This window comes from Flavobacterium endoglycinae (assembly GCF_017352115.1).
GTDB lineage: Bacteria > Bacteroidota > Bacteroidia > Flavobacteriales > Flavobacteriaceae > Flavobacterium > Flavobacterium endoglycinae.
Map to the genome: position 1 here is coordinate 1268770 of NZ_CP071448.1, position 53731 is coordinate 1322500.

General features: G+C 34.8%; 36 protein-coding genes and 1 rRNA gene (2 of these 37 running past the window's edge). 6 read left to right on the top strand and 31 right to left on the bottom strand.

Annotated elements, in window-relative coordinates:
• The 11 genes from nagB to J0383_RS05480 all read right to left on the bottom strand — a co-directional run.
• Positions 1 to 233: the beginning of a glucosamine-6-phosphate deaminase gene (gene nagB / locus J0383_RS05430; protein WP_207297429.1), read on the bottom strand. 1681 nt of this gene lie to the left of the window's left edge; the window shows 233 of its 1914 coding nt (coding positions 1–233); it begins with the start codon at positions 231 to 233; its stop codon lies beyond the left edge, outside the window.
• A 140-nt stretch (positions 234 to 373) separates the two neighbouring features.
• Positions 374 to 2473, bottom strand: a complete 2100-nt coding sequence (locus J0383_RS05435) for an alpha-L-fucosidase (protein ID WP_207297430.1) — start codon at positions 2471 to 2473, stop codon at positions 374 to 376.
• A 276-nt stretch (positions 2474 to 2749) separates the two neighbouring features.
• Positions 2750 to 3679, bottom strand: a complete 930-nt coding sequence (locus J0383_RS05440) for an RNA ligase family protein (protein WP_207297431.1) — start codon at positions 3677 to 3679, stop codon at positions 2750 to 2752.
• 158 nt (positions 3680 to 3837) lie between these two features.
• Positions 3838 to 4815, bottom strand: a complete 978-nt coding sequence (locus tag J0383_RS05445; RefSeq protein ID WP_207297432.1) for a glycoside hydrolase family 43 protein — start codon at positions 4813 to 4815, stop codon at positions 3838 to 3840.
• Between the two features lie 245 nt (positions 4816 to 5060).
• Positions 5061 to 6239 carry an aldose epimerase family protein gene (locus J0383_RS05450; protein WP_207297433.1) on the bottom strand — a complete coding sequence of 393 codons (1179 nt, stop codon included), beginning with the start codon at positions 6237 to 6239 and terminating at the stop codon, positions 5061 to 5063.
• A 24-nt stretch (positions 6240 to 6263) separates the two neighbouring features.
• Entirely contained in the window at positions 6264 to 7286 is a 1023-nt protein-coding gene (locus J0383_RS05455) for a glycoside hydrolase family 43 protein (protein ID WP_207297434.1), read from the bottom strand.
• 306 nt (positions 7287 to 7592) lie between these two features.
• Positions 7593 to 9404, bottom strand: a complete 1812-nt coding sequence (locus J0383_RS05460; RefSeq protein WP_207297435.1) for a glycoside hydrolase family 2 protein — start codon at positions 9402 to 9404, stop codon at positions 7593 to 7595.
• Between the two features lie 255 nt (positions 9405 to 9659).
• Positions 9660 to 10700 (bottom strand): glycoside hydrolase family 43 protein, encoded by a 1041-nt coding sequence (locus J0383_RS05465; protein ID WP_207297436.1) that lies wholly within the window; start codon positions 10698 to 10700, stop codon positions 9660 to 9662.
• A 276-nt stretch (positions 10701 to 10976) separates the two neighbouring features.
• Positions 10977 to 12149, bottom strand: coding sequence for a glycoside hydrolase 5 family protein (locus J0383_RS05470; protein ID WP_207297437.1), 1173 nt, complete (start codon positions 12147 to 12149; stop codon positions 10977 to 10979).
• Positions 12150 to 12232: 83 nt separating this feature from the next.
• Entirely contained in the window at positions 12233 to 13756 is a 1524-nt protein-coding gene (locus tag J0383_RS05475) for a RagB/SusD family nutrient uptake outer membrane protein (protein WP_207297438.1), read from the bottom strand.
• A 17-nt stretch (positions 13757 to 13773) separates the two neighbouring features.
• A complete protein-coding gene (locus J0383_RS05480) occupies positions 13774 to 16779 on the bottom strand; it encodes a SusC/RagA family TonB-linked outer membrane protein (RefSeq protein WP_207297439.1) in 3006 nt (1001 codons plus the stop codon).
• Positions 16780 to 17165: 386 nt separating this feature from the next.
• Between J0383_RS05480 and J0383_RS05485 the strand changes: the two genes are divergently transcribed.
• Entirely contained in the window at positions 17166 to 21113 is a 3948-nt protein-coding gene (locus J0383_RS05485; protein ID WP_207297440.1) for a hybrid sensor histidine kinase/response regulator, read from the top strand.
• A gap of 237 nt (positions 21114 to 21350) precedes the next feature.
• Entirely contained in the window at positions 21351 to 22955 is a 1605-nt protein-coding gene (locus tag J0383_RS05490) for a class I SAM-dependent methyltransferase (RefSeq protein ID WP_207297441.1), read from the top strand.
• A 5-nt stretch (positions 22956 to 22960) separates the two neighbouring features.
• On the opposite strand, the gene J0383_RS05495 is transcribed toward J0383_RS05490, so the two are convergent.
• The gene (locus J0383_RS05495) at positions 22961 to 23539 is read right to left on the bottom strand and encodes a suppressor of fused domain protein (protein WP_207297442.1); all 579 of its coding nucleotides are present in this window, start codon (positions 23537 to 23539) and stop codon (positions 22961 to 22963) included.
• An 18-nt stretch (positions 23540 to 23557) separates the two neighbouring features.
• On the bottom strand, positions 23558 to 24172 hold the full coding sequence (locus tag J0383_RS05500) for a DapH/DapD/GlmU-related protein (protein ID WP_207297443.1): 615 nt from the start codon (positions 24170 to 24172) through the stop codon (positions 23558 to 23560).
• Positions 24173 to 24320: 148 nt separating this feature from the next.
• On the opposite strand from J0383_RS05500, the gene J0383_RS05505 reads away from it, so the two are divergent.
• Positions 24321 to 25241, top strand: a complete 921-nt coding sequence (locus tag J0383_RS05505; protein WP_207297444.1) for a bifunctional helix-turn-helix transcriptional regulator/GNAT family N-acetyltransferase — start codon at positions 24321 to 24323, stop codon at positions 25239 to 25241.
• 79 nt (positions 25242 to 25320) lie between these two features.
• Here the strand turns inward: J0383_RS05505 and J0383_RS05510 are convergent, their stop codons facing one another.
• From J0383_RS05510 to J0383_RS05580, 15 genes are all read right to left on the bottom strand, one after another.
• Complete coding sequence (locus J0383_RS05510; RefSeq protein ID WP_207297445.1) at positions 25321 to 25671, bottom strand: gamma-glutamylcyclotransferase family protein; 351 nt, start codon at positions 25669 to 25671, stop codon at positions 25321 to 25323.
• A 198-nt stretch (positions 25672 to 25869) separates the two neighbouring features.
• Positions 25870 to 26526, bottom strand: a complete 657-nt coding sequence (gene fsa, locus J0383_RS05515) for a fructose-6-phosphate aldolase (protein WP_207297446.1) — start codon at positions 26524 to 26526, stop codon at positions 25870 to 25872.
• Positions 26527 to 26965: 439 nt separating this feature from the next.
• The gene (gene xylA, locus J0383_RS05520; protein WP_207297447.1) at positions 26966 to 28291 is read right to left on the bottom strand and encodes a xylose isomerase; all 1326 of its coding nucleotides are present in this window, start codon (positions 28289 to 28291) and stop codon (positions 26966 to 26968) included.
• A 7-nt stretch (positions 28292 to 28298) separates the two neighbouring features.
• Positions 28299 to 29780, bottom strand: coding sequence for a xylulokinase (locus tag J0383_RS05525; RefSeq protein WP_207297448.1), 1482 nt, complete (start codon positions 29778 to 29780; stop codon positions 28299 to 28301).
• Between the two features lie 3 nt (positions 29781 to 29783).
• On the bottom strand, positions 29784 to 30791 hold the full coding sequence (locus J0383_RS05530; protein WP_207297449.1) for a GntR family transcriptional regulator: 1008 nt from the start codon (positions 30789 to 30791) through the stop codon (positions 29784 to 29786).
• 693 nt (positions 30792 to 31484) lie between these two features.
• Complete coding sequence (locus J0383_RS05535; protein ID WP_207297450.1) at positions 31485 to 32519, bottom strand: glycoside hydrolase family 43 protein; 1035 nt, start codon at positions 32517 to 32519, stop codon at positions 31485 to 31487.
• Positions 32520 to 32540: 21 nt separating this feature from the next.
• The gene (locus J0383_RS05540; protein WP_207297451.1) at positions 32541 to 33974 is read right to left on the bottom strand and encodes an MFS transporter; all 1434 of its coding nucleotides are present in this window, start codon (positions 33972 to 33974) and stop codon (positions 32541 to 32543) included.
• Positions 33975 to 34228: 254 nt separating this feature from the next.
• Positions 34229 to 35338 carry an endo-1,4-beta-xylanase gene (locus J0383_RS05545; RefSeq protein ID WP_207297452.1) on the bottom strand — a complete coding sequence of 370 codons (1110 nt, stop codon included), beginning with the start codon at positions 35336 to 35338 and terminating at the stop codon, positions 34229 to 34231.
• 42 nt (positions 35339 to 35380) lie between these two features.
• Complete coding sequence (gene uxuA, locus J0383_RS05550) at positions 35381 to 36544, bottom strand: mannonate dehydratase (protein WP_207298655.1); 1164 nt, start codon at positions 36542 to 36544, stop codon at positions 35381 to 35383.
• Between the two features lie 165 nt (positions 36545 to 36709).
• Entirely contained in the window at positions 36710 to 37447 is a 738-nt protein-coding gene (locus J0383_RS05555) for an SDR family NAD(P)-dependent oxidoreductase (protein WP_207297453.1), read from the bottom strand.
• A 177-nt stretch (positions 37448 to 37624) separates the two neighbouring features.
• Positions 37625 to 39778 carry an alpha-glucuronidase family glycosyl hydrolase gene (locus J0383_RS05560; protein ID WP_207297454.1) on the bottom strand — a complete coding sequence of 718 codons (2154 nt, stop codon included), beginning with the start codon at positions 39776 to 39778 and terminating at the stop codon, positions 37625 to 37627.
• Between the two features lie 491 nt (positions 39779 to 40269).
• The gene (locus J0383_RS05565) at positions 40270 to 40812 is read right to left on the bottom strand and encodes a YbhB/YbcL family Raf kinase inhibitor-like protein (RefSeq protein ID WP_207297455.1); all 543 of its coding nucleotides are present in this window, start codon (positions 40810 to 40812) and stop codon (positions 40270 to 40272) included.
• 86 nt (positions 40813 to 40898) lie between these two features.
• The gene (locus tag J0383_RS05570; RefSeq protein ID WP_207297456.1) at positions 40899 to 41735 is read right to left on the bottom strand and encodes a helix-turn-helix domain-containing protein; all 837 of its coding nucleotides are present in this window, start codon (positions 41733 to 41735) and stop codon (positions 40899 to 40901) included.
• Positions 41736 to 41795: 60 nt separating this feature from the next.
• Entirely contained in the window at positions 41796 to 42824 is a 1029-nt protein-coding gene (locus J0383_RS05575; RefSeq protein ID WP_207297457.1) for a LacI family DNA-binding transcriptional regulator, read from the bottom strand.
• A 129-nt stretch (positions 42825 to 42953) separates the two neighbouring features.
• Complete coding sequence (locus tag J0383_RS05580; RefSeq protein ID WP_207297458.1) at positions 42954 to 43400, bottom strand: PepSY-like domain-containing protein; 447 nt, start codon at positions 43398 to 43400, stop codon at positions 42954 to 42956.
• 291 nt (positions 43401 to 43691) lie between these two features.
• On the opposite strand from J0383_RS05580, the gene J0383_RS05585 reads away from it, so the two are divergent.
• Positions 43692 to 45878 carry a tetratricopeptide repeat-containing sensor histidine kinase gene (locus J0383_RS05585; RefSeq protein WP_207297459.1) on the top strand — a complete coding sequence of 729 codons (2187 nt, stop codon included), beginning with the start codon at positions 43692 to 43694 and terminating at the stop codon, positions 45876 to 45878.
• A gap of 12 nt (positions 45879 to 45890) precedes the next feature.
• Positions 45891 to 46532 carry a response regulator gene (locus tag J0383_RS05590; RefSeq protein WP_207297460.1) on the top strand — a complete coding sequence of 214 codons (642 nt, stop codon included), beginning with the start codon at positions 45891 to 45893 and terminating at the stop codon, positions 46530 to 46532.
• On the opposite strand, the gene J0383_RS05595 is transcribed toward J0383_RS05590, so the two are convergent.
• Positions 46533 to 47447, bottom strand: a complete 915-nt coding sequence (locus J0383_RS05595) for a PorP/SprF family type IX secretion system membrane protein (protein WP_207297461.1) — start codon at positions 47445 to 47447, stop codon at positions 46533 to 46535.
• A gap of 3 nt (positions 47448 to 47450) precedes the next feature.
• Positions 47451 to 52166, bottom strand: a complete 4716-nt coding sequence (locus J0383_RS05600; protein ID WP_239023247.1) for an HYR domain-containing protein — start codon at positions 52164 to 52166, stop codon at positions 47451 to 47453.
• A gap of 282 nt (positions 52167 to 52448) precedes the next feature.
• On the opposite strand from J0383_RS05600, the gene J0383_RS05605 reads away from it, so the two are divergent.
• Positions 52449 to 53468 (top strand): proline-specific peptidase family protein, encoded by a 1020-nt coding sequence (locus tag J0383_RS05605; RefSeq protein ID WP_207297462.1) that lies wholly within the window; start codon positions 52449 to 52451, stop codon positions 53466 to 53468.
• Between the two features lie 211 nt (positions 53469 to 53679).
• Here J0383_RS05605 and rrf read toward each other — a convergent pair.
• Positions 53680 to 53731 (bottom strand): 5S ribosomal RNA (gene rrf / locus J0383_RS05610) (it continues 57 nt past the right edge of the window).

Here is a 53731-nt window from a genome sequence, read left to right on the forward strand (position 1 = left end):
TCTTTATGAAGACGAACTAATTCTTCGTATACTTTTATAGGAGAAGATCCTGTTGCCAAACCTAAAACACAAGGCTCGTTCAATTCTTCTTTTCTCTGAATGATATTGGCTATTTCTTGAGCTACTAAAATCGAAGCTTCTTTAGACGATTCGAAAATAACATTATGTATTTTTTCAAAACGCGTTTCTTCGAACTTTCCTGCTTCTTTGAAATTTATACTTTCTTTAATCATTTGCCTGTTGTTGTAATTATTTAGTATAAAATTAAATATTACATAATGTAAATAATCAAAAATTCGACTAATAACCTGTAAGCTTCGCTATAGGACAAAATTTGTAACTTTAAGCAAAATCATTCCAATCCAAAACTGGATTACGGCGTTTCGATTACGTTTATTTCAGCGATAGAAACCGTTGATGTCTTTGCCACTCCTGATGTCGCCACGAAACGAATATATCTTGCTTTGGTTTTCTTAAAAGTTTTAACCTGCTCGATTGGATTGTGTTTGATATTCGAAAATTCTCCCTGCGACTGTAGTTTCCATGTTACATTATCAGTGCTGGTGTAAAATTCGTAATTGGAAATCAAATTCAAATTGTGGCCAACCTGCTGTGGCAAATACGTAAAACCATTTATAGTTAAAACGGTTCCCATATCGATTGTAATTTCCTGCGGCAATTTGTTTTCTTCACTACCAAAAGCCCATTCTGTATTTGGATTTCCATCGATAATTCGGTCTGCTGATTTTAAATCACCGCTTGATACTTTGCTGATTTTCCAGTTTTCTTTAGAAGCACCATATTTTGCAGTTTTCACAGCACTTCTTATTTTTTCTGTATCATTAAAAGAAATGGCTTTTATCTGAACGGCTTTATTGTATCGGAATACACCTTTATATAAGGTACTTTTTTCGGTTGGATTGGTTCCATCAACCGTATAATAAATAGGATTTCCTTCTTCTGATTTTAAGGTAACATCACCATTTCGGTCACGGCTGATTTCAGGCATACGCACAAAAGTAGGCGCATTATAAGCCTGAATAGTCGAGATTACAATACTTGCTTTCGAATCCGTAATATTGATTCTGATAGCTGATGCTTCCACTCTTTCGATTCTTAAAATTCTTTTGTAACCAATGGTCGTTTCTGCTGCCACAGTTTTCCATTTTCCATCGACTTTCACCTCAACATTAAACGATTTTACTCTTTGTCCAAGAGCAATGTCTTCTTGCAAAAGAATACGATCTACGGCAGTTGGTTTATCAAATTCAAAAGTAATAGAAGCTGTGTTGATAGTATCGTCTGTTGCCCAGTACGTTTTTTTATTTCCATCTGCGACATTTTTTGCTGCAAATTCTATACTGTTTCCTCTCACATTATCGGCAGAAATTTTACTTCCGGCTAATAGTTCGGTTTTAAAATCGGCTTTTATGGTAGATACTAATTCTTTTAATCGGGCTTCGTCATTTTCATGAACCAAACCTCTTCTGTCAACCGGAAGATTCAATAATAAAGTAGCATTTCTTCCGATTGATTCATAATAAATATCGACCATTTCATCCAGCGGACGCACTTTATCGTCTTCTGTCGCATGATAAAACCATCCCGGTCGTATTGAAACATCGGCTTCGCCTGGAACCCATTTTTCGCCATTTTCATGTCCCGACATAAATTCGGTATAATGTACTTTTCCAGCTAATTCATCTTTCTGGCGTAAAAGTGACCAATTTGTTTTTCCGGCGCGTCCTTCTTCATTTCCAATCCATCTGGCTTCTGATGGGCCAATTCCCCAAACCAACGTTTTTGGAGCAATACTGTAAATTAGTTTATACGTTTCGTCCCAATTGTAATATTCTAATGTATTGATTTTTCGAGTTTCATTTGCTCCGCCATAGTAACCGTCACCGCCATTTGCTCCGTCAAACCACATTTCAAAAACATCTCCGTAATTCGTCAATAATTCTTTCAGCTGGTTTCTGAAATAGGTGATATATTCAGGTTTTCCGTATTCAGCATGGTTTCTGTCCCAAGGAGAAAGGTACAACCCTAATTTTAAATCATATTCTTTACAGGCCGCAGCGAGTTCTTTTACCAAATCGCCTTTTCCATTTTTCCACGGTGAATTTTTCACCGAACGTTCTGTATAAGCCGACGGCCATAAACAGAATCCGTCATGATGTTTGGCAACGAGAATTATTCCTTTCATTCCGGCTGCTTTTACAATACGTGCCCACTGACGAACATCTAAATTCGTCGGGTTAAATAAGGCTGGAGATTCATCGCCGTAACCCCATTCTTTATTGGTAAAAGTGTTTAACGAAAAATGCACAAAAGCATAAAATTCCATTTCCTGCCAATCCAGTTGTTTCTGTGTTGGAAGCGGTCCAAACGGCTCTGGAGCTTTTACATTTTTTTGACTATTAATTGAAGATGTGATGCAGAACAAACACAAAAAGAGAAAAACATTTTTCATCGTGCGGTGATTAATAACACATTATTAAAATAGGAACAACACAATATTAATGTAAATTACTATTTTAATAATCATTATTTCGACCAACAACGGATTTAGAATGTTTTTAGTAAATCGTTAGAGTAAAAAGAAGCTTTTTAAGTTAATTTCTGTTTCACAACAAGAAACATTTTTTATGATACCGAAGAACGATTTCCAACTAAAATAATAATTTCGGGACGGATTCTATCAGTAATCCATTCTTTCTGCTGAACCGAAATTTCATCTAAAATCTTATCATTTTTGCAGATTGAAATCCAGCAATACATCTTCAATAAATTCATCGTAAATGTTTTGCATTCTTTCTGGATTTTTAAAATCTATGGCTCCAATTTTTGACAATACACTGTTTAATCTGTTCTCTGTTATATAATTTCTGAGATCGTCAATTAAAAAAGCCAGTTCTTCTGAGTACGAAGAAACCTTAGGAATATACGACCAATTTTGTGCCTGATGGAATTTTTGCTCTTTAAACTCAGTGTTCTTTAGTTTTATTATAGGCCTTTCTTCATCATGAATAAGCCCGTTATGTTTTAAGGGTTTTAATACAATTCCTTCAATTAGATTTTGTTCTACGGCAGGCAGATTGAGCAAAGCAGGAATTGTTGAATTTATTCTTTTATTAAATTCCATAGCTTCATTCAATTTTCCTGCAAAGAGGATTTGAGCATGAAAAACAGCAAATTTCTCGAAGTATGACACAGCAAGTTCATAATCGAGATATTCTTTTTTACCGTCTTTTTCAAAAGCCATATCAAAAGCACAAAACCGAACTTCCGGCGAATAATACACTCCTGTTTGAATAGCTTGCACATTTGGATTAGGAACTACATCTGGATGCGGATAATGTCCACCGAAGAGTTCACCATAAATAATATATTTATCGGCTTTAAAATCAATACTAAATTGTTCAAAAAGAGATATGATGCGAGTTTCTATTTCGTTTACAACAGTTTGGAAGCCAAAGAAATCATCACTCCATTTTAAAAGATCTTTCCTTTTTGCAAATTGTAAATTCCTATTTTGATAAACGAAACTAAAATTGGCTCCGTGTATTTTTTCTGTCACTACCCATTTCAACCTGTTCATGTCTTTAATCAGCTTTTCATTCTGCCCATACTGATTAAAGTTTTCAGGCATTTTTTCATATTCAGAAAAATGATCCATTGCTTTTATATGTATTTTAAACGAATGATCTCTAAACTCTTACGATAAAGAATTTAGAGATCATTTTATTTTAACTAAATAAATATTCAGATTAAAATTAATCTTTGGCAAACTTAGCCAATATTTTTTAAATCTGAAAGTTTATACTTACAAAGCGATTATTTCACATTCAAAAACTGAAAACTGGTCGGATCTGCCACAATTTTACCGTCTTTGAATTCTATTGAAATCATTCCTGCTTTTCTTGGAGAAACACCGCTTGCGCTGTAATGAGTATGCAGCACATAATGCATTTTGTTATTTTTATCCCAGAAAACGTCGCCGTGTCCGATTCCGTTTTGATTGGTATTTTTTCTGCTGATGATTGGGCTGTCTGTAGCTTTTTCCCAAGGTCCAAGCGGACTTTTACTGGTGGCATAACCAACAGCATAATCAATATTTCTGAAATCATTAGCCGAATAAATCATGTAATACAAACTGTTGTGTTTTACAACCGTTGGTCCTTCTGTAACTGGCCAGCTTACATTTTGTGTGTTTTCCCAAGGCAGAACTCCAGAAATACATTCGGTTAACGTTTCTGGTTTTATACTTTGAAAATCATCGTTAATTTCAGCCACAAAAATTCGGTTTCCGTTTGTTAAGCGGACATGATACAGGTATTTTTTTCCGTCTTCATCAATAAAAATAAAAGGATCAATCTGGTTTCCGGTTTTAATGATCGGTTCTTTGGATTCGTTTTTAAATGGCCCTAACGGACTATTGCTTGTGGCAAATGCAATGTTTTCATTTGCGGTATAAATCATGTAAAATTTATTTTGATACTGAAGAATCTGCGGAGCCCAGAAACCTTTGTCTCCAAAAGCATCTCCTTTTTTAAAAGCCAGTCCGCTTTGTGCTCCCACAGGGCCTTTCCAATCTTTTAAATCTGATGAGGTATAGACTTGAAATCCTTCGCCGTTTGGAAAATCGCCGCTTGTCGTTCCGTATAAATAATACAATCCGTTGTTGTAGAAGATGGTTGGATCTGCTAACAAAATTGTATTGGCTTTTGTTTCTTTTGGTTGGTCTGTGTTTTTTTCCTGTGAACAGGCTGCGAAAACACAAAGCAACGTTATTATAGATAGTGTCTTTTTCATTTTTTATTGATTTTGATGGTACATTTTTTAACCGCAAAGAGCGCAAGGAATTACGCAAAGGGTGCAAAGTCTTTTTGTCTCCCTGAGCGAAGTCGAAGGGCACAAAGCTATTCTTCATTTTTTTGTCATTTAGAGGAACTCGTAATTTGCTAAACTTTGCGTTTCTTCGACTTCGCTCAGGATGACAAAAAGTAATAAAAACTTAGCGACCTTTGCGCAATTCCTTGCGTTTCTTTGCGGTTAAATTATTTTTTCACAGAAAACTGATAATAAGAAACTGTATGGTATTTCTCTCCCGGTTTTAAAACAATCGGAGCGAATTTAGGCTGGTTTATGGCATCTGGAAAATGCTGTGTTTCTAAAGCAAATGCTGTTCTAAAATCATCTTTTGCTCCTGATTTAAAGGTGTTTTTAGACTGCATGAAATTACCACTGTAAAACTGTAATCCCGGTTCCTGAGTATAAATATCCAATGTGATTCCCGATTTATCTCCTGAAATTGTTGCCGCATGATTTAGTCCATTTTTCTTGGTTACGTTTAGGGCGTAATTGTGATCGTAACCTTTTCCGAATGTTAACTGTTCGTCTTTGGTTTCAATTCTTTCACCAATAGTATGTTTTGAAGTAAAATCAAATACGGTATTTTTTACCGGTTTTAATTCACCGCTCGGAATTAAACCTTCGTCAACTGGCGTAAATTCGTTGGCATAAATTTGTAATTCGTGGTTTAAGATTGTCCCGCTTCCTTCTCCATTTAAATTAAAAAAGGCGTGATTGGTTAAATTGACAATCGTAGTTTTATCAGTAGTTGCTTCGTATTCCATTTTAACCGAATTATCATCAGTAAGTGTATAGGTTACTTTTACCGATAAATTCCCCGGAAAACCTTGTTCGCCGTCTGGTGAAACATACGTGAATGCCAATGTTTTTTCATCTGTTTTTTCAGCATTCCAAACTACATCCTGAAAACCTTTTATGCCGCCATGCAAAGCATTTTTTCCATTATTCAGCGGAACCTGATATTGTTTTCCTTCTAAAGTAAATTTCCCTTTTCCAATTCGGTTTCCAACTCTTCCAATTGTAGCTCCAAAATAAGGTTCTGTAGAAGTTTTAAAGCCTTTTGCACTGTTCATTCCCACTACTACATCGGTTTGTTTTCCGTTTTTATCCGCAACCCAAAGTCCGATTAACCTTCCTCCGTAATTGGTAAAAGCGGCTTTTATGCCTTTGTTTTCAATCCAGTACAAACTCACTTTTTTACCATCGATTATAGTATCAAAATTTTTAGTTTCTAAAACTGTTTTTACAGAATCAGTTTGGATTTCTGTATTGTCTTTTGTAGAAGTTTCTTCTTTTTTATTGTCTTTACAACTAAATTGAAAAAGTGCAAGCATTACAACCGCAGCGATTTGAATATTTTTCATTTTTACGAATATTAAAAGTTGCTATTATTTCGACGGAATTGCCAATTTAATTCCTTCACTTACCGGTTCTCCCAAAACTGGAAATCCGTTGGCATCCCATTCTATTTTCTGCATTCTTGGTGATCTTTTGTTACCGCATCCTTCTCCCGGATTAGAATTGGCGTGGTATAAAATCCAGTCTTCTTTTCCATCTGGAGATTTAAAAAATGAATTGTGTCCCGGAGCGTACACTTTATTTTTATCGGATTGTTTAAAAATGGGGTGAGGTGATTTTTTCCATGCCGAAGCCTCTAATAAATTATCTCCGCCGTTAAATGTCAACAATCCTAAAGAATAGAAATCTGTCCAGCATCCGCTTGCCGAAAACACGATGAAAACTTTTCCGTTTTTTTCTAAAAACTGAGGCCCTTCATTTACATTTACCTGTGCTGGATTTACATCATCATGCAAGGCGCCGTGTGTTTCCCAATCGTTTGTGGGTGAAGAAATCATAACTCGATCTCCTTCAATTTCCAGCGGATTTTTCATTTTGGCGATGTAGATATTCTGCTGTCCGTTAGTATCGCCTTCCCAGCCGGCCCAAATCATGTACAATTGTTTTTTATGTTCGAATACATTTCCGTCAATGGCCCATTTATCGGTTTTGGCAGCGATTTTTCCTTTGAATTCAAAATTGCCTTTAAACGGATCTGATGATTTGTTTTCTAAAACATACATTCTGTGATTGTTGTTGTCGCCGTTATCTGCAGCGAAATAGCAATACCATTTTCCGTTTATGATATGAAATTCCGGCGCCCATATTTCAGCTGAATAATCCGTTCCTTTTGGCGGTGTCCAAATAACTTTACTTTCTGCATTTTTAATGTCCGAAAGGTCTTTTGTTTTCCATAAAGTCAATTTATTCCCCAGTGTATTCGTGTAATAGTAATATCCTTTATAATAGGTACTATAAGGATCTGCTCCTGATGGAAGAATGGGATTGGTGAAGGTTTTCTGCTGTGCAAAACTTATTGTGGTAAGCAGCAAAAGAATTAGGTGTTTTTTCATTTTATTGTTTTTGGCTTAATTTTTTTAACACATAGAAACATAGTTTTTTTATCTGTAAAAAAGGCGTTTCACTTGTTTAAATAAACATAGCAATGCTGGTAATCTTTGTGAACCCAAGTTGAAACTTTGGGCTATGTTTGCTTTGTTTGTGTACAAACATCTTTGCTAAGCTTTGCCAAATTTTGAAACTTTAACAAAGCTGTTAGCATGCGTTTTTTTTTAACATCCTGCTATGTGTGGAAACTAGTTCTTCTTAAAACTTTTTTCATCACTTAGAAAAAACCTATGTTTCTATGTGTTTAAAAATTATTTATTTAGTGCATTAATAACCTCAGTATTAATTTTATTTACAGCTTTGAAATCCATTTTGTCTACTTTTCTATCGTAGGTCATGAAACCGTTTACTTCGCCTTCAACATCGGTTGTTTGGGTGTAAACTGCTGCCGAAAATCCAGTTTTGACGTAGTTCTTAAGGATTTGAGCATATTTAGTATATTCTGCAGTAACTTCTGCCTGATTTTTAAATTTGACGTAACCCCAATTGTCATTTGCTCTCCATAAATGTCCTTCTAAAGGAAGACCGATTCCGCCGTATTCGCCTAAAACGGTAACTCTTCTGGCATCATACAAATACATTTCTGGTCCAGGATAATTATGTAAATCTAAAATATCTCCGGTTTGGAAATGATTCCCTCCGCTTGAAGAATTCGTTAGTCGGCTTGGATCGTGATTTTTGGTCCATTCTGTAATTTCGACGGTTTTGAATTGCCCCCAAGCTTCGTTAAACGGAACCCAAACCACAATACTTGGATAGGAATACAAATGATCCATGATTTCTCTCCATTCTTTTTTATAGATTTCTTCTGATTTTGGCGAACGTTGTAATTCTGTTCCATCGAAGTATTTTTTGTTCTGCCAGATCGGCTGATCGTCTCCACTTGGCATATCCTGCCAAACCAAAATCCCTAACTGGTCGCAATGCGTGTACCAGCGTTCTGGTTCTACTTTTACGTGTTTACGAATCATATTAAAACCTAATTCTTTTGTTTTGATGATATCGTATTTTAAAGCTTCGTCAGTTGGTGCCGTATATAATCCGTCTGGCCACCAGCCTTGATCTAAAGGCCCGAATTGGAAATAGTCTTTGTTATTCAACTGCATTCTCATGATGCCGTTTTCGTCTCTTTTGGATGAGATTTTACGCATGGCGAAATAACTTTTCACCTCATCAACTATTTTATTTTTACTGATTAATCGAACTTTTGTCTGGTACAAAAATGGATTTTCGGGACTCCATAATTTTGGTGTATTTAAAACAATATCATTGCTTTCGCCAACAACTGCTTTTTCTTTGGCAATTTCATTTCCATTATCAAAAACTGAAATTTCTACTACATCTCCTTTTTCTGCTCCAGACACATCTGCTTTTATGCTGATCGTATTTTGGTCGATATTGGGTGTGGTGTGTAATGAAGCAATACTTTTAGCATTAACCGGTTCAATCCAAACCGTCTGCCAGATTCCGGTAACTGGTGTGTACCAGATTCCTTCTGGATTTTTAACTTGTTTTCCTCTTGGCTGAGGCCCATCGTTTGAAGGATCCCAAACTTTTACAACCAATTTCTGATTACTTCCTTTTTTGATAAAAGGTGTAATATCAAATGAAAATGGTGTGTATCCGCCAGTATGTGAACCAACTTTTATATCGTTAATAAAAACTTCTGTTTTCCAGTCAACTGCACCAAAATGCAAGAGGATATTTTTACCATTCCAGCCAGATTCAATCGAGAAATTAGTTTCGTACCAAAGTTCGTTTTTAGAACCTACTTCTTTCATAACACCAGACAAACTGGATTCTGCTGCAAACGGAACCAAAATCTGCCCATCATATTTTGAAGGCGCTGTTTTTCCAAACTCTTGAATGGCATAATTCCATAATCCATTCAGGTTTTTCCATTGGCTTCGCTCCATAATCGGACGGGGATATTCAGGTAACGGTTTTTTCGCATCGACCTGTTCTGCCCATTTTGTTTTGATTTTATCTCCCTGCGGTTTCCATTGTGCATGAACCATACAGCTTAAAAAAAGTGCCGCTAAAACTGTAGTTTTTTTAATCATCTTTATTGTTTTTGTGCAGTAATTTTACTCTCACTGCCATTTCTTTTTTGTTACTCATAAAACAAATTACCAGGCAATATCCACAGTGCCTGGTAATTCTCAAACACTAACATTAACTAACCTTATTTTTTAGTTATGAGTTATGAATTAGAAGTTATGAGTTGGGTTATTAATTATTTTATTTCCGATTAAATAATCTTTGTTTTATTAACTCAAAAAACGTACGACCTCAACTCATAACTCATAACTCATACTTTATAACTTTTTTGTAATACCGAATTTCTTTACCAGATTATCGTATTCTTTTTTAGAGATTGTAATCATACAGCCGTGACGTACTTTTTCTGGAAAACTGTATTTGTCCCAATCTGAGAAAAAGGTGTAGCCAGAGGCTTGAAACCAAGGTCCGTTTAGGTTATCTGCAATCGATAATCCGTATGAAACTCCTGGGTATTGTTCGTAATACATGTACCATATTTTATCATCTGGAGAAGGAATCAACATTGGCGCTTCTCTAAAGTTTGGACTGATAGATTGCTGGGGCAAAGAATAAGGTCCTAAAAGGGATTTTGATTTGGCAATTCGGATGGTTTTTCCAGTTGTCCAATACAAAGTTGGATACGTTTCGTCTTTAATTACAGCGTAGTAAGAATCGCCGACTTTACGGATAAATACATCAATCGTTCCCATATCCCAATCGAATAAACGGTTTGGTGGTCCTTCAAATGTTTTTAAATCTTTAGATAAAACATATAACGTTCGCTGACTTGCCCAATAACGTTCTCCGTCTTCTTTTGTTCCTTCTAAATGTGGTGTATGCCACGTCATGATAAACTTTTGAGAAGGTTCATCATAATATAATTTTGGTGCTCCAATTCGCTGTAAAGCGTTTGAATAATCGGGTGTACTTTTTAAATCGGGTGTATAATCGGAATGTTTTTTCCAAGTAATTAAATCGTCTGAAACCCAGATATTGATACTTTTTGCATCATCGCTTGTATTTCCTGCGATGTAATATTTTCCGTCTGGTCCTTTGCAGATATCCGGATGTCCTTTGTATTCTTCAAAAACGCGTTTTCCGCTGTTGAGGTTTTCCCAATGAAGACCATCTAAACTAACCGAATAATACAATCGGCCGTAATCATTGTGCGTCATGTGCGCAAAAAGATAGGCTTCATTTTTTGGTTTTCCATTTCCTTTTACTTGTCCCGGCGGATCTGGTTGTTGTGCTTTCGCAGAAAATCCGATCACGATTGCTGTTATTAAAAGGAGTTTTTTTATGGTGTTTTTTTTCATGTTGCTTGGTATTAAAATGTTGCCACTAATTCCACTAATTTTCACTACTTTTTTATTTGCCACAGATTAAAAGGATTAAAAATGATTTTTTTCTGCTGCAACATAAAACATAGCCCAAGGTTGAAACCTTGGGTACGCAATGAATTTCCGCACGCCGTGTTCCCAAGGTTGAAACCTTGGGCTATGTTTGAAAAAAATCATTTTAATCTATGAATCCCGATAGCTATCGAATGTGGCAAAATAATTTTCTAATTATCAAATTGACACATTCTCTAATTAACTTTTATTCGCCTCAGCTGTCATTTTTTTAATGAAATCAGTTTCAGCTTTGATGTATGGTGTTCCGTCTGTATGAAGTACTTCGTGGAACCATACTTTTGGTTCTGCTGTATAGGTTTTAGTCCAGCTGTCCCAAGCGTATTTGGTTTGTGTTTTTCCGTCCACAAATCCCCAATTGATCATACCCACATTGTATTTTCTGGCAATTGATAAAAATCCTTCGAAAGTACTTCCGTTTGGTCTTGCCATGTATTCTGTACACAACAATGGTTTTCCGTAACGCTGTAATTGTTTGATTACTTTTTCGAAATCTGCTGGTGTGTTGTAATTGTGGAAGGAAACAATATCTGATTGTTCGATCTGCATTTTGTGCATTGGTGCCATTTTAGCTTCGTCACTCCAATCGCCAACCCAAACTCCAGAAGTTAATGGCTGCGATGGATTGCTTTCTCTCGCCCATCCAAAAGCATCTTTTAAAAGAGGCAGAACCAAATCGACTTTGTTTTTAATTTCTACTTTTTCGTAAGATGGCCCCGTCATGTTGTCTGGTTCGTTCCAAACATCCCATCCTAAAATACGGTTATCGTCTTTGAATTTTGCTACAGTTTCTTTTACGTATTTTTCTAAACGAGGATATTGTGTTTTATCCTGAAGCACTTTTTGCCCCGGACTTTGAACCCATCCTGAATTGTGTGTATGCGGTTTGGGAGCGCGTTGTTTTCCTAAAGCAGGAAACGGATCCCAGCAAGAATCAAATAAAACAAAAAGTATTTTAATGTGGTGTTTATCAGCAATTCCTAAAAAAGTATCCATGCGCTTGTAAAGTCCCTCTGCATCTTGCTGGTGCAATAAATCGTGCAAATACACACGCATTACATTCATCCCAAGACCTTCTGCCCAGCCCAATTCCTGATCGATTCTTTTTGGATCAAAAGTATCTTCCTGCCACATCTCTAATTGATTTATAGCTGTGCTAGGAGAATAATTCGCGCCTACTAACCAAGGTTGTGCTGCATACCATTTATTGGCCTGATCTTTTGTCCAAATTTCTCTTTTTTCTACTGAAGCGGTTTCACTTTTCTTGTCTTCGGGATTACTTTTTTTGTTGTTGCAGCTAAGCAATACCAGCCCTGCTAACATAAATGTCAGACACAATTTTACCTTTCTCATTATAAATGTTGTTTATATTATGAACAATTGTTCTTTTATGATAAGGGAATCAGATTGATCGTCTGATTCCCTAAAAATTAATTTTAATATCCAGAATTTTGATCCAGATTTGGATTATTGTCTACGTCAACTTGTGGAATTGGCATTCTGTGATTTTTCCCTACTGTAAAGTTTTTAAAGTCAGGATCACGAAGTGCAATTTTATCAACAGAAGCTTGAGAGTTTAAATCTCCCCAACGTTTTAAATCTTCCCAACGCACACTTTCGCCACATAATTCTAAAACTCTTTCCATTTTTAAACGTTCTAAGAATTTATCGTGGTCGGTTCCAATTTCTGGGTGAGCAGTTGCTAATGTGTTCATATTCACACGGGCTCTTACCATATCAACATATTGGTAAGCATCTGATGTTTTTCCTAATTCGTTTAAAACTTCGGCGTAACGCAATAAAATATCAGCGTAACGAACTAATCTATAGTTTACCTGGCTGTAGTAATCTTCATTATTTCTGTAATAATCACGGCTTCCTTTTCTAAACCATGCTTCGTTGTTATTCCATTCCCAGTTTCTATCGTATGTTTTATCTCCAAAATCAGCTAATAAATCAGGATAGTACAAAGTCCATCTTAAACGAGTATCTAGGTTACCATCTTTGTTTTTCTCTTCTTTGAAAGCATTTACTAACCAAAAACGAGCTTGTCCGTCTGACCATCCAATTCCTCTTGGTGCAAAAAACTGACAACGGTTACTGGAAACTGCTGCATTTTGATCTTCTCCAGTTCCTCCTTTTCTTTGATCTCCAAATTGAATTTCAAAAACTGATTCGCTGTTGTTTTCATTTACATCTGTAAAATTGTCTCTGTAATTAGACACTAAACTGTACTTCGCTCCTGCTCCTGTAATTAAATATTCCAGAGCGCCTTTTGCTTCTGTCCATTTGTGCTGCTGCATATATACTTTTGCCATAAAAGCTTTTGCGGCACCTTTATCAGGTCTTCCCAATTGGTCAGCTGACCAGCTGCCAGGTAAATCTTCATACGATTCATTTAAGTCTTTTTCGATTTGAGCCCAGATTTCAGTTACTTTTTTCTGCTGAGGTAAATCTGCTGGTGTAGACGGATCTAAAACCAGTGGAATATCTTCCCAGATTACTGCTGCATAATAGTAATGTAAGGCTCTGAAAAACTTTGCTTGAGCAATGATTTTCTTTTTATCATCTTCATTTTGAAAAGTGATATTCGGCACATTTGCTAAAACCTGATTACATCTAAAAATCGCTTTGTAAGTATCTCTCCACGTTACTGCGTTTCCTTCCCAGAAATTATAATTGATGTAATTGAATCTTGTCCAGTCTGCTAATTCTGTCCACGGACTTACGCTATATCCTTCATCAGAAGTTAGGTCTAAGCGAAAATACATCCATCTTGCCCACAAACCATCTTTGTAAAACATGGCATAAATTGAATTAACACCAGATTGTGCATCACTTTCTGTTTTCCAATACTGATCTGTTGTGATATCATTTGGGCTGTTTAAGTCTAATTCATTTTCACAAGCTGTAAAAACAAGACCTAAAAAAGCTGCGGTTATTATTATTATTTTTTTCATTATGCTGTTTTTTAAAATTAAAAGCTAAAGTCAACACCAAAAGAATAGGTCTTAAGATTTGGGAAGGCACCATTATCAAAGCCTCTTTCAAAAATATTACTGTTTGTAAATTCAGGATCTAAACCTTTATATTTCGTGATCGTAATAATATTTTGTGCTGAAAGGCTTAATCTTACTCTCGAAATACCTGAGTTTTTCAACACTGTTTCTGGTAAGTTATATCCAAATCCAATGTATTTAAGTCTAATGAAATCTCCATTTTCTAAGAAACGGTCGCTGTCTCCTCTTGAATTTAAAGTAGAACCTTTTGTAACTCTAGGAAAATCAGTATTTGGATTTTCTGGTGTCCAAGGCTGAATCCCTCTTCTGTAGTTACTGTTGTCATCAAAACGATCCACAACACTTCTAAATCCGTTATAAACAGTAGCTCCATGAGAAGCAATCCAGTTCATAGAAAAATCAAAACCTTTGTATTCTGCTCCTGCGTTGAATCCCATTTCAAATTCAGGCCAAGGACTTCCTACAATATCTTTATCAGCACTTGTAATTTGTCCGTCGCCGTTAACATCTTTAAAACGAATATCACCCGGTACAGCATTTGGCATAATTACCTTTCCTTCTGCATTTTTGTAGTTGTTGATTTCTTGCTGGTTTTGGAACAATCCATCAGTTTGCAACACATACCACATTCCTACTGGCATTCCTGCTCTAGTAATGGTATTTCCTGAAATATTTTCATTTTGTCCGTTACCTAATGAAACGAGTTTGTTGTTAATTTTTGTAAAGTTTACAGAAGCATTAAATGAGAAATCATTGATTTTTTTGCTATAAGCCAATTCAATTTCAAAACCTTTATTTTCAACTGTTGCCGCATTCGAAATTGGATTTCCTCCATCGTTTCCAGTCGTTAATAAAATTGGGAAACCAAATAATACATCTTCTGTACGAGCGATAAAATAATCGGCAGTAAGACGAAGATCATTATTTAAAACGCCAAGATCTAAACCAAAGTTGGTTTGTTTCAATTTCTCCCAACGCAATTGCTCATTTGATAATTTTACCTGAGCTGCAGAAGGATATAACGTTTGGTCTTTACCTAATACAATTTGTCCGAAATTGTTAACAAAGCTTTTGTATTCGTAATTTCCAATATTACCAGAACCTAATTCACCATAACTTGCTCTTAATTTTAAATCTTTAATAAACTGAGATTTAAAGAACGATTCGTTGCTTACTCTCCATCCTGCAGAAAGAGAAGGGAAATTCCCCCATTTGTTTGCATCACTGAATCTTGATGAACCATCGCGTCTTAAAACAGCATTAAACAAATAACGGTTATCATAATTGTATTCTATTCTTCCTAAATAAGAAGCAAGTGCCGCTTCGTTAATATAACCTCCAACAACCGGCGAATTTCCTTGGTTTAAAACCTCATAATATTGCCCTGTTCCTGAATTGATTGGAAGATTTCTCTTTTCTCCGTAAATAATGTCATATTTATCTTTTTGGAAAGTCTGACCTACTAAAACCGTAACATCATGTTTTCCAAATTCTTTTTTGAAAGTCAATGTATTTTCAAATAACATTGTTTCAGATCTTGCTTTGTTTTGATTGGTAATAGATGGATCTATAGGCTGGTTTAATGTCCAGTTACCCACTTTTCTCATGTATTTATACGAATCAAAACTAGTTTCATATCCAAAGTTGAAACGGTATTTTAACCATGGAGCAAATTTTAATTCAGACCAGATATTTCCTCTAATTCTGAAATTTTGATTGATTGTATTTGAAAAATCAGCAAGTGCCAGAGGATTGGTACCAAATGTATCGGCAACACCTTGTTTTCCGTAACCATATCCACCTGGATTAGACGGATCGTAAAGCGGAATGGTTGGTGTCATTCTGTACACATCAATAATTGGCGCTCCAGACATTTCATCTGTTTTTGCATTACTAATTGCTAAGTTTTCTCCAATGCTGAAAATTCCTTTTGTACCGCTTGAATTTACACGAAATGAAATTCTGTCGAAATCTGTTCCTACCACGGTTCCTTCATTTCCAAAATAATTTCCAGACATGAAAAAGGATGAATTTTCACTTCCTCCAGAAAAACTCGCATTATAATCCTGCATCATTCCAGTTTTAAAAACCGCATCCTGCCAGTCTGTATCGACAGCCATATTTAGGTTTTGTCTTGGAAGTCCTGCATTATCATACGCCATGTTGTTGTATTTTGCAAACTCTTCAGTTCCCATTAAATCGTAACGAGGCATAACTGTAAAACTGCTTTTTGCAGAAACTTCTATCTTAAGCGGTCCTTTTTTACCTTTTTTAGTCGTAATGATGATGACACCATTTGCTGCTCTGGAACCATAAATTGCCGCTGCAGAGGCATCTTTTAAAACCTGAATGCTTTCGATATCATTTGGGTTAAAATCTCTATTCCCACTAGTCACAATACCATCAATAACATATAATGGATTTGTATTTTGAAGATTTTTAAGTCCGCGGATTTCAACACTCGCTTCTTGTCCAGGGCGTCCACCGCCTCGAACTTTAACTCCGGTAACCAAACCCTGAAGTCCGTCGGCCACTGTTGTAACCTGACGTTTTTGGATTTCTTCGGCTTTTACTAAAGAAACCGCACCTGTAAGGTCTTTTTTCTGTTGAGAACCGTAACCTACTACCACTATCTCATCTAGTTTCATAGCGTCTTCGGCCAATACGGCATCTACAGTTGTTTTATTGTTAATCGCAATTTCTGTAGTTTTAAATCCCTGTGAGCTAAAAACCAGCGTTTGATTGGCTCCTGCTGTAATTTTATATCTTCCGTCAAAATCGGTAACGGCACCTGTTTTAGTGTCTTTAACAAGTACATTGGCAAACGGAATTGGTTCTCCTGTTGCAGAAGCCACTTTTCCCGTTATGGTTATTTGCTGTGCGTACGTTTGTTGTAGTAATAAACTAAAGAAAAACAAGAGGCAATATCTCTTCTTTAAAATTTGAGTGAACTTTGTTTTCATTGATTTTTCATTTTAGATAGTTTTCATTTTGTGGTTGGTTGGAAATTGGTTTAAATTTTAGTCATCTCTAATTCGGGCCGATAAGAATTTTAAAAAGCCCGCTAATAATAATTCGTTCATTTTGATGCAAAATTGTTAATGATATACTTTTTCAAACTTTATTTTATTGATGCAATATTTTTTGAGCTTAAAAATTATCAATATGATTTATTTGAAATGTCAAAGTAGATGATTTAAATTCAAAATAAAATGCTTCATTTGTGTCAATTTCTATTTCAAATGATTCAAATTGTACAAAAAAGGTCAAATAAATAGCGACTTGCAACATTTTGTTGAAAATTGACACGATTTGCAGAAGTCTCGATTTTATCCTAAAAAACACAGCTATGCGTAAATTCTTTCTTTTATTAGTTTTATTCATTTTTTCGCAAAATTTTATTCATGCGCAGGAATATTATTTTAAACATTTTCAGGTGGAAGAAGGACTTTCTAACAATACCGTTTTGACTTCTTTACAAGATGAAGATGGTTTTATGTGGTTTGGAACCAAAGACGGTTTAAACCGATTTGACGGTTATCGTTTTAAAACCTACCGAAGCAATCTCGATCCTATTCATAGTTTAGGAAGTAATTATATTCAGTCACTGCATGAATATAAAGGCATCATTTGGGTGGGAACCGATAAAGGTTTGTATCAATACAATAAAAAAAATGATCAGTTTACGGTTTTAAATGAAGCCATAAATGATCGTATTAACGACATTAATCATGATAGACACGGAAATATCTGGTTTGTATCAGGAAACATTCTTTATAAATATTCGACCATTAAAAAGGAAACCAAGACTTTTAACCCCAACAAATATTTTATTGCTACTTCGATTTCACGCGATGCCAACGGCGAAATCTGGGCTTCTTCTTTAAATAAAATATATCGTTATTCTGAAGAAAGTCTTTCGTTTGAAAATATTCCGATTACACCTCCAGCCAATTCTTCCAATTTTAGAATTACCACAATTTATGCTTTGGACAAAAATAATATCGTGATTGGAACGCAGGACGATGGCGTTTTGATTTATAACATTCAAAAGAAAACCACTTCGAATCTAGAATTTTCATCAAAAAAACCAGTTTATGTGCGTCAGTTCAAAAAGAAAGACAATTGTGAACTTTGGATTGCCAGCGAATCTGGAATTTACGTTTGCAACCTGATTACCAAAACGACGGTAAATCTTAGAAAAAATTACAACGATCCGTATGCGATTTCAGATAATGCGGCTTACTGCATTACTATTGATAAAGAAAACGGAATCTGGGTAGGAACTTATTTTGGCGGTATTAATTACCATCAAAAACAATATACACAGTTTAAAAAATATTTTCCGCAGAAAGGTCAAAACTCCATCAGCGGAAGCGCCGTAAGAGAAATTCACAAAGACGATTATGGCGATTTATGGATTGGTACCGAAGATGCAGGTTTAAACCGATTCAACCCAAAAACGCAGACTTTTACTTCGTATCTGCCAAACGGAAGTCCAAACAGCGTTTCGTACTATAATATTCACGCTTTAATGCCTAGAAAAGACAAAATCTGGATTGGAACTTTTGAACATGGCATGGATGTTTTAGACCGAAATTCGGGAAATGTCATTAAACATTACAGCGCCAATAATCCAGCAACCGGACTGCACAGCAATTTTATTTTTTCTTTTTATGAAACTAAAAAAGACGAATTAATTGTTATAACCACAATGGGATTGTATCGCTACAACGAACAGAAAGATACATTTGATATTTTGAAAACTTTCCCAGAAACCACTCATTATACAACCTATAAAGAAGACAGCGACGGAAATCTGTGGGCAGGAAGTTACCGCGATGGTTTGTTTTATTACAATCCAAAATCAGGAAAAAGAGAAGTTTTTATTTATGATTATAAAAACACAAAAGGCATCAGCAACAATTCGATCAATTATATTTTTGAAGACAGTTCGAAAAATCTTTGGTTTGCCACCGAAAACGGACTGAATTTATTTGATAAAAAAACAAGAACGTTTAAAAAATTCACCACCAAAAACGGACTTCCTAGCAATGTGGTCTATTCGATTTTAGAAGATAACAATAAGAATTTATGGCTTACGACTTCAAAAGGTCTTGTACAGTTTAGTCTGAATCATAAAGGTGTAAAAATCTACACAACGGCAAATGGTTTATTGAGCGATCAGTTTAATTATGCATCGGCTTTTAAAGATACAAACGGCGATATGTATTTTGGAAACTTAAACGGAATGATCAGCTTCAATCCGAAGAATTTCACCAAAAACAAATACACGCCTTCGATTTTTATTACCAATCTTCAGATTAATAATAAAGATATTGATGTTAACGAAACCGATTCTCCGCTTACAAATTCGATTTCGCATATTGACGAATTGCAACTCGATAACAATCAAGCATCATTTAATCTCGAATTTGCCTCTTTAAATTATACCGCTCCAGAACTAACCGAATATTGGTATCAGCTTGAAAATGTAAACAACGACTGGGTTTATCTCGAAAGAAACAACAAAGTCTTTTTTACCGAATTAGCGCCAGGCGATTATGTTTTTAAAGTAAAATCGCTGAATAGTTTTGGCGTTTGGAGTAAAGAAGTGAAACTTAAAATCAGAATTCTGCCTCCGTTCTGGGCGAGTAATTATGCGTATTTTTTCTATTTTCTGCTCATTTGCGGTTCATTATATTATGTTATTCGTTATTCTAATAATCTGACTGAAATTAAAAATAACCGTAAAATAAAACATCTAAATGACGAAAAAGAAAAAGAAATCTATCAAGCCAAAATTGACTTTTTTACCAATGTAGCGCACGAAATTAGAACACCGCTTACGCTTATAAAAGGTCCTTTGGAAAAACTTCTAGTAATGGAACATCAATCCGTTGAAGTGCCGCAGAATCTTTCGATCATGAAGAAAAATACTTCACGATTGCTAAAACTGGTAAACGAATTATTGGATTTCCGTAAATCCGAAATCGGCGGCTTGAAACTTACTTTCGTAGAAGCCAATATTTCGTCAATGGTTCGGAATTTACATTTGCGTTTCAGCCAATTAATTGAAGAGCGCGGGATTGAGTTTGAACTTGAACTGGGCGATAAAGACATTTTTGCTTTTGTGGATAAAGAAGCGTTCAAAAAAATTCTGAGCAATTTGATGAACAACGCCATTAAATATTCAAAAGATAAAGTTTCGATTACGCTTTTTAGAGATGAAAAGAAACTGACTTTAACTGTAAAAAATGATGGGAATTTGATTCCGTTTCAATTAAAAGATAAAATTTTCGAACCGTTTTTCAGGGTCGATAATTCTGATACCGCTTCGGGAACGGGAATTGGACTTTCTCTGGCACATTCTCTGGCACAACTGCACAACGGAAATCTGCAATTGGTTCCAGATGTACAACTGAATATTTTTGAACTTATAGTACCGCTTCGTCAGGAAGAAGAATTTATGTTTTATAATGAACCTGAAATCGAAGAAATGGAAACCGAAACTATTGTTGAGGTTGAAAACAAATACGAAAAAACACAAATTCTTGTCGTAGAAGACAATGAAGATTTACTGCATTTTATTACAACCGAACTTTCTTCGCATTACACTATTTTCAAAGCTGATAATGGCGAAAATGCATTGAAAATCATTCATAACGAAAACATTCAGCTCGTTATCAGCGATGTTTCGATGCCGGTTATGGATGGAATCACGTTGTGTAAAGAAATCAAAACGAATCTAGAAACGAGTCATATTCCCGTGATTTTGCTTACTGCGAAAAACTCACTGAAATCACAAATTGATGGTTTGGAAGTGGGTGCCGATGCCTATATCGCCAAACCTTTCTCAATGGATTATTTAAAAGTTCAAGCGCATAATTTGATCGAAAACCGAAAACAGATTATGAATTATTATGCAAGTTCTCCGCTTTCGCACATTAAAAGCATTGCGCACAATAAAACCGACGAAAAGTTTTTGAAAAAACTCGATGAAGAAATCCTAAAAAACATAACCGATCCCGATTTGAGCGTAGAATCTTTAGCCGAAATCATGAATATGAGCCGTTCAACTCTGTACCGAAAAATTAAAGACATTTCGAATCTAAGTCCGAATGAGCTGATCAATATTGTGCGTTTAAAACGCGCTGCCGAACTGCTTTTAACCGAAAATTACAAAATGTACGAAATCGCCGAAATGGTAGGTTACAAATCGCAAACCAGTTTCGGACGTAATTTCCAGAAGCATTTTACAATGTCGCCTTCGGATTATATTGCTATGAATAGGTAGTTTTTAGTTTGCAGTCGCAGTTTGGAGTTCAGTGTAATTGTGGAATATTTGTTATGGACATTCGTTGTTTAGACGCACTGCTGTGCGTCTCTACGAAATAAAATGAGGCAAAACAACAATAATACACAAGATCATCTGTAGAGACGCACAGCAGTGCGTCTTACGCTTGAGATACAAAATGAAATGTATTAAGTAAGAAAAAATCACTATTTTTAAACTAACCTTCATTTTTGTACTATGACCGATAAATCACAACTTTTAAGTTCCATTTTCAAACATCTAGATGGTTTAGTTACTGCTCCAGTGGCAATAGCACTCCAAAACAAAGCTGTTTTAAAATTTATTTTAAAACAGAAACAGATAAAATTATCTGAACTTACAGCGATTTTTAATGCCAATGAAGGCTATCTAAATATTGGTTTAAGAGTTTTGGCTTCGCAGGGATTTCTGGAATATGAAGTTGATAATAAAACTCAGGAAATTACGATTTCGGTAAATGAAAAAACGGAAATTGCTTTTTCACTTTTTCCTTTATATGAAGATGTTGTGGCGCTGCTTCAATTGTCGATTCAGTTTCATCCGCGTTTGTTTGAAGATACACCGTTTGAAAAACTCAATGTTATTTTCGAAAAATATAAAACAAAATACGGAATTAAACCTTCTGCCGATCCTTTAACAAACAGCATACAGGAGCAGATTTTAAAACATATCGAAGGTTATTTAATTGGTCCCACAATCGTACGGCTGGCCATGAACGGAATGTTTCATAAATATTTTATGGAAACATCTTTCAGACCCGAAGAGTTTCATAAATCACCAGAAAATTTTAAAAAGATATTAGACTTTTTTGTGCATTTGGGTTGGTTTCTCGAAAAAAACGGTAATTATCAATTTACAGAAGCAGGTTTATTTTTCGCCAAAAGAGCCAGCGCTTACGGCGTTACAGTTTCTTATCTGCCCACATTCGCCAAAACCGAAGAACTCATTTTTGGAAATCCAGATGTTTTAAGAACCGCTGAAGGTGAAAACGAAATCCACGTCGATCGTGAAATGAATGTTTGGGGAAGCGGCGGTGCTCATGATACGTATTTTAAAGTGGTTGACGAAATTCTGATCAAACTTTTTAATCTTCCTATTGAAGAACAGCCCAAAGGAATTCTCGATATGGGCTGCGGAAATGGCGCTTTCCTGCAGCATATTTTTGAAGTCATCGACAGGCAGACTTTGAGAGGAAAAATGCTCGATGAATATCCGTTATTTTTAGTTGGTGCCGATTATAATCAAACGGCTTTAAAAGTAACGAGAGCCAATCTTATAAAAGCTGATATTTGGGCAAAAGTAATCTGGGGCGATATTGGCCGTCCTGATTTACTGGCAAATGATCTCAAGGAGAATTATAATATCGATTTAAAAGACCTTTTGAACGTAAGAACTTTTCTAGATCATAACAGAATCTGGCAGGAACCTAAACAGATCCATGAAAACAGAGTCAGCACTTCGACAGGTGCATTTGCTTACAGAGGAAAGAGAATCAGTAACAATTTGGTTGAGGACAATCTTTTGGAACATTTACAAAAATGGTCGCCATATGTGCATAAATTTGGTCTGCTTTTGATTGAACTTCATACCATAAATCCAAAACTGACTGCCAATAATTTAGGCCGAACTCCCGCAACAGCTTATGATGCTACTCACGGATTTTCTGACCAATATATTGTTGAAATCGACGTTTTTAATGCAATTGCAGCAGAAGCAGGTTTGTTTCCAGATCAATCAATTTTTAAGCGATTCCCAGATGCTGATACGGCTTCAGTGAGTATTAATTTATTGAAAGGGAAATGAGTTTTTTATTCTGTTAGTAAACATTCTCTTTCTGGATTTAAATAATCGAGTTGTTTGTCTTCAAAAAGTTGTTCTAAGGCTTCACAACCTTCTTCGATTTTATAATCTCTTTCTTTTTCAGTAATAGGAATCAGCCAATAACAGTGAAATATTTGCCGGTTGAAACTAAATAATTCCATTTCCTCACCATCAAGGTAAGGCAGTGAAATAAAACAATGATCACACTTAGAATTACCCAGCCATGGTTTCCCAATATTCATGGTGTGGTGTATGTTTAATGGTCTTAAATTTCGGTGATATGATGCACAAACAGTGATTAACTCAACCAAAGAAGAATCCTGTTGAGGTGAAAATACAAATAGTTCTATTAAATTATCATCTTCTCTTTCTAGTGACATTCCAACTGAGCAATAAACCCAAAAATCGTGACGGTCATTCGGTTTAAACTCCAAAACAAAAAAGTCAGGATGCAATTTTTCTCTTGGTCCTTTTTCTAAAATTAATGGTTGCCCTGAAATACCAAAATAATTTTCATAATGATCTTTTAACTGCTCAACATACATTGTCGATTCTTGATTCTTCATTTATTATTTCTTAGTAATTTATTCTCCAGCTAATTGCTCAATCAGCTGTAATCGTTTTACAATAGTGTTTTTCTCTAAAATAGTTCCCGGCGATAAAACAGCGTTCGCTCCTACTCTCGAATTATCTCCCAATAGCGAACCAAATTTATCAGAATGCGTATTGATGATCTTGTCTTTGTAAATAACGGATATGTTTTTAATTTTTCGTTCGTTGTAATGATTGGCGCAGATCGAACCGGCTTCAAAATTAATATTTTGTCCAATCAAGCTGTTTCCGATATAATTAAAATGCGCCACTGCCGAATTATCCGAAATAAATGACTGCTTAATTTCGGACCCTGGACCAATTTTTACTGATTTTCCCAACAGAATTGGTCCGCGTAAATAAGCATGTGCGCCAATGTAAACGTCTTCAGAAATAATAACTGTTCCTTTCAAAGTGACGCCTTGTTCGATAATCGCATTTTTATGAATGGCAATATTTCCTTCAATTGTATAATCAGATGAAAGTTGTTTTATTTTCTGTAAAAGAATAGTATCGAGATCGTTAACAATATCCCAAGGTTCTGTATTCGAAACATAATCTGGAAAGTAAAAGTCAAAATTCTCTATAAAATCTATTGTTTTTATCATGGTCTTAAGCTTAAAAAAAGTATTTATAAATTATCTTATAAAAATAAAACTTTAAAAAATGGGAAATCTTGTATTATCTCAAAATAAATTAGTTGACAAAGGCAACTAATTTTATATATTTGCATTTATAATACAATATTTAAAAAACATGAGTACAACGACTTCAAAAATTAGAAGTTTCAATCGATTCTATACAGCACATTTAGACATTTTAAGCCAGCATTATTTAGATAGTGAATATTCGCTAACCGAGATACGAATCCTTTATGAAATCAGCGAAAGCAAACTTATAACAGCACAAAAAATCACTGAAATTTTAAATCTGGATAAAGGATATTTAAGCCGAATTTTAAAACGTTTTTTAAAGGAAAATCTAATTGTAAAAGTCGCTTCGGCAGAAGATAAACGTGCTTTTAATATTAAACTGACTGAAACAGGAAATGAGCTTCTTTCTATTTTAAATGCGAAATCTGAAAGTAAAATCGAAGGTAAAATTGAAAAACTAAATCCCTCTGAAAAAGAGATTTTAGTAAGTTCGATGCATACCGTAAGAAATCTGCTCACGGAAAGTAAAATAGCCCGAGAAGAGATTACTTACCGACATGAAATTACGCCCGGCGATATTGGTTATATCATCCATCTGCACGGCGCTATTTATGGCAAAGAATATAATTTCTCCACCGATTTTGAAAAATATGTCATCAAGACTTTTTATGATTTCTTAGGAAAATATTCTCCTGAAAATGACCGTATCTGGATGGCAGAATACAATAATAAAATTGTGGGTTGTGTTGCAATTGTACATCAGTCAAATGAAGAAGCTCAATTGAGATGGTTTCTTCTCGATCCTGCTTTTAGAGGACTTGGAATTGGCAAAAAACTGCTTTCTGATGCTATTGATTTTTGCAAAGAGAAGAAATTTAAAAACGTGTTTTTGCTTACCACAAATTTACAAGACAAAGCACTTCAAATGTATAAGATGATAGGATTTGAACTTACTCAATCTGAAGAAGTTCAAGAATGGGGAAAAACGTTTAACGAAGAACGTTACGATTTGAAATTAAATTAAAATATAAATCCTCCAAAATCAGTTTGAATTTGAAGGTTTGTATTTTTTTGAATCATTTACTCTAGAATTTTTTTATTGTTTATTGTTTTAAAGCATAAATATAACCAATTCCTTTTTCGCCATTTTCTAGCTGATATTCGGTTTGAATTCGAATATACCCATCACCTTCAAATTCATCGAGATAATCCCAACGTGCAGTCAAATCTTCCGAAAATAAAACATATGCGTTTATAATTTCGGCTTCATCATAATTTGCAGGAGTAAAACCATGATATCCTAAAGAAGAGCCCCATCCACCTTCCAGTAATTTGCCTTTTATTGTCGCTTTTTTCCATTCGCCTTTAATCGGATCCATAATCGAATGATTGGATTCACCCGGAGCGAGTGATCCATAAATGATTAAAGCTGGAATTGTTTCTATATTGTTCATCTAACTTATTTGTTTTTTTAAGCCTTTAATCCCATCCCTTTAGAAATGAAACTTCGTGAGCTGAATATGTACTAAAGCTACGGAATTATTGGATTTTATCACAGTAAATTCGACAAGATAGCGATATAAACAGGTTTACTAATCATAAAAAAGCCCTTTATCGTAAAGGGCTTGAATAATTGTATCGCTTATTTTAGCTTAAAGATTCATCTTTTTAGCATCTTCAACAAATTGTTTCAGACCAATATCGGTTAACGGATGCTTCAATAATCCTTTTATTGCAGAAAGCGGACCTGTCATAACATCTGATCCTATTTTAGCGCAATTGATAATATGCATTGTGTGTCTTACCGAAGCAGAAAGTATCTGGGTTTGATAATTGTAATTATCGTAGATTTCTCTAATTTCTGAAATTAAATGCATTCCGTCTGTCGAAACATCATCTAGACGACCTAAAAACGGAGAAACATAAGTCGCTCCTGCTTTTGCAGCAAGCAATGCCTGACCTGCAGAAAACACTAAAGTTACATTGGTGCGAATTCCTTTTGAAGAAAAATATTTGCATGCTTTTACTCCATCGCCAATCATAGGCAATTTAACCACAATCTGCGGATGCAAAGCGGCCAATTCTTCTCCTTCTCTTACCATTCCTTCAAAATCGGTTGAGATTACCTCAGCCGATACATCACCGTCAACAATATTGCAGATAGCCAGATAATGATTTAAGATGTTTTGTTTTCCGGTAATTCCTTCTTTTGCCATTAAAGACGGATTGGTGGTTACGCCGTCTAAAACGCCTAAAGCCTGCGCTTCTTCAATATCTTGAAGATTAGCAGTATCAATAAAAAATTTCATGTTTTTTGGTTTTTGGTTAAATACTATTTTGCGTAAAAAAAACTTTGTCGAAGTTTTAAAACTTTGACAAAGTTCTTTAGGAGTTCTAGTGAGAAAAATGTGTATTTTGATTGATTCTGCTCTTCAAAAAACCTTCAATAAAAAATTAACTCACTATTATTTTTTATCAAACTGGCTCAATTTTACTATTTTGAATAAAAGAAAAAGCAACTAAACCTTAAATCAATTCTCTCCATTCAAAATTGAAAACTAGGCCATTATCTCAATACACATTTCTCAATTTAATCTAAAAAGCGCTTTTTAATAATTTATAATCTTATTTAAAAAATCTAGAGCTTTTTAGATGTTTTTATCTCACTAATATTTTATATAAACTTTATATAAACCTAACTTTTTAAAATCTTTTAGGTTCAATTGATATTCAAAAAATCTAAACCAATTAAATGTATTGGTTGATGATGTTTTCAAACAATTCTTGTTTACCGCTTTGAAGATTTAATTCTCCATTTTCGTGAGCGATGTTGTAAAGATCTTTTAAACCTAATTTTCCATCGGCGAAATCTTTACCTTTTCCAGAATCAAATGAGCTGTATCTTTCTTTTCTTAACTTCTCGTATGGAGAAGAAGAAATAATTTTATCAGCAGTCAGTAAAGCTCTTGCAAAAGTATCAGCTCCACCAATATGGGCTAAGAAAACATCTTCTAAGTCTGTAGAATTTCTTCTGATTTTAGCATCAAAATTAACTCCACCGCCTTGCAATCCGCCAGCTTTTAAGAAAACCAACATTGCTTCAGTAGTTTCCTGAATGTTATTTGGGAACTGGTCTGTATCCCATCCGTTTTGGTAATCACCTCTGTTCGCATCGATACTTCCTAACATTCCAGCTTTTGCAGCCACTTCCAATTCGTGTTGGAACGTATGTTGTGCCAAAGTAGCGTGGTTTACCTCAATGTTGATTTTGAAGTCTTTGTCTAAACCGTATTCTTTTAAGAATCCAATTGCAGTTGCAGAGTCAAAATCGTATTGGTGTTTAGATGGCTCCATTGGTTTTGGTTCGATGAAGAAAGTTCCTTTAAAACCTTGCGCTCTTGCATAATCTCTAGCCATTGTTAAGAATTGCGCCATGTGATCTAATTCTCTTCCCATATCTGTGTTTAGTAAAGACATATAACCTTCTCTACCTCCCCAGAATACGTAGTTTTCTCCTCCTAAAGCAATTGTAGCATCCAAAGCTAGTTTTACTTGTCCTCCGGCTCTTGCCACAACATTAAAATCAGGATTTGTCGCAGCACCGTTCATAAATCTTGGATTTGAGAAACAGTTAGAAGTTCCCCAAAGCAATTTAATTCCAGATTCTGCTTTTTTCTGTTTTAAATAATCTGTAATAAAAGCCAAACGTTTTTCTGATTCTGCGAAAGTTGGTCCTTCGTTAATTAAATCGTAATCGTGGAAACAGAAATAATCGAATCCCATTTTGCTGATGAATTCAAAAGCAGCATCCGCTTTATCTTTTGCTGCCTGATACGGATCTGATGATGCATCCCAAGCAAAATTTTGAGTTCCAGGCCCGAACGGATCGCTCCCTTGTCCGCAGAATGTATGCCAGTAAGCAATCGCAAATTTAAAGTGCTCACGCATTGTTTTTCCAGCTACAACTTGGTCTGGATTGTAATATTTAAACGCCAAAGGATTATCAGATTCTTTTCCTTCAAACTTAATTTGGCCAATACCTTTGTAGTATTCTTTATCTCCTAAAACTATCATTTGTTTTTTATTTAGTTGTTAATATTAATTCTAATTCTTGTTTCCATTTTTTATAAGCCACTTCATAAGGCTCTTTATTGTGCAGTGGCAAAAACGTCATTACGTGGTCATTATCACTTACATTAGCTCCAAATTTACTGTAATCGCCGTCTTTCAAACCAACCGCTCTAGCTGCTCCAACCGCTCCCGTTGTATTGTAAATTTCGATTTCGTGGCCAATTAAAGTTGCTACAGTATTGGAGAAAATCTCCGAACGGAAAAGATTATCATTTCCTGCTCTAATTACATTAATTGTGGCATTATCATCTTTTAGACACTCCATTCCGTACACAAAAGAAAAAGCAATTCCTTCAAGAGAAGCTCTAAATAAATGCGCACTGTTATGAATGTTCAAATTCAGATTTAAGAAATGTGTCCCAATCGTTTTGTTATTAAACATACGCTCTGCCCCATTCCCAAATGGAATAACGACAAGGCCTTCAGATCCAATCTCCACATTCGAAGCCTTTTCATTCATTGCCTCATAGCTTTCGTTGCCCATATTATTGCGAAGCCATCTGTACTGAATTCCCGCTCCGTTAATATTTAAAAGTTTACCAACTCTTGGCGTTTCTAATTCGTAGTTTACGTGAACAAAGTTGTTTACTCTCGTGCTTTTTCCAGACGACATTTCGCTAACGGCATAAAAAACACCAGATGTCCCGCCTGTCGCGGCAACCTCTCCAGGATTCAGCACATTTAATGATAAAGCATTATTAGGCTGATCCCCTGCCCTATACACAATCGGAATTCCAACAGGAAGACCAGATTCTTGAGAAGCTTTTTCAGTCACAACACCTTGATTGGTAAAATTTTCTACAATTTTTGGCGTCAAAGAGCTATCAATTCCATAATAGTCCAAAAGCCAATCGGCTACTTTATTTTCTTTATAATCCCAAAGCATTCCTTCAGACAAACCATTTTTGGTTGTCGTTACTTCGCCAGTTAATTTCAAAGCGATATAATCTCCCGGAAGCATGTATTTGTCAATTTTGCTATACAGCTGAGGTTCGTTTTCTTTCACCCATTTTAGTTTTGAAGCGGTGAAATTTCCAGGCGAATTCAATAAATGCATCATGCATTTTTCTTCTCCAATTTCTGCAAAAGCTTTATTCCCAATTTCAACCGCACGGCTATCGCACCAGATAATTGAATTTCGCAACGGAGTACCTTGTTGATCCACAATTACCAATCCGTGCATTTGGTACGAAATACCAATTCCCTGAATTTTAGAAGCATCGATATTCGATTCTTTAATTGCCCTTTTTGTTGCCGTACAAATGTGCTGCCACCAAATTTCTGGATCCTGTTCTGCCCAATCTGGGTGAATGGAAAGGATTTCCATTTCGTTTTGAGGCTCATTCAAAACAATGATTTTTTTGCCTGTTTCTGCTTCTACCAAGGCTGCCTTGACAGAAGAACTTCCAATATCATAACCGATATAATACATAACTTACAATGATTCTCTTATTATTAATTTTGTCGGCACATAACATTTCGTTTCTTCGTCATGCGTAATAAATGCCGCTGCTTTGGTTCCTAGTTCTTTGAAGTCAGTCGAAACAACTGAAATCCCTTTGTATATAAATTTCTTCATTGGCGTTTCATTGTACGAAAGAAAACCAACATCTTTTCCGGGTTCAAAATCCTTTTCTTTACATTGCTCTAAAAAGTGTCCCAAAATCCTGTCGCTTACACTGATATAGGCAATTCCTTTCTCAATATTGAACTTTTTCGGATCTGTGATAATGTCGTATTGAAAACCAAAATCAGCACAGAATTTCTTAAAAAATTCTACCGTTTCCCAAGGGTGATTCGTAAAATCCGGATATACAAAATCTATTTTTTTATACTTTTTAAACAAATCAACCGCTTCTTTTAAAGCATCATAAAAGGCTTTTCCGAAATCCTGAAAAACATAATTATTGGCTTTGTCAGCCCTAATATTCCAGTCAATCAAAAGCAATTTATCCTTTGAAATTGCGGACAAAGCTGGCGTAATATCCTTATGGTCAAAATTCATCACCACATATTTGTAATACTTCCCGATTCCGTTATTAATGATTGTTTTAAAAACATCAATATTATAATGGTGAAACTGCACATCAATAATCACATTATCTGGCAGATTATTCACAACCGAATGATACAAAACCTCTTTGTAAGCCTTAAACGTATCCAAAACCAAAAGCACTTTTCTAGTTTCGCCAGCTACATAATAGCCTTTGTTCGGCACAGAATCGATTACTTTTTGATCTTTTAAAATCGAATACGCCTTAAAAACCGTGTCTCTCGAAAGCTGATATGTTTTGCAGATCACATTTACAGACGGAAGCAAGTCTCCCTTTTGCAAAATATTCTCCGCAATCGCATTGGTAATCCCGTCAACCAGCTGCTGATACTTCGGAATATCACTTTCGTGATTGATTATAAATTCAAATTTTTCTTCTTCTTTTAGCATACCGTTCTGTTCCGTTCTGTTATGCTAAAGTAGCTAAAAATCTTTTACAAAAAATTATTTTTAAGTTTAAAATTGTTATTTTTTAAATGTGTTAATCTTTATAATTTGGGCGTGCCCCGCCGAAAAAAGCGGGTCGGGCTATCCGCTACAAGTCCTCGTCTCGTCAAAAGACGAGACTGTGGGCTTTTCACTTCTATCCCTCACGCAAAACGGTTTCATGAGAGATGACGGAACATTATTTTTTCAAAAACTTAGCAATATAATTTAATCGTAAAGTTTGCAAAGTTTATGTTAAGAACGCAAAGAGTTTCGCCACAGTTTTTGTCATTTAGACGTAAGTATAAATCTTTGCAAGTAACTCCACGAAGATTCTTAACAATATTAAAAACATAGCCCAAGGTTTCAACCTTGGAGACACAGCAAATGGAATACATTGCGTACCCAAGGTTGAAACCTTGGGCTATGTTCAAATAGATGTTTGCACCTCTTAGTTTGTCATTTCAATCGAATGGAAACCTAGTAATAGTGACACATGAAGCAAAACACAATAGAAACTCCGTACAGAATTTCAATGATCTTTGTAGAATCCCGCGTAAAATCTCTCCTTCAGTAGAGTTAACAAACGCAACGTAAAGAAATAAACTTCAAACACAACCGATTGTATTTTTTATGAAATTTTTTTACAAAAAAAACTTAATCGATTAATCTTCTTATCCCGTAAGGATCAATTGTGATAATTGAACCGTCTTTTAAATAATCGATTTTGGTTACTTTCATGCTTCTCAAATGCGTAACGCCTTTTGATAAACTTGAATCGTGGTAAAATAAATACCATTCTCCATCTACTTCGCAGATCGAATGATGTGAGGTCCAGCCCACAACCGGATTTAAAATTCTTCCTTGATATGTAAACGGTCCGTACGGATTGTCGCCAATCGCGTAACAGATAAAATGTGTGTCTCCTGTAGAATACGAGAAATAGTATTTCCCATTATACTTATGAACCCATGAAGCTTCAAAAAAACGGCGATCGTTATCACCCGCAAGGATTTCATTTCCATTTTCATCCAAAATTTTAATTTCTTTCGGCTCTTCTGCAAATTCCAGCATATCATCTCTAAGCAAAGCCACAATTGGCCCCAAGGCTTTTTCTTCTGCCAAAGGTTCTTCATTATTTTGATCGTATTTATTATTTCTGTACTTCTGAAGCTGTCCGCCCCAAATGCCGCCAAAATAGATGTAATGCTTTCCATCTTCATCTTCAAAAACAGCCGGATCAATACTATAACTACCCTTTATCGCTTCTTTTTCGGGAATAAAAGGCCCGACAGGCGAATCTGATATGGCAACTCCAATCTGGAATATTCCATCGGCGCGTTTGGCAGGGAAATACAAATAATATTTTCCATTTTTATAGGCTGCATCTGGTGCCCACATTTGTTTTTCGGCCCAGGCCACATCGTCTACATGCAAGGCTACTCCGTTATCAACTGCTTCTGATGAGATGTCGTCCATAGAAAAAACGTGATAATCTTCCATCCCGAAATGATCTCCATTGTCATTAAATGGAATTCCAGCATCGATGTCGTGCGACGGATAAATATAAATTTTACCATTGAATACATGCGCCGAAGGATCGGCTGTATAAATATGTGATACTAAAGGCTTTGAAATCGCCAGTTCATTAATCTGCTCAAAATTAATGTGTTCAATGCTGTCTTCAGGCATAGTGATATTTTGTTTAAAAAATTAAGTTCTTCTTTCTTTTAGTTCTGTTTCAATCTGCACTTCCATTTCTTTATTGATTTTATAGAAAAACAGCAATCCAGCTCCGATTAAAAAAGGGATTGCAGGGAAAATACTCACTAATAATTTGATTCCGTTTATAGCTGTTTCTGATTGCTGAGAAGTATTTGGAACATAATGGAAATACCCTAAAAATAATGTCGTTAAAGCTCCTCCAATACTTAATCCTGTTTTTAGCCCAACCATCATCGCAGAGAAAATTATTGCCGTGGCACGACGGTTATTCAGCCACTCTGAATAATCAGCCACATCAGCAATCATTGCCCAAAGAATCGGGATGGTGATTCCGTAGAAAAATCCATGTAAAATTTGAGAGAGAAATATCAATCCGATAGATGTGGATGGGAAAAAGTAAAAAGCAATAATAAACAGGGTTGAAATAAACAGAAATAGTCCAAAAACATTTCGTTTCCCGTATTTATCGGCTAAATTTTTAGATAAGGTAATCCCGACAATCATAAAGATAATGCCGCCTGCATTGAATAAACCAAAACCTGCAGAAACAGGATCGTTGCCAAAATGATTCAACCCGATTGTAGTTAGAAAATCCAGAATAGGCTGAATAAAAGCTGTCAGCTGTTCTTTATTGACGTAGTTTTCGAAATAATACACATACGAACCGCCTTTCATTGCTAATGTTACAAAAACCAAAGTGGTGAGCGTAAGCATAATGATCCAAGGTCTGTTTTTGATTAAATCGCTTAAATCTTCTTTAACGCTTGATTTTTGTTCTGGTTTCGGAATGATTCTTTCTTTTGTGGTTAAAAAAGTAATCAAAAGCATGATCGTTCCAATAATTGCCAAAGCGGTCATTACTTTTTCGATTCCGACTGCTTTATCGCCATTACCAGCACTTTTAATAATTCCGAGCATGAAAACCTGAACAAAAAATTGGGCAAACATAACGGCCACAAAACGGTATGATGACATACTGTTTCGTTCTTTCATATCGCCTGTAATTACGCCGCTTAAAGCAGAATACGGCAGGTTGTTTCCAGCATAAAAAAGCAATAATAAAGTATAGGTTACAACGGCATAAATTACTTTTCCTTTATACGAGAAATCAGGAGTAGAAAATGCTAATAAAGCCACCACTCCAAGCGGAATCGCAGTTATTAAAATCCATGGCCTGAATTTTCCCCATTTAGTACTCGTTCTGTCTGCCAAAACCCCAATAATAGGATTAAAAATAAAGGCCGCAATCAAACCCACGATCAGCATAATGATTGAAGAATCGGTTGGCGATAAGCCGTAAATATCGGTATAAAAATACGCCAGATACGTCATCAAAGTCTGAAAAACCAAATTAGCAGCCAAGTCTCCTAAGCTGTATCCAATTTTTTCTTTGATGGATAGTTTTTGTGAAATGTTAGTCATTCGTGGTTTTTGTGGTTAGTTAGTTCTATCCTGTAAAGTTTTAAAAACCTTTCAGGTTTCCTATTTGTTTCAACTACTCTTCTTATCCGAAAGGTTTTTTAACCCCTTTAGAGATGAATTCAAATCAAAACAATCGGTTGTGTAAAATTAGACAAAAAAACATATTATCCAAATTTAGTTTACTTTATTTGCTTTATTTTTAATTTCACAATCGATTGTAAATAAATTCATCAAAACTTAAACTATTTTAGTATTTATTCTTTAGTTTCTTTCAGTTTTAAAACGCTGTCGTAAGCCTTTTTATGTTTTAAATGGGCATCAAAAGGCAGCGGATAATTGGTTCTTCCTTTTATCGGCCAGTCGTTTAACCAAGATTGTCCGTCGTGAACGCCCCAAAAAGTAACTCTGCTGATTTTATCTTTGTGTTTCAAAAATAATTTAAAAATTGAAGCATAACGCTCTGCAAGTTTGTTTTGAATAGAGTCTGGTAATGCTTTTGGATACGGATTCATTTTTTCGCTTCCTTCAAATTTCTGATTTACGTCTGCTCCTTTTAAGTCCCACGGATTAGGCAATACGGTAATATCTAATTCTGTAAACGCTACTTTAATTCCTAAAGCTGAATATTCTAAAATACTTTTTTCAATTTCTTCTATCGACGGACTTCCCAATCTCCAATGCCCTTGAATCCCAACTCCGTCCACTTTTCCGCCTTCCGCTTTTATTTTTTTGATTAAAGCAATAGCTCCTGCTCTTTTAGCCGGTTCTTCGATATTATAATCGTTATAATACAATGCTGCTTTAGGATCTGCTTTGGCTGCCAATTTAAAAGCATCAACCAAATACTTTTCTCCAAGTGTTTTCAAAAAAACCGACTGTCTCAAAGTACCATCTTCGTTTAAAGCTTCATTTACCACATCCCAAGAACCAATTCGCCCTTTGTATTTGGAAACAACTGTAGTGATATGGTCCTGCATAAAAGCTTTCATTTCTGTACTATCAGCAATTTTCTCCATCCAAGGCGCCAATTGACTGTGCCAAATTAAAGTGTGTCCGTGAACAAACATTTTATTCTTTTCTCCATACGCCACAAATTTATCCGATAATGTAAAATCGTATTTGTCTTTCTGCGGATGAACATACATAGATTTCATAATATTCTCAGCCGTAATGGCGTTGAACTCTTTTCGAATCAGCGAATCTTCTTTCGGATTTTTTTCATTAATCTGATTTAGATCTAACGCAGTACCTATATAAAAATCTTTTTTAAAAGCATCTTTTAAAGTAAGTGGGTCTTTCTGCGATGTACAGCCTATAGTCAGCAGAGTCGTGACGGCAAATAAGCATGGTTTAATGAACTTCATATATTTTGGTTTAATAGTTATATAGTTTTGTTGTAGAATAAATTACAAATTCAATTTATAAGCAATTCCCATTTCCAAACCTCTTAGCTCCGCAAGACCTTTTAATCTTCCTGTTAAAGAATAGCCCGGATACGTTTCTGTTTTTTGGTCTACTTCGTGAAGAAAACCATGATCTGGACGCATTGGCAGACTTGTTTTGGTTTTATTCATTAGAATCAATAATTTTTCTACAATGCTTTCCATTTTAACATCACCGCTTAAATGCTCCGATTCTCTGAAAACAGTTTCGCTTTCGCGGATGGTATTTCTTAGATGTAAAAAATGAATTCGGTTTTCGTAATCGTCAATTATTTTTTCTAGATTATTTTTCGGATCAGCACTAAGTGAACCCGTGCAATAACACAATCCGTTGGCTGTTGACGGAACGGCGCTAAAAATCGCTTTCAAATCAGCTTCTGTCGATACGATTCTCGGAAGACCTAAAACAGAAAACGGAGGATCGTCTGGATGAATCGCTAATTTTTGCCCGTTTTGTTCTGCTATTGGCGTCACTTCCGCTAGAAAATAAATCAGGTTTTCTCTTAGCTTTTCATTATTGATATTAGCATAATTATCCAAAAGCGACAAAATCTGTTCTGCAGTAAAATTGATTTTACTTCCTGGCAATCCTAATAATACATTTTTAAACAATAACGCTTTTTCATCTTCAGATAATTGATCTCCAAAGCGTAAAGCTTTTTCTTTTTCGGCATCTGAATAATCATTTTCTGAATTCGGCCTTTTCAAAAGAAACACATCAAAATAAGTAAATGCATCCTGATTGTACAGCAAAGCTTTGCTTCCGTCATCGTTTATAAAAGTATGATCGGTTCTCACCCAATCCAGAATCGGCATAAAATTGTAAGTTATAATTTTGATGCCACAATCTGCCAAATTCTTTAAACTGATTTTATAATTTTCAATGTATTGAAGATAGTTGCCCGAGGCGCGTTTGATTTCTTCATGTACCGGAAGACTTTCGACAACCGTCCATTCTAAACCAGCGTTTCTGATTATTTCCTGTCTTTCCTGAATATCTTGAACCGACCAAATTTCACCAACTGGAATTTGATGCAAAGCCGTCACAATTCCTGCTGCTCCAGCTTGTTTTATATCGATCAATTTTACACTGTCCTGAGGTCCAAACCAACGCATGGTTTGCTGCATTTTTATCATACTTATTTTTTTTAATCTCGCAAAGACGCAGAGTCGCAAAGTTTTTGTTTCCCGCAGATTTTGCAGATTGAGCTGATTTTAATCTTTTTAATCCTTTAATCTGTGGCTTTAAAAAACCTTTGAACCTTTGAGCCTCTGCCCCTTAACAACTTTAAATTAAAACCCAATACTATTTCCGCCATCAACAGGCAATACTGTACCGGTTGTATATTTTGATTCGCTTAAAGCAAAATAATAAACGGCATCTGCAATGTCTGAAGGTTCTCCTAAGAATCCCATTGGTGTTCTTCCCAATACTTTATTTTTTCTTTCTGGGTCATTATCAAGTGCTGTCGATGACATTTTAGTTTTTATAAATCCAGGAGCAATACAATTTACACGAATTCCTGCTGGAGCCAATTCTACCGCCATAGCACGAGTCATCGCTTCGATAGCACCCTTACTTGACGAATACGCAATTACTTTTGGAATTCCGTATTGAGATGCCATTGAACTGATATTGATGATGCTTCCGCTTCCATTCGCTTTCATATTCTTAACTACTTCTCTGCTTACAGCAAAAACACTTAAAAGATTGGTGTGAATTATATTTAAGAAATCTTCATCTGTCACATCCAAAAATTCTTTTTTCATATTGATTCCAGCGTTGTTTACCAAAATATCAATCGAATTTTCTTTTGTGATGTTTTCAATCATCGCAGGAATTCCTTTTAAATCATTTAAATCGAAGATTACCGGAATGGCATTTTCTCCAATTTCCTTGCAGGCATCTTCTGTTTTTTCTTTTGATCTCCCGATGATGTAGGTTTTAATTCCGTTATCGCAAAGTTTTTTTGCTGTTGCAAAACCTAATCCCGAATTTCCTCCAGTTACAATTGCTGTTTTTTTACTCATAATTTTTAAAAATATTTATTTTGGACGCGGATGAAACGGATTCGCTATCGCAAAAACGCTGATTTACAAGGATTTTAAAAATCTTTTTTTCTAAAAAAATCCGTTTTTTTTCCGTGTCTTCGCGATAGCGAATCTGTGTCATCCGAGTTACATTCATTTAGTTAATCAATAATTTATTTATCCATTTCCCGGTGCAAATGGAAATTTTAACGATTTAAAATAATCTAAAGTCTGCGTTGGTTTTTCTACTCCCGCCGGAAGTTCTTTTCCAGAAAACTGCTGAAAGTATAAAAGACAGGCGTCACACCACCATTTTGCTTCTTTGTACTGAATTTCCAATAACATTTCCACTTCGTGAAAACGCTCGTTATCAATATATTTTTCTGCTTTCTTCCAGACATTCTGCATTGCCTCGACCTGATTTACACCTTCTTGGTATTTCAACGCCATACCGTTCCAAAGTGTCTCACCATTTTTCAGTTTATAATCCCATGAAACATGATGAAACCATAAAAGATCTTTTTCTGGACAGGTTTCTAAATTATCAAAAAGTTTCTCAACTTCAGGAGCATATTGCGCAGTTGCATTCGTTCCTGTTTTAGATCGGTCGAAACCAATTCCATTTTTGTCCGCTTTATGATAATACGTGGGATTCCATTCTGGTCGTGATAAATTAGAAACCCAAGGTCCTGGCCCGTAATGGTGGCCCGTATCCATAATATGATGCAATCCAAGCGGTGTCATATAATTTACAACTGCTTCCCGAGATTCGATCATGATATTTTTTACAGGTTGGATAAAATTGTCATCGTTCGAGAAAGTGCATCTTAACCATTCATCAGCAATTGTTTCCGAATCTAAATAAGGATTCCAAGCCAGTCTTCCGAAACCATACCAATTGGCTTGTGCAAAGGGATGTCCTGTCCAATTCAAATCGTTTCCAATATTGGCAACACCTGCAATTCCCGTTAGTTTATTTGGATACAAAGTTCCGTCAATAACTTTGGCAACAGTGGAACCTTTTCCTTTTTGATACGTGTCCGATTCTAAAACTTCCTGAAATAATTTAGGCAGGAAAACCAAATGCGTGCTGAAACCTAAATATTCTTGTGTAATCTGAAACTCCATCATTAAAGGCGTTTTTGGCATTGCACCAAATAAAGGATGGAAAGGTTCTCTTGGCTGAAAATCGATTGCTCCATTTTTTACCTGAACAATTACATTTTCTTTAAATTTTCCATCATAAGGCTGAAACTCTGCATACGCTTGTTTCGCGCGGTCATTGGCATCATGTTCTGAATACACAAACGCTCTCCACATAATTACACCGCCAAAAGGAGCAACAGCATCGGCAAGCATATTGGCTCCATCTACATGATCTCTTCCGTAATTTTGCGGACCTGGCTGGCCTTCTGAATTGGCCTTTACCAAAAATCCACCAAAATCAGGGATTCGTTTGTAAATTTCTGCTGCTTTATTTTTCCACCATTTGATAACTTCTACGTCTTTTGGATCAGCCGTTTTTAATTTTCCTATTTCGATGGGTGCCGAAAATCTAGCGGTTAAATAAACTTTTATTCCGTAAAGTCTAAAAACGTTGGCTAAAGCTTCTACTTTTTCTAAATATTGCGGCGTCAGAATTAAAGCATTGGCATTTACATTGGTCAAAACCGTTCCGTTAATTCCAATTGAAGCATTCGCTCTAGCGTAATCAATATAGCGCTGATCTATAAAATCTGGAAGTTTCTGCCAGTTCCAAAGCGAAAATCCAGCGTAGCCTCTTTCAACTGTTCGATCTAAATTATCCCAATGGTTTAAAATTCTAATATTGGTTTTTGGCGAATCGGCAATATTTAAATTTTGAGTGGATTTGTTGGTCTGTAAAATTCTCAGGAAATTAAAAACTCCGTATAAAACCGCAACGTCATTTTTTCCTGTAATAATTATTTGTTTTTTGCTTTTAAGAGAAATGGATTTAATAATAAAACCTTCTTCGTTTATTTTATCAAAATCCGATTTTAGTTCATTTTTAATTTCGCTGTTTAAAGCAGACTTCGAACCAATGATTAGATTATTTTCTCCTTTCAAATCTGATTTGATTTCTGGACTAATATCCAGCATATCCTGAAAACCTTTTTGAAGTTCTTTTTCAGCAATTTTGATCGTTTCTGAATTTCCTAGAACTACAATACCTTTAAGATTGTTTTTGTATTCGGCAGGCAATGCAGTATTTTTTACGGCATTATATTGAAGCCACAATTTATAATCCTTTTGTGCCGAAGCCGAAAGGGAAATCAAAAGAAAAAGGAAAACAAATCGTAATGAACTCATTTGGTATTAATTTATTTTTACAATCTCAAGTCTGAAAGAATCAAAATTTTACCTCCAATAAAATATATTTGATAAAATTTTAATTTAAAAAATACAGTATCTTAAATAAAACAACAATTGCAATCGGTTGCGTAAAAATATAGGATTGTTATTTAAGAAAAAAATTTTAGCTCTACTTTTTTCAAAAAAATAATTTATTTAACAAAGAAAGGCAGGATAATTTAAAAAACTATCCTGCCTATAGTGCGGTAAAATTCGAGTATTAAACCGTAAATTTCTGAATGCTTTTTTGCCAATCGAGTCAAATTACTTTTAACACATAGAAACATAGCTTTTGTAAACTTTTAAAAAGGCGTTTCACTAATTTCAATGCACATAGATGGCTATGTGTTAAAGCTTGCTTTTTCTATAATCTCAAACAATGGCAATAGAAATCTATGTTTCTATGTGTTAAAACTAATCTTTGTTCTATTTCAAACAACGGTTTAGTATTATCTTTTGTAATACGCTACAATACTCGCTTTTGCCAAAGTTTGGTTCCAAAGATTAAATCCTACTACCGCTGGATTTGTGTTCTCGTCTGTTCCCAATTTTTCCGTCTTTAAAGCGTAAACCGTGATAATGTATTGATGATATCCGTGACCAACTGGCGGACAAGGCCCTCCAAATCCTTTGATTCCGTAATCGGTAACACTTTGAATCGCTCCTTTTGGCACCAGATTTTTTGTTCCTGCATTGGTTACCAATTCATTTACATTTGCTGGAATATCGAATACAACCCAGTGCCAGAATCCGCTTCCTGTTGGTGCATCGGGATCGTACATGGTTACGGCAAAACTTTTGGTTCCTTCTGGAGCATTTTTCCAAGATAATTGCGGAGATTGGTTTTCGCCTGAACATCCAAATCCATTGAATTCTTGAACTTTAGTTGCTTCGCCTCCTAAATCTTTACTGGTTAAGGTAAATGTTTTTTGTGCAAAAATAGATGTCGAAAAAATCGCCGACATCGCCAAAATTAAACTTAGCTTTTTCATTTTATCTGATTTAAAATTTTAAGCAAAGTTAGATTTGAAAGAACTGAATAATTTTAGGCAAAGGCTCAAAAACTATCGCTAAAAGCTCAAATCGTTTTGTGATGTTTGGGGGGTACACCATATTTGATTTTATAGGCTTGACTAAAGCTTGAAAGGTTTTCGTAACCTGCTTCAAAATACACTTCGGAAGGACTTTTTTCCAAACTTAGCAAGTAATGTGCATGTTCGAGTCTTTTGTTTTGAAACCATTTCATAGGCGATTCCGAGTAATATTTTTCAAATTCTCTTTTAAAAGTCGAAACACTCATATTGCATAAAAATGCTAATTCTTTTAAAGTCAATTTGCTCAAATGACTGTTTTCGATGGTTCGAATGAATTTTTGGGCAGCGTCATCGCTGTTTATGATTAAAGCATAAAGAAAATCGGTACCGTATTTATCCGTGAGATACAGCATAATTTCTTCAAACTTAACTTCTAGTATTTTTGGCTGAACTGTTTTTGAAAGATTAGAAATATCTGCTAAACTATCTACAAAACGTTTTAAAAAATCGTCATAATCGAATGCATAAACTGATTTTGGCTCAATTGATTCTGATTTTTCAGATTCTATTTTTCTAATGAAATTGTGAAGCATTTCATTAGAAAAAAACAAAAGAACACTTTTATAAAGAGAAGTCTCAGAAACTCTTTTTTCTGTCATTAAACAATTTCCAGATCGCATTATAATAAACTTAGAAGGCGTTATTGACAAAGCTTCATTATCAAAAATGACTTCTTTTTTTCCTTCAATCAAAAAACTGATAATATTCTGATTTAGAATAATCTGTTGTTTCGAAACGTCTTTAGAACTGCTGTAATCCACAACATGTACCTGCTGTGATTTTTCTAAATTCATTTCGTCTGGAAGTGTAATTGTTTTCATAAAAAAATATCGGCTTACCAAAGGAATCGATAAGCCTTATTATTTAGAATGTTCTTGATTTTATTTTTGGGTAGATTCTCTTGCGAGCACTTCTGTGTTTAAAAAGGTAATTTCTTTGGCGTCATCATTTTTAGCCGATTTCAAGTTTTTTATAATAATTTCCGCTGCCGCTTTTCCCATTTTTTCTGCGGGATGCGTTATAGTCGACAAATTAGGGTCGATAATCTGCGAAATTGGGTCATTATTAAAACCAATCACTTTAAATTCTTCAGGAACTTTTATACCACGTTTTTTAGCGGTCTGCACCGCACTTACTGCTAGAATGTCTCCCGGAGCAAATAATCCATCTGGCATTGGTTTTAAATCAAATAAAGCGTTGCTGGCTTTTACACCATCTTCATAAGTAACTGAATTTAAATTGATAATGAGATTCTCATCTATATCAACATTATGATCTTTTAAGGCTTCGATATAACCTCTTTTTCTCTCACTGTATAAATTTCCCAATTCTGATCCTGCCGTAATGTGCGCAATACGAATACAGCCCTGTTCAATAAGGTGTTTGGTTGCTTTATAACCTGCTGAATAATTGTCGATTACTACTCTAAAAGTATTGTAATTTTTCGGAACCCTGTCGACAAAAACTAATGGAATATTATTGTTTGAGAATTGATGAAAATGAGCCGTATCACGAGTTTCCATTGCCAGCGAACAAATTACACCGCTTACACGGTTGCTGTACAAAGATTTCGCCATGTTTACTTCTTCTTCGTACGAGTCGTGTGACTGCATGATAATTACCGTATAATCAGATTTTTGAGCCGTTATTTCGATTCCGCTGATTAATGACGATAGAAAGGGCTGTGTAACGGTAGGAATCAAAACGCCAATGGTTCTGGTTTTGTTGCCACGCAAACCTGCGGCTAAAGTATTTGGGACAAATCCCATTTCTTCAGCGGTTTTTTTCACTTTCTTTATCGTTTTGTCACTAATGGTATGATGATCTTTTAAAGCTCGTGAAATGGTTGATGTTGCCAGATTAAGTCTTTCGGCAATATCGTAAATCGTTACATGTTTATTCTCTTCCATAAAACAACTAATAGAAGATGTAAATATAAACTATTTTCTTTCAAGATGGTCTTTTCGACAAGGGTATAAAAGTAAAATGCCTCTAATACCAAAAGTACAAGAGACATTTAAAAATGGTTTTCCGACACATTATTTCTTGATATCATTCTTTTTATCTTTTAGAATTTTACCGTCTTTGGTAAATTCTAAATCAATTTTATTGGTCAAATCTACATCGAGGTCTTTGTGTCCATAGTCGATATGCGTTATTTTTTCGTTGGGATGATTTTTGGCTACATAGGCTTTGATATTTTCTGGAATAAACGCGGTTGGAATTGGTTTGTCTCCACCGTCAACTTCACGATACGAGCCGTCTTTCCAGAATTCAACTTCTGTTCCGTCTTTTAATTTCACTTCAAAGCCTTTTTCTCCGTGTTCAGCATCTTTTTTAGCGATTTCTACCGTGGTGTGACTAAAGTGTTTTTTCAGAAATTCCTGTGCTGGTTTTGGCAGTTCAGTTACTTCAATTTTCTTCTGTGCGCTGGCCGATATGGTTATGGATAACCATGCAATGGCTAAAAATATTTTCGTTTTCATAATTTGATATTTTAAGTATAGTCTCACTAATTTACTGTAAGAAAATTTACATTCAAATCAATTTAAGAAAGATTTAATCTTTTTTAAATTCATAATCAATTGATTAACAAACGATTTAAAATCATTATTATATCACAACTTCACTTAAAAAATTTATTTTTCGAAAGATTTTTTTCAATTGATTTGTAGTACTTTTACCTTCTGGCCAATAATAAATTGACTATTTAAATCCCAAGTTTACAAGACTTTAAAATTATTCTAATTCTTATTTAGAGTACAAACCAAAAACGTATGATAATCTGGTCAAGAAGATTTTATGTATTGATCTTCATCTTTTTATCGTTCAGTCTGCAAGCACAGATTGAAAATAAAAAGAGGACTTTTGTTGTCAAAAAAACTTCCATAAAACAGGATCCTAAAATTCTGGCTCTTTATGAATTATACAATAAAGGAGATGAAAAAAAGGTTTATAAAAAGGCTCATTTTCTTTTAAAATCGAAAGCTGATAACCGCGTTATTGCTAGTACAAATTTGCTTCTGGCGTATTATTTCAATAAAAGGGCGGTAATCGATTCTTCAATTTACTACACCAATCAGGCTTTGAAGTACAATACGGTTGTAAATGATTCTTTAAAAAGCCGACTTTTTTCTCTAGGATATAATCTTCTGGCGATTAATTACAAAAAAAGAGGTCTTTTAAACGAAAGTAAAAAATGGCATCTTAAAGGTATCGAGGCTTCTCAAAAATACAATGAAAAGAATCTTTTTTACACGCATACTCATGGTTTGGCGCAGACGTATACGGAATTGGGCGATTATCAAAATGCTTTACGGTTGTTTAAACAGTGTTTGGAGTATAATGATGATCCTGAAATAATTCTGGGAAGCTACATCAATATTGGTGATATTTATTCGAGGCTGAAAGATTATGACAATGCGAATATCTTTTTCAAAAAAGGAAAAACGCTGTGCGAGAAAACGAATAATTATCAGGCAAAAGTTATTATTCTCCTAGGATTAGGTGAAAATTATCAATTACAAAACAAGTATCAAGAGGCTTTAAAAATGTTTCAGGAAGCGCTTGTCATTGCCGATAAAAATGAATTGAATCAATTGGCAGTGGTTTCAAGAAGTAATATTGGAGATTGTTATATTTCATTGAAAAAATATAATGAAGCAAGATTGATCTTTTCGGAAGCGCTTCAGAAATCGGTACATTTTGGGTTGCTGCAAAACCAAACGCATATTTATGATGAATTGCGAAAAATTGCGATTCAACAGGATGATTTTAAAAGTGCGTATTCGTTTTTTGAAAAGTCAACTCGTCTAAAAGATTCCATTTCTAAACTGGAAAGGATTAAGGAAATCAATGAATTGGAAGTCAAATATAAAACGGCTCAGAAACAAAAGGAAATCGAGTCTTTGACATTTGAAAATGAGGCTAAAAAATTAACTCTGGCGAATCAGGAAGAGGCAATTAAAAACATGCTTCTGCAGGAGGAAATTTCGAAGAAAAACAATGAAAATACGATTCTGGCGTATCAAAATTCTTCGAATAAAAAACGAAATGAGATTTCCCTATTAAAGAAAGATCAGCAATTGAAGGCTTTAGAAATTAATCAGGAGAAGAAAATCAGATTGTTTACCATTATCGCTTTTTTGATATTACTGGTTCCTATAATAGGTCTTTTGTTTCAGTATTATAAACGTTTTAAGGTTCAGCATTTACTGAATATTAAACAGGCAGAAATCAGTTCGCAAAAAATAAATGGCATTTTAAAAGAGCAGGAATTGGAGTTAATCAAGGCTTCAATAAGCGGACAGGACATGGAAAGGCAGCGTATTTCGCAGGAACTTCATGACAGCATTGGCGGCAATCTGGCCGCTATCAAATTGCAGGTGAATCATTTAAATTCGTCTAATTTTTCAAATATTCAGAAAATCAGTCAGCAATTGGATGAAACATATCAGCAGGTTCGAAATTTATCGCATACGCTTCTTCCGAAGAAGTTCAGCCAGAATAAATTTTTAGAGGTTTTAGAATCGTATTTGAAAAATATCAGCAGTGCGAGTAAAATCAAGATTACGCATATTCCTTATCCAAAGAAAGAGATTAATGAGCTTGATGAAAATATTCAGATTGAAATTTTTAAAATGATTCAGGAACTTTTAACCAACACGATTAAACATGCTAAGGCTTCTGAAGTGGAAATTCAGCTGAATTATATCGAGAATAGTTTAAATCTTTTATTTGAGGATAACGGAATTGGTTTTGAAACCGAAAATTATACAAAAGGTATTGGTTTTATTAATCTGGAAAACCGAATCAGCAAATTAAATGGTTCGTTTGAAATGGATTCTAAATTGAAGCGAGGCAGTATTTTTAATATCGAAATTCCTGTTTCACAGCCAAAATCAAAAACTAAAATAAAAGGCATTGATTTGAAAAATCAGCTTGATGAATTGAAAAGCAACTAATATATTTGTTGAATGAACAGAATTAACCTACTTATAGCGGACGATCATACGATGTTTCTTCAGGGAATTATTTCTTTGCTGGAACAGGAACCGAATATTACTGTTGTAGATAAAGCTGTAAACGGAATTGAGGCTCTGGAAATCATTAAAAAAGGTGTTGTTGATTTTATTATTCTTGATATCAGCATGCCAGAAATGGATGGAATTGAATTGAGTAAGATTCTTAAAAAACAACATCCTGATGTGAAAATCTTAATTGTAAGTACACACAGTAATGTGATGATTGTTTCGAGATTGATTCGGATTGGTGTAAATGGTTATTTATTGAAAAATGCTGCAAAAGAGGAACTTTTAAAAGCTATCAATACGATTGCTCAAGGAGAAAATTATTTTGCAGAAGAATTAGAAGAAAAATATCTTACGAATAGTTCCAGAATTGAAAAACAGGTTTCTAACTTGACAGAATTAAGTTCGAGAGAAAAAGAAATTTTGGTTTTGATTGCACAGGAATACAATACAGCAGAAATCGCCGAAAAGACTTTTATAAGTTTGAATACTGTAAATACGCACCGCCGTAATTTATTATCCAAACTGAATGCAAAAAATACGGCGGGTCTTGTAAAATACGCGGTCGAAAATGGTTTAGTAGATTAATTAAAATCCTTTTCCGGCTCGGTAATTTAAAACTAATCCAAAAGTATCCGGAATCACCACATTATCAATTGATTTATTGTAAGTGCAGATGACTCTGAAATTATCTGAAAGGTGAAATCCCGCTAATAAGTTTAGTGTTTTTGAAGTTCGATACCCTCCGCCAAATTCTACTTTATTTTTATAATTGATTAAAAGATTCAAATCGGCTTGAAACGGTGCTCCTTCTACGTATTTAAACAATAGGCTTGGATTTATCAAAACCTCTTCGAATCGATTGGTAAAGAATTTATATCCGAAATAGCTGTAATACACGTTTTTTAAATTGGTATTATTACTTGAATTGAAAGCTGAGTTTAATAAATTAGGTGATGATAATCCAAAATAAATTTGGTCACGGTTGTATAAAAATCCAACCCCAAAAGTTGGTGTAAAGCTGTTTACATTTTCTTGAAATTTCGGATCATTTTCTATTCCTAGTTGAGTCAGATTTTCGTTGTAAATCATAGCTCCGGCAGTCACTCCAAATGAAATAATGTTAGGATCATAAGCCCACCATTTTCCATACTTATAATCAGAATCGTAATAAATTTTATAGGAGTATGAAGTGAAAAAATTGGTTGTGTTGGTTACACCAATTTGGTCATGTGATATTCCTGCTGCGAGACCAATCTTTTCTCCCCATGTTAATTTATTTACAGAAAGATCAAAATTTTTCGGACTTCCTTCAACTGAATTAAAATATCCGTTAGTGGTCATGGCAAGATCTAAATCCGAATAATATCCTGCATGAGCTGGGTTTATTAAAACGGTATTGTAATTATAACTTGAAAAAACGGGTGTCTGTTGTGCATAAGCTCTTTCTAAAAAAATGATTATGATGAATAAAACTAAAATTATATTGATTTTACTTTTCATGAATTAACGTTTTAAAACAAGATATCCCTTGAGTTTTTTTAAGTGATTTGGCTGATTGATGCGGATTTCAAAGAAATAGGTTCCTTCTGGCAATTGATTGGCTCCGAGATTTCGGCTTTTATTGGCAATTCCGCTGAAAACATTCGTTGCGTTATTGTATCCTTTTGTTTGATATACTAAATCGCCCCAACGGCTGTAAATTAAAACTTCATTTTCTGGATAATCAGTTATTCCGTCAATTTCCCAGAAATCGTTTATTCCGTCATTGTTAGGAGAAAAACCGTATTTGGTTTCGTCTTTTTGTACTGGAATCACAGTTATGGTTATTGAATCTTCTGTCTGGCAACCGTCTTTATTGGTAAAAACTACAGTATAAGTTGTGGTTTCAGATGGCGTTGCAATTGGATTTCCAACTTTATTATTGTTTAGTCCTGTTGCTGGCGACCATGAAAAATTTCCATTTTCTAAAGCTACAGCCTGCAGTTTTACGAATTGTCCTTCGTTAATTTCTACATCCTCACCTGCATAAACAAAAATGGGATAAGTAAACAATTGAAAAGAGCATTCGCTATTGTTATTATATTTATCCGAAACTTTAATATAAATCGTCATTCCTTCTACAAATGGGGCTCCTGATGCAGGAGTTTGCACAATTACAGGATTTGGATCTGTATTATCGGTAACAGAAATTATTTTGGTATAATCAGGAACTATACTTACACTACAGTCAAACATTTGATCTGCCAGACAAGTAAATACAGGCGGTTCGTTATCTTGAATAACATTAATTTTAAATGTACACGAAGAAATGTTTCCGCTGTTATCAGATACATTTATTGTAATACTCATTTCGTCAGTAACATTTGTTCCTGCGACTGGCAGCTGCGTTATGATTAAATTTGAGTCGCAATTATCTGTTGCTGTAATCATTGAACGATAGTCTGGAAGTGTTTCTCCTAAATTTAAATTCTGATCTGCAATACAAATAATTACTGGTTTTGTAACATCTGCAGAGGCGTTAATTTTGAAACTACAGTATGATTCATTCTTAGAAACATCTTGGGCTGTCATAGTAATAATCATTCCGTCAGTAAAAACACTTCCCGCAGGCGGATTCTGTGTAATTATTGGTGAAGCATCACAATTATCTGTTGCAGTAACTAAAGGTGTATAATCTGGCACTATACTCCCACATGATAATGTTTGATCTCCAATACAGGTAATTACAGGCGCAGTCACATCTGCGGAAGCGTTAATTTTAAAACTGCAATAGGATTGATTATTCGAGAGATCTTCAGCGGTAATCGTAACTGTCATCTCTGCTGTAAATACAGTTCCCGCAGGCGGATTCTGTGTGAGTAATGGAGATGAATCGCAGTTATCTATTACTGAAACTAAGGTTGTATAATCTGGAATTGTACTACCACACGACAAGGTTTGATCTGCTATACAAGTAATTACAGGCTTCGTTAGATCTGCAGAAGTATTGACTTTAAAACTGCAGTATGATTGATTATTTGACGCATCTTTTGCTGTAATAGTGATAGTCATTCCGTTGATAAAAGCACTTCCTGCAACTGGATTTTGACTTAAAATAGGAGCAACATCCATATTATCAGTAACTGTTATCAAACTCAAATAATCTGGCACTGCACTGCCACATGTTAATTGCTGATCCGCAAGACAGGTGATTACAGGAGCTTCGACGTCAGTATTATCTGAAATTTTGAAAATACACGTTGAGAAATTACCACTTTTATCTGTAACTGTTATTGTAACATCTTTACTAAGTCCATCAAATACTGTCAACGGTGCCGGCAGCTGTGTTACGGTTGGACTTGAATCGCAATTATCTGTAACCGTGATAGTATTTCTATAATCAGGAATAGGAAACCCAGTTAACACTATTTCATTTTGCGGACAATTTGTAATAATTGGTTTTTCTGTATCAAGAGTATTTTTACCAAAAACCACAAAAGATCTTCCAGGATTATAATTTACTTTTAGATTCATAAATCCGCCATCATAAGGATTTCCGATTATGAGATCACTTATTCCATCATGATTTACATCTCCTGCATAACTTGCGCTATAATCATAAAGAAAATCAGATTCGATTCTAAAATGTTTATCCGATATGTTTGCTGTTGAATTCCATATTTTCTTTCCGTATAAAACATAAGTTGTACCGGGAGTATGTATAAAATAATCATCGATATTGTCATCATTAAAATCTCCTGCATAACCAAAAGAGTTTGAACTGCCTAAGCCATTTATCATAAACCCATTAGTTCCGTCAAGATTATTTAAATCTACCTTTGCAGGAAAAGAAGTTTTTCCGAACAAAATATATTGTCCTGTTATGGCAATATCATTTATACCGTCATCATTTAAATCTCCTGCTTTTGCAACACCATTGTAGGAATCCAAAGGCATAACAGAATTTTCTACTATAAATCCGTTTGTTCCATTTAAAGCAGAAATATTAAAGTTGGAAGGAAAATTGGAAGACTGTCCAAAAATTACATATTTACGATTCTGTCCCGTACCATTATAACTCCCTAAGGCAAAATCTGAAATCCCGTCTCCATTTACATCTCCTAATCCTGCTACAGATTCACCGATTTTTCCAATAGAAGCATTTCCTTCAATGGTAAAACCATTTGTTCCATTAAGTTCAAAAGTTCTCAATATGGCAGGAAAACCAGATGTTTTACCATACACGATAAAGCATTTCCCTTCGCCAGCTCCAGAACCGGAGGTAATAATTGCAATATCCTGAAAACCATCACCATTGATATCTCCAATCGTATCAATACTCGCTCCCGCGACTCCAAAATTCTCATTACCTATAAAAGTAAAACCATTGGATCCGTCTAAAGATGATATTTTAAATTCAGCAGGAAAACCATTATTTTTCCCAAAAATTACATATGTATGCCCCGCTTCTGGTCCGTAAGAAGAATGTCTGTAAGGATCACTTAACATAAAGTCTCCTATTCCGTCGCCATTGATATCACCTGCACTACTTACATCATAACCTGTTAGTGGAAAATTTGAAGATGGAATATCATTTCTAATTACAAAACCATTTGTTCCGTCTAATAATCCTAAATCTACATTAGGAGAAAATCCCGAGGCTTTTCCAAATACAACATAGGCAGCACCCGGAATAATTTTATAAATCATTGAAGGTCCATACCATGGACTATAACTTCCCGGGGCACCTATTATTAAATCGGTTATTCCATCTCCATTAATATCACCGGCTGTATTGACACTGAATCCAGCTTCACGGGTTAAAATTTCACAATATATGGAGAATCCATTAGCTCCATATAAATTATTAACATTAATAGAAGCCGACTTACAATCAATATCTTCTTTAAAAGTTTTTAGTTTGACTAAAAAAGTACAGGAATTCATATTTCCAGATCCATCTTTAACCGTGATAGTAACATTGGTATCTTCTGTAAAAAGTGTTCCCTGAGGTGGTGTTTGTGTAAAAACTAAATCAAAATTATCAGTAGTATCATCACTTACAGCTGGTAGAAAAGATACATAATTAGGCAGAGTTGAATTTGCATAAAGCTCCATTACAGACGGACAAGTAATTGCAGGAGGAAGATTTCCTTCTAAAACATTTATATAAAAACTACAAGATGTTGTATTTCCCGAAACATCTTTAGCAGTTAAAACCACATTTACTGGTGCTGTAAATGTAGTTCCTGCTGGAGGAGTTTGTGTTATAACTGGATTTGGGTCGCAATTATCCGTTACTGATAATAAGCCTGCATAGTTAGGAATAACATCTCCAATTGCCAAAGTCTGATTATCCGGACAGTTGGTTATTATAGGTTTCGTACTGTCAGTTGCTGCATTTACAATAAAACTGCAGGCTGAAGCATTATTAGAAACATCTTTAACAGTCAAAATTACTGTCATTCCAGGAGTAAAAATACTCCCTGGAATAGGGTTTTGAGAAACTGTTAAATTGCCCAGACAATTATCATATCCCGTAACTAAAGTTCTATAATCTGCTAAAAAAGATCCGCAATTTTGAATTTGATTCCCCGGACACGTTAAAGTTGGCGGAATATTATCAGGATTTGCCTGTGTAGCATTAAAATTACAAAATGAAGAATTCCCCGACGGATCTGTATATTTTATCTGAACAGGAATTCCATTATAGAAAGGAGTTCCTGGAGCTGGTGTCATTTCCCAAGAAATCGAGATACTGCAATCATCTTCTAAATTCATCATGGGATTAGTCGCGTAGTTAGGCAATACGTCTCCACAATTTAAAGTAATATTCGTAGGACAGGTAAATGTAGGGGGCGTAACATCTGGAGTCAGCGCTGTAATAATTATTGAACAGCTGCTTTCATTCCCTGTTTCATCTTTAGCAGTAAAAACAATAGTCATACCGTCATAAAACTTAGTACCACCTGTGGATTGCGTTAGATAAATATCTCCTCCTGAATCATCACTAACAATTAACTCGTTCAAATAATCAGGTACTAAACTTCCGCATGGAAGTTGTTTATTTGAAGGACAAATCAATAAGGGAGGTTGTATATCTGCTGATTTTTTTAATCCCTTAGAAGTTTTACGAAATGTATTTATAAGAGACTTAACAATAGGTTTTTCTTTTTCCGTATAAATTATTCCCTTTTCTTTTGATTCCTTTAAACCAGTTTCAGAAATAATAAATTTCATCTCTTGGCTATAACAAGTAAACATTCCCATAAAAAGAAAAAAAAGGATAAATCTATTTATTAATCCCTCAAATGTTTCTTTGAAATTCTTCATTAAACTATATATTTTAAACTCATAATAAATGACAAAAATATATTGGATAAAAACCCTACACATCACTATAAATAATGATTTTAATGGGATGAAAAAATAAAATTTAGGTTATATATTCATTGGAAAGATGAAATGATTATCATTAAAAAATAATTTGTAATTTAGTTTAAAACCTTAATTATAAACTAAATGAGATCTATTATTGCTTCTACAATACTTTTGCTTACAGTTTCATGTAAAAACGAAAATCAAACATCCTCACTTTCAAATTATTTTACCTACAATCAAGATATAGTTGAAACTGCGGGAGTAAAAATGATTCCGATAAAAACTCCCGTGGGAGAATTTAAAGTATGGACAAAACGATTTGGAAATAATCCGAAAATAAAAGTCTTGTTATTACACGGAGGTCCAGCCATGACTCACGAATATATGGAGTGTTTTGAAACATTTTTTCAGCGCGAAGGATTTGAATTTTACGAATATGACCAACTTGGATCTTATTACAGCGATCAACCAAAAAACAGCAGTTTATGGACAACTGAAAGATTTGTAGAAGAAGTAGAACAAGTTCGAAAAGCTATTAATGCAGATAAAAATAATTTTTATGTATTAGGAAATTCGTGGGGAGGAATCTTAGCAATGGAATATGCTTTAAAATATCAACAAAATATGAAAGGCTTATTGGTATCAAATATGATGGCAAGTGCTCCTGAATATGGGAAATATGCAGATGAGGTTTTAGCTAAACAAATGAAACCAGAAATTTTAGCCGAAATAAGAGCTTTAGAAGCCAAAAAAGACTTCAATAATCCAAGATACATGGAACTATTACTTCCAAATTTCTATAAAGAACATTTATGCCGATTAAAAGAATGGCCAGATGGGCTAAATCGTGCCAGTAAACATGTTAACGGAGAAATTTACACCTTAATGCAAGGTCCAAGTGAATTTGGAATAAGCGGAAGATTGGCTAAATGGGACATCAAAAACAGATTGCATGAAATTACGATTCCAACCTTAATGATTGGCGCAAAATATGATACCATGGATCCTAAAGCAATGGAAGAACAAAGTAAATTAGTTAAAAAAGGACGCTATTTATATTGTCCGAATGGAAGTCATTTAGCAATGTGGGACGATCAAAAAGTTTTCATGAATGGGGTAATTCAATTTATAAATGATGTTAATTTAGAAAAAGTACAATAACAAAAAAAAATAAACACCTAGTCATCAATACACTAAAAATACCTATATTAATTTCAGACAGATTTCATAAGCTGATTAAAAAAGAAACAAGAAGTCCGCATAAGATATAATCTTAGCGGACTTATTTTTTATTTAGATTCAAGGTTTGAATTTTCCAATCATTATGTAAAAACGAAAAAACCCTGTCCGGTATGGACAGGGTTTTACAAAAGAAAGGCGGCGACATACTCTCCCACAATATGCAGTACCATCTGCGCAGGCGG

Excerpts from the sequence above, each read along its gene's own strand:
- J0383_RS05435 (WP_207297430.1), bottom strand. The coding sequence starts at position 2,473 with ATGAAAAATGTTTTTCTCTTTTTGTGTTTGTTCTGCATCACATCTTCA.
- J0383_RS05440 (WP_207297431.1), bottom strand. The coding sequence starts at position 3,679 with ATGGATCATTTTTCTGAATATGAAAAAATGCCTGAAAACTTTAATCAG.
- J0383_RS05445 (WP_207297432.1), bottom strand. The coding sequence starts at position 4,815 with ATGAAAAAGACACTATCTATAATAACGTTGCTTTGTGTTTTCGCAGCC.
- J0383_RS05450 (WP_207297433.1), bottom strand. The coding sequence starts at position 6,239 with ATGAAAAATATTCAAATCGCTGCGGTTGTAATGCTTGCACTTTTTCAA.
- J0383_RS05455 (WP_207297434.1), bottom strand. The coding sequence starts at position 7,286 with ATGAAAAAACACCTAATTCTTTTGCTGCTTACCACAATAAGTTTTGCA.
- J0383_RS05460 (WP_207297435.1), bottom strand. The coding sequence starts at position 9,404 with ATGATTAAAAAAACTACAGTTTTAGCGGCACTTTTTTTAAGCTGTATG.
- J0383_RS05465 (WP_207297436.1), bottom strand. The coding sequence starts at position 10,700 with ATGAAAAAAAACACCATAAAAAAACTCCTTTTAATAACAGCAATCGTG.
- J0383_RS05470 (WP_207297437.1), bottom strand. The coding sequence starts at position 12,149 with ATGAGAAAGGTAAAATTGTGTCTGACATTTATGTTAGCAGGGCTGGTA.
- J0383_RS05475 (WP_207297438.1), bottom strand. The coding sequence starts at position 13,756 with ATGAAAAAAATAATAATAATAACCGCAGCTTTTTTAGGTCTTGTTTTT.
- J0383_RS05480 (WP_207297439.1), bottom strand. The coding sequence starts at position 16,779 with ATGAAAACAAAGTTCACTCAAATTTTAAAGAAGAGATATTGCCTCTTG.
- J0383_RS05485 (WP_207297440.1), top strand. The coding sequence starts at position 17,166 with ATGCGTAAATTCTTTCTTTTATTAGTTTTATTCATTTTTTCGCAAAAT.
- J0383_RS05490 (WP_207297441.1), top strand. The coding sequence starts at position 21,351 with ATGACCGATAAATCACAACTTTTAAGTTCCATTTTCAAACATCTAGAT.
- J0383_RS05495 (WP_207297442.1), bottom strand. The coding sequence starts at position 23,539 with ATGAAGAATCAAGAATCGACAATGTATGTTGAGCAGTTAAAAGATCAT.
- J0383_RS05500 (WP_207297443.1), bottom strand. The coding sequence starts at position 24,172 with ATGATAAAAACAATAGATTTTATAGAGAATTTTGACTTTTACTTTCCA.
- J0383_RS05505 (WP_207297444.1), top strand. The coding sequence starts at position 24,321 with ATGAGTACAACGACTTCAAAAATTAGAAGTTTCAATCGATTCTATACA.
- J0383_RS05510 (WP_207297445.1), bottom strand. The coding sequence starts at position 25,671 with ATGAACAATATAGAAACAATTCCAGCTTTAATCATTTATGGATCACTC.
- fsa (WP_207297446.1), bottom strand. The coding sequence starts at position 26,526 with ATGAAATTTTTTATTGATACTGCTAATCTTCAAGATATTGAAGAAGCG.
- xylA (WP_207297447.1), bottom strand. The coding sequence starts at position 28,291 with ATGATAGTTTTAGGAGATAAAGAATACTACAAAGGTATTGGCCAAATT.
- J0383_RS05525 (WP_207297448.1), bottom strand. The coding sequence starts at position 29,780 with ATGTATTATATCGGTTATGATATTGGAAGTTCTTCTGTCAAGGCAGCC.
- J0383_RS05530 (WP_207297449.1), bottom strand. The coding sequence starts at position 30,791 with ATGCTAAAAGAAGAAGAAAAATTTGAATTTATAATCAATCACGAAAGT.
- J0383_RS05535 (WP_207297450.1), bottom strand. The coding sequence starts at position 32,519 with ATGCCTGAAGACAGCATTGAACACATTAATTTTGAGCAGATTAATGAA.
- J0383_RS05540 (WP_207297451.1), bottom strand. The coding sequence starts at position 33,974 with ATGACTAACATTTCACAAAAACTATCCATCAAAGAAAAAATTGGATAC.
- J0383_RS05545 (WP_207297452.1), bottom strand. The coding sequence starts at position 35,338 with ATGAAGTTCATTAAACCATGCTTATTTGCCGTCACGACTCTGCTGACT.
- uxuA (WP_207298655.1), bottom strand. The coding sequence starts at position 36,544 with ATGCAGCAAACCATGCGTTGGTTTGGACCTCAGGACAGTGTAAAATTG.
- J0383_RS05555 (WP_207297453.1), bottom strand. The coding sequence starts at position 37,447 with ATGAGTAAAAAAACAGCAATTGTAACTGGAGGAAATTCGGGATTAGGT.
- J0383_RS05560 (WP_207297454.1), bottom strand. The coding sequence starts at position 39,778 with ATGAGTTCATTACGATTTGTTTTCCTTTTTCTTTTGATTTCCCTTTCG.
- J0383_RS05565 (WP_207297455.1), bottom strand. The coding sequence starts at position 40,812 with ATGAAAAAGCTAAGTTTAATTTTGGCGATGTCGGCGATTTTTTCGACA.
- J0383_RS05570 (WP_207297456.1), bottom strand. The coding sequence starts at position 41,735 with ATGAAAACAATTACACTTCCAGACGAAATGAATTTAGAAAAATCACAG.
- J0383_RS05575 (WP_207297457.1), bottom strand. The coding sequence starts at position 42,824 with ATGGAAGAGAATAAACATGTAACGATTTACGATATTGCCGAAAGACTT.
- J0383_RS05580 (WP_207297458.1), bottom strand. The coding sequence starts at position 43,400 with ATGAAAACGAAAATATTTTTAGCCATTGCATGGTTATCCATAACCATA.
- J0383_RS05585 (WP_207297459.1), top strand. The coding sequence starts at position 43,692 with ATGATAATCTGGTCAAGAAGATTTTATGTATTGATCTTCATCTTTTTA.
- J0383_RS05590 (WP_207297460.1), top strand. The coding sequence starts at position 45,891 with ATGAACAGAATTAACCTACTTATAGCGGACGATCATACGATGTTTCTT.
- J0383_RS05595 (WP_207297461.1), bottom strand. The coding sequence starts at position 47,447 with ATGAAAAGTAAAATCAATATAATTTTAGTTTTATTCATCATAATCATT.
- J0383_RS05600 (WP_239023247.1), bottom strand. The coding sequence starts at position 52,166 with ATGAAATTTATTATTTCTGAAACTGGTTTAAAGGAATCAAAAGAAAAG.
- J0383_RS05605 (WP_207297462.1), top strand. The coding sequence starts at position 52,449 with ATGAGATCTATTATTGCTTCTACAATACTTTTGCTTACAGTTTCATGT.